Here is a 57,671-nt window from a genome sequence, read left to right as displayed (position 1 = left end):
TTGAAAGCGGTCATGGAATCGCTCCATTTCAACAAAGATTAGGTTAACTTTAATCATAGTAATTGTGACCGGTCGGGTCAACTTATCCGGTGAATTTCTTAGGGGTTTCTTTGTCAGTTGCGCGGATTTGTGTTAGACTTTTTAAGTTATGAGTCAATTCCCGATAGGATTCACGTCACAGTGAAGCTGCCTTGTAACCGAACGGTGCTTAAGATTATCGGTCAACTTAGCACCCACCATATCTAGGGGGAATATCCATTGCAAGAAAGACATTTATTTACTTCAGAATCCGTTTCTGAAGGTCATCCCGATAAGATTGCGGATCAGATCAGTGACGCCATCTTAGACGCGATGTTGGAACAAGATCCAGACTCACGGGTAGCTTGTGAGACGTCCGTGACCACGGGGTTAGTGCTGGTCTTTGGTGAAATCTCGACCAAGGCCTACGTTGACATCCAAAAGGTCGTGCGGCAGACGATTCGCGAGATTGGGTACACCGATGCCAGCATCGGCTTCGACGGCGATACCTGTGCGGTATTGGTTGCTATCGATGAACAGTCACCCGACATTGCCCAAGGGGTCGACGATTCACTGGAAACGCGGGATGGCGACACGGACCCGCTGGACCAGATTGGTGCCGGTGACCAAGGCCTGATGTTCGGGTACGCGGTCGACGAGACACCCGAATACATGCCATTACCGATCACACTGAGCCATGCATTGATGCGTAAGATTGCGAGCTTACGGAAGTCGGGAACGATTCCGTACCTGCGGCCAGACGCTAAGGCGGAAGTTACCGTTGAATACGACGACAACGACCAACCTATGCGGGTGGACACGGTGGTCTTAAGTACCCAACACGATCCAGACGTGACGTTAGACCAGATTCGTCAAGACGTAATCGACCAAGTGATCAAGGCCGTGATCCCAGCGAAGTTGTTGGATGACCAGACCAAGTACTTCATCAACCCAACTGGGCGGTTCGTCATCGGGGGTCCTCAAGGGGATGCCGGTTTGACGGGACGGAAGATCATCGTGGATACCTATGGTGGGGCAGCCCGCCATGGTGGCGGGGCCTTCTCCGGGAAGGACGCCACTAAGGTGGACCGGTCGGCTAGTTATGCGGCCCGGTACATCGCCAAGAACATTGTCGCTGCGGAATTGGCGAAGAAGTGTGAAGTTCAGATTGCCTACGCGATTGGGGTCGCCGAACCCGTTTCGGTCTCCATCAATACCTTTGGTACGGGAACGGTCAAGGAAAGCGCCTTGGCAGCTGCCGTACGGCAACTCTTCGACCTGCGGCCTGCCGGCATCATCCAGATGCTCGACCTGAAGCGGCCCATCTACAAGCAGACGGCGGCCTATGGTCACTTTGGCCGGACCGACATTGACTTGCCATGGGAACACCTCGACAAGGTCGACGCTTTAAAGGCAGCCTTAAACCAGAACAAGTAAGTGAACAGATGAAAGTCCCGCCAGTCTGGGTTACGCGACTGGTGGGATTTTTTAGGTTCGGGTGACTTGAGATTTAGACTGAAATCTTGGATAATAGCGCTAATACAGTAAAATTTTTGGGGAACAGCAGTGGGCTGTTTAAAAACGTTGAGTGGTTGGGCCGACGGTAGGAGTATTTTAAAGCATGAGTAAGCAACAAACTAACGTGAAGGTCGTGACGGGGGCCGTCTTCGTCGCCACGTTCATGTCGGCCATTGAAGGGACCATCGTCTCGACGGCCATGCCCACCATCGTGGGTGACCTACACGGGGTCGCGTTGATGAACTGGGTCTTTTCGATTTTCTTATTGACCAACGCCCTGGCGACCCCCATCTACGGTAAGTTAGCGGATACGGTCGGGCGCAAGTCCGTCTTTTTGGTGGGCCTCTTGATCTTCGTGGTGGGGTCCACGCTATCCGGTCTATCGCACAGTATGGAGACCCTGATTGCTTGGCGCGCCCTGCAAGGGATTGGTGCCGGTGCCATTATGCCGGTGTCCTTCACCATCTTAGCGGACATCTACCCCGTTGAGCAACGCGCTCGGGTCATGGGATTGAACGGGTCTGCCTGGGGGATTGCGGCCGTGGTCGCCCCGTTACTGGGGGGCTTCATTGTGGACCAGCTGAGTTGGCATTGGATCTTCTTTATCAACATCCCCATCGGGATTATCACCATGCTGCTGATCTGGTTCTTCTTGAACGAAGTGACCGAACGGAAGCACTTTACCATGGATTGGTGGGGCAGCTTCTGGTTGTCGATTGGTTTACTGGCGTTAATGCTGACGTTCCAACTCTTAGGGGATGGCCAACTGGGCTTTGGCTGGGTTCTAGTGGGTTTAGTGGTCACGGTTGCGGCCTTTTGGGCGTTTATTCGTCAGGAAAAACGGTCCCAGGATCCCCTGATTCCGTTGACCCTGTTTAAAGACCGGACCTTTGTGGTGCAGAACCTCATTGCCGCGTTGGTCAGCGGGTTCATCATGGGCTTTGAAGTTTACCTGCCGACCTGGACGCAGGGGTTGCTAGGGTTGCTGGCGTCCCAAGCCGGGTTTGCCATCACGCCCAGTTCGTTGATGTGGATCGTGGGATCGTTTATCGCGGGGAAGTTGATGTTAAAACGTTCGCCGTACCAGATCATTAACCTGAGTCTGACCATCATCTTGGTGGGGGCCGTCACCATGGCCCTCTTACCAGCCTCGGCACCTTTCTGGAGTTTCTTCGTGATTGCGGCCGTCTGTGGGACCGGTTTTGGGATCACCATTACCACCACCACGGTCACGGTTCAGAGTGCCGTCCCAGTGGATGAAGTGGGGGTCGCCACCTCATTTAACACCTTATCGCGAACCCTAGGTCAGACCATTATGGTCTCCTTGTTGGGAATCATCATGAACGTGGCGATGACCCGGGGCGTTGCCGGTCATCCGGGAACGTCGATGGCCATGATGAACCAGCTGATCAATCCTCAGACGGCTAAGCAGTTATCGGCTCAGCTGTTACCCACGTTGCACGGTATCTTGTACCAGGGACTCCACGCCATCTTTATTGCGGGTGCCTTACTGATTGTGGTGTCTTACTTGGTCAACTTCTTGGACCGGCGGAGTACCCGGTCGGTCACGGGCCATCAGGGGTAATTGCTCCCGTTCGCGGTACATTTACGGTATAATTAAGAAGTAATTAGACGCGAGTGGAGGCGAGAAAATGTTTGAAAGTCATCATGCGCGATATGCAAGTTATGGCACTGTGGCGGTTCTGCCGGGCGACATGATCGATGCCGTTTGGGAGATCATTGACGATGATCTGCAGGGGGTCTTTCCCTTGGAGAACTTATTAACGTTTAGGCTCCACAACAATCAAGGCCAGACGACGTTCGAGTACGTCCAGACCGATAATGAGGATGCGAGTCTGGGCGCTGCCTTTGACACGAACTTTGCATACTCCGGTAATTTACCTAAGACGGTCCTCGCCTACGACGACGGCGATAGTCAGATTATTATTCTCCCGTCTGAGACGGCCGGCCATTAACGGGCAATTCAAAAGCGACACACGGGGTCAACTGACCTAGTGTGTCGCTTTTTGACGGCTATTTTATTCGTTATTGAACAGGCGTCCGGATGGCCTTTAAGGCGTCATCAATCTGGCCTAAGACGATGTCGATGTTGCCCGGTTGGTCTAAGTCGTACTTCTGTAAGTCGATCTTGATCTTAGGACTGACATCGTAGTCGTCGTACCAGCCCTTGTAGGCCGTCCACATCTTCTTGTAGTAGGCTTCCAATTCAGGATTGTTTTCGAATTGTTCGTAGTCCCGGCCACGCTTCTTAATCCGGTGAAGGATCGTATCGAAGTCTGCGTCAGCGTAGACTAACAGGTCAGGGGCCTTCTTAGGGAGTTCTTGGAGTTCATTCATCATGTTATCCAAGAGGTTTAAGTAGACGCCCAATTCTGTATCCGTGATGTTCCCTTCGGCGTTGTTCTCGCGCGTGAAGAGCGCATCTTCGTAGATTGAACGGTCCAAGACGTTATTGTCGTCCGCCAACGCCTTCTTGATCATACTAAACCGCTTGTTGAGAAAGTAAATCTGCAGCAAGAAGCCATATTGCTTTGGGTTCCGGTAGTAGAGTGGTAACACCGGGTTATCACCGACTGGTTCAAAAAATGCCTGTGTATTCAAGTGTGCCGCAATCTTGCCTGTAAGGGTCGTCTTACCGACCCCAATCATTCCTGCTGTAATAATCACCATGATAGCCCCTCTTTTATTAAAAATACAACCAATAGTGTACCATAAAATCCGGGACCACTACATCTTCATTCACGGAAAACTTTGGGGCAAACGGTGAACTTTGGCTAGTGTTGTATAATAGAAGTGTTGATAAGACTGGATTAAGAGGAGTATTGAGTGTATGGAAAAATCAGTTGTTTTTTTTGATTTAGACGGCACGTTATTCGATGACCAGAAGCATGTGTTGCCCGCCAGTATTGCGGCCATTCAAGAGATGCGCACGCACGGCGTCCTCCCGGTGATCGCCACCGGCCGGAATATCTTTGAGATTCAGGATGTTTTGGATGCGACCGGCATCGATAACGTGGTCAGCGCTAACGGCAGTTACGTGCAGTATCAGGGCCGTAAGCTCTCCGCAGCGGTCATTCCGTCAACCGTCTTGGCCGACTTAACGGCCTTCGCCCAACAGCAGGGTGACCCGGTGGGGTACTTTAACGCCCAGGGCTTTCGGCTAAGCCAAGCCAACCAGGATACCCAAGACAACTTTAAGCTGTTGCGGTTGAACGCGGTGGTGGACCCAACGTGGTACCAGCACCACGCCATTAACTTCTTGAACGTGTTCAACCGGGACAAGGGCGACTTGTACAACCAGGAGTTTGCCGGAAAGCTGAACTTTGTCCGGAATAACCCACGGGCCCTAGATACCATGGTCACGGGCGTCAGCAAGCAGACGGGGATTCAGACCTTCTTACAAGAGGCCGGGTTGACCCATGCCAAGACCTACGCCTTTGGGGATGGCTTAAACGATCTCCAGATGTTCGATCAAGTGGATGTGCCAGTTGCGATGGGGAACGGCCTCCCGGAAGTGAAGGCGCAGGCCGCCTACGTCACGACCACCAATACTACGGATGGCATCGTGCAAGGGTTACGCCACTTTAACTTAATTGCTTAGGATGACGCAAACGATATAAAAAACCTCGCCCACTTCGGCGAGGTTTTTTGCTTAATCTGAGGTTTAATTGGCCGTTAATTGACAGCCAGGCGCTAAGCCATGTGGGCTTGGATGTTCTCCAAAGTGACCGCCGTGGTATCGGCGAAGACCATGTCGGCAGCGCCTAATTCGGTCGCGTCACCAATTCCCAGGGACGTTTCCCCAGCGCCGTTAATGGCTTGGACGCCCGCAGCAGCATCTTCTAGGCCGATGCATTGGGCGGGATCTAAGTTCAGTAAGGCCGCGCCTTTGGTGTAGATCTCAGGGTCTGGCTTCCCGTGCTTTAGGCTGGCTGGATCCACGATCTTAGGGAAGTAGTCGGTCAACTGCAACTTGTTCAAGACCCGTGGCGCGTTCTTGGAAGCGGAAGCCAGGGATAACAGGTAGCCGTGAGCCCGCAGGTCGTCCAAGAAGGCCTGCATCCCAGGAAGGATGTTCGCGGGCGTCATCTTGTCGACTTCGGCCACGTAATTGGTGTTCTTCTGCGTTGCCAAGGCCACCTTTTGGTCTTGGGTGTATTGATTCTCTAAGCCCCCGGCCTTTAAGATCATTTCCAGGGAATCCATCCGGCTGATCCCTTTCAAGCCGTCGCCGAGTTCCTTAGTCCAGGTGACCCCTAGGGAATCAGCCAACTGGTGCCAAGCCGTCCCGTGCAGGACGGAGGTATCGGTGATGACCCCGTCCAGGTCGAAAACGAATCCTTTAATCTCAGAAAATTTTGTCATCTTAGAACACTCCTAGTGGTTATTTAGTAGTTGATTTTAACGGGTTGATGAGCTTTCAGCGCAACCGGTTTGTGCAGAATTTGCAGGGTCGCGGCATGGTCTGCCGTAACTTGAATCTGGTGGTGATCAATCGTAAAGGTGTAGCGAATCCCCCGAATCGTTTGCCCGAAGTGTAGGGCCTGCCAGGCTTGAGGCAGGTGGGGGTCAACGGTGATCTGAGGGGCCAGACTATCGACCCCGGCGTAGGTCCGGGTCGCCATCAGGGTGACCGCGCCCATCACCCCTAAGTGGATACCTTCGGCGGTAGTCCCGCCTTGGATGTCGTAATAGTCTGAGAACAAGGCCTGCGAGTAGAGTCGCCAAGACTGGTCCAGGTGACCCGCCATGGCCGTTAACGCCGCGTACACGATACGCGATAAGGTTGACCCGTGCGTCGTGCGGTCGAGGTAGAACTGCAGGTTCTTAGCCAGCTGGTCTGCGGAAAGGTGGTAACCGAGTTGATCTAGCAACTGCAAGACTTGCGCCTTATCGAGATTGTAGAAGGGCATCAGGGTGTCGGCTTGCTTGGCCACTTGGTAAGCGTCAGGAGTCTTGCCTTCGGACTTTAAGATACGGTCCATTCGGGAGATATCGCCGTACTTCTTGTGGTATTTCTCGAAGTCCAGGGCGGGGAGCTTGAAGTACCCCTCGAACTGGCCGATAATCCCATCGTCGTTGATATCCAGCTTCAGATGGTGTTGGACGTCCGTTAGCTGGGTGCGGGTCGCCGCTGTGAAGTGGGTCTTAGACGCCACTTCACGTTGGGTAGCTGGCTTAGTCGCGTCTAGGATCTGGTCCAATTGGTCGAACAGCCAGGCCACCATCAGGTTGGTGTAGGCGTTGTTGGTCAGGCCCTGAGTATCGGCGTTAGGGTAGTTTTCGTGAAATTCATCCGGGCCCATGACGTGGTCGATCGTGTACCGGCCAGACTGGTCGCGGTGGGCCTTACTCAACCAGAATTGGGCGATCTCTTCTAGCATTTCCAAACCGTAGTGGTCCATGAAGTCCTGGTCGCCAGTCAGCCGCACGTACATGATCACGTTATAGGCGATGGCCAGAGAGACGTGCCGTTGAAGGGATGAATAGTCGGAATCCCAGGTGTTGGTCAAGGGATTCAGGTGGGTGACTTGGGACTGCTCGTCACCAACTTGTCCCGATTGCCAAGGGTACATGGCCCCGGCAACCCCCGCGGCCTTAGCGTTGGCTTTAGCAGCTGGTAGCCGCCGGTAACGGTACATCAGGAGTTGTCGGGCCAACTGCGGATCGTGGAGGGCGTAGACTGGTAAATCGAACATCTCGTCCCAGAAGACGTGCCCCCGGTAGGCTTCTCCGTCGAGTCCCCGGGCGTTCACGGAGGCATCAATTTTACCGGACGCGATGGCTTGCGTTGCGGTGAAGAGGTGGTAGAGGTTGACCCGCGTCAGCTTCTGCGCGGTCACATCGCCCGTGATCTGAATGTCCGCGTCAGCCCAACGACGTTGCCAGTAAGCTTGACTGCTGGTGAGCGTGTCGGCGAAGCTGGCATGGGCGAGTTCTTGGGTCGCAGTCGCCAGTAAAGGCGTGGTGGTCTCACGGTCCGTGAAGAGGACCACGTTCTTCTCAAAGGTATAGGTCTGTTGGGGTACGACTTGAACGGACCGCATCTGGCGCGCCTGCTTTTGGGCTTGGGGCGATTGATCATTCGGCGCGGTCAGGGCTTTGCCAGGACCCGTTAAGTGGGAACCTAAGACCAACTTGACCTGAGAAGTCCGGGTCTGGGCTTCTAGGAAGACGCTATCAGTCTGTTGGCTCATTCCGGTGATTCGCAGGTGACGCTGGTCGAAAGCCTGATAGCGGTCGACGTTAGCGTTACGGACGTTACCATCGATCATCGAATAGACTTGGAGACTGCCCGCAAAGTTTAGCGGGGTAATCTGGTAGCGAATGGCGAAGCGGTGCCAGTCTTTGAAGTTGGCCAGCTTGGTGCTGGTCAGCCGTAGCATGTGTCCGGTCGGTAACTGGACCAGCATGGTCGTGGTCAGGACCCCGTCGTGCAGGTTCAAGCTACGGTAGATGTCTTGAATGTCGCTGGCCTTGATCTGAAACGGGTTCTGATGATCGACCCCGAAGGTCAACGCCTGAGCGTTCGGCAGGTTGACCAGGTCTTCGTTGGTGACCGCTCGTCCGTTAAGGTTGGTGGTCAGTTGGTCATAGAGCCCAGCGGTATACATTCCCGGGTAGTTGTCCGCGTTGGCGTGCGCTTCCGGGTAAGCTCCCCGTAGGCCGAAGAAACCGTTGCCAACCGTCAGCATGGCTTCTTGGCCGTAATTCCGCTTGCCTTGATATTGACCATAGTAATCGAGGTGCCAAGCCAGATAGTCGCGTTTATCGGCCAAGGCTTGGGCCAGACCGTGCTGAGCGACCGTCTGTTGACTGACGACGGGGATGTTCAGCATGTTAGTGATGGCTAACCCGATATCGATTCGCTGGTGGTTGATGCCGACCACGGTGTCGGAGAACGGGTAACTCAGCGCGTCATCGACGATTGCGGCGTCGACGTCTAACCCGACCAACTTGACCCGGAGATTTTCCAGGTTTTCGCCGATGGTCTGGTCCGCATTATAGGCAATGATGAACTGCCGTTGTGGAGGGGTCTGGGCGTCGGGTGCGTAACTGACCTTTAACGAGTCGTCTAACACATGCAGGGTGATGATTTTCAAAAAATGGCTTCCTTTCGCTAGATTATTGATGAGTCCTCACCATTCAGCTTAAGCGCCTATCGCCCAAATAACAATTAATTCCCCTTAATTCTAACAAAAATAAGAGCGCTGTCAATGCTTATATCTCGCAATTGCAATCGGTTGCAATTTTCGAGGCCCGACGAGGGGCGTGCTGACCGGTTACGCGCCAACTGAGGGCAACAAAAAAACAGCTTTTCGAGGGCCTGCTGGCCAGTCGAAAAGCTGTTTGCGGATACATTGGTGAGTTTAACGCAGGTGGTTAGTTGACCACGTGCAACGGTTCTTCGCCTTGAGCGACTCTGACGGCGTTCTTAGCGACGATCTCCGCCATTGCGTCTCTGGCCTCGACCGTGGCGTTCCCCACGTGCGGCGTTAAGATGACGTTGTCCAGAGCTTTGAAGCCATCGTCCACGTGCGGTTCGGCTTCGTAAACGTCTAAGGCTGCGCCGGCTAATTGGTGGGCGTGCAGTGCGTCTAAGAGGGCGGCCTCGTCGATGACTGGTCCCCGAGCGGCGTTGATCAGGTAGGCGGAGTCCTTCATCTTCTTGAATTCAGGGGCGCCTAACAGGTGGTGAGTCTCATCGGTCAACGGTGCGTGGATCGTCAGGACATCGCTTTGCGCCAATAATTCATCCAGCGTCACGTAAGTTGCGTTGAGTTGACCCTCTGTGGCGGCATCCAATGGCTTCCGCTGGGTGTAGATGATGTGCATGTCGAAGGCCGCCATCCGCTTGGCAACGGCCTGTCCAATCTGACCCATCCCCAGGATTCCTAGGGTCTTGCCAGCGAGTTCGTGGCCCAAGAAGAACAGGGGTGCCCAGCCGGCAAAGCCTTTGGTACGCATCAACTTGTCGCCTTCGACCATCCGGTGCGCCAGGGTAATGATCAGGCCCGTGGTGACTTCCGCCGTTGAGGTCGTGGAGACCTTGGGCGTATTGGTGACGGGGATGTTCTTTTGCCGGGCGTAAGCCACGTCAATGTTGTTGAAGCCGGCGCCATAGTTGGCGATGAGCTTTAGCTGCGGGTCGGCGTCGATCACGTCTTGATCGACCTGGGTGGAAAGGGGGGTAATTAAGTAATCTTTGCCCACGATACGCTTAAGTAATTCGTCCTTGGTGATTAACGCGTCGCCGGTATAACTGTCGACGTCTAATCCGGCCTTTTGCAGGATATTCAGGGCTGATTCTGGAATTGCAGCCGTTACGAAAACACTTGCCATAGATGTCACTCCTTCAAAAGATTTGATAATACCAACCACCTTTATTGTAATCGTTTTCAGAAAAGATTTCACCTTTTCACCCGGATTTCTCCGTCAGGTATGGTAAGATTTGAGACAAAGTCCTACAAGAAGGGAGCTGGGTGTACGTGAAGATTCTCGCTGGCCTGTTGATCGTCAGTTTGCCCGCCGTGGTGGTGGGGGGAACCGTCTGGGCCATCTTAGCCTGGGCCTTAGTTGGTTGGGCCAAGTGGCTCGTGGCCTTCGGGGGGCTCGTGGTCGGGACCCTCTTGAGCTTTGCTCTGTACTGGGTGCTTTGGCCCCGCCCGTCGTTCGATGAGTCAGATGATGATTCAGGGCATTAAAAAAGCCATCGCGATAAATCGCAATGGCCAAAGAGTAAGGTTACAACATAATTGGGGGATTATGTTGTAGAAATTTCATCTACTTTGGGGGAGTAAAATGAAATCTGTCTGTTGAATGAGGACAGAATCCTCACGGCTAAGTTGAAAGTTGGTTCAAACTTACCCGCAACCTCATGGTACCGCAATAGTATAAAAAAATCTATAATTAAGAAAAGTTTTTTTGCTAAATTTTTTAGAAGGGGTCGTTGTTTGTATGCAAAACGAAAAGCGTCCCGCCAATGCGCGGAACTGGTTATGGGTGATTTTGTTGGTTATCTTAGCGAACTTAGTGCAATTGCCCTTGGTACAACTCAGTCACGGCACCACAGGTCATCGGTTGGTCTGGGCGGTCATCTACCTGGGGGGCTTCGGCATCGCCGTTGGGTTAGCCGCTTGGCGGTACCGCAAGCTCTGGCGGACCTACCATTACCGGCGGTTGACCCGCCAGGATTGGAAGCTAATGGTCGGGGCTTACTTGGCGATGCTGGTGGCCGAAGAAGGCTTGAACTACTTAAACATGGCCTTAGCGCACCAGACCACCACGGCGAATAACCGCGCCATCGCAACCTTGATGGGGCAGAGCCCCTGGGTCATGGTCCTGATGGCCACCACGGCGATCTGTGCGTCACCGTTTCTAGAAGAGTTCACCTTCCGGGGCATTTTGATGGATGGGTGCCTGAGTGGCATGGGGCGTTGGTTGCCAATCCTGGGCAGCGCGATTGCCTTTTCACTGGTCCACTTGAGTACCACGTGGGTCAGCGGGCTCCTGTACGCAGTTATGGGGGGCACGTTCGCCTACGTCTACCAACGGACGGGTAAGATTCAGGCAACCATCGTCCTGCACGGCTTCAATAACCTGCTGGCGATGGGGTTATTAGTCTTAACGCTCTAAGCGTACCGGTGCTTATCGATGGATTCGCTAAAAGGCCGTCGTGACTGATGCTTACCGGGTTTTGGTTAGCCAAGGGGTAGTGGCCTTCATCCGCCTTACCGGTTGGGCCTGAAGAGGCTGGAGCGTGGTGGGCACAACTTGAAGCCAAAGAGCGGTCTTCAAGATTGTCGTTTGGGTAAGCCAGCTCAGAACGCTGACTAACCCAAACGACACCACTGAGCCTCTTCAGACCCAACCTCACGGCTAAATTGAGCGTATCAAAAACGGTGTTTCCTGACGTCCGAAATTGGAAATATCAACATGGGGGACTGTTAAAACCAAATAATCAGACCGGGGCTCGAATCAAGTGTATCCATCATCAGATGCTTGGTTGGTTTGTACCATGATTACAAACGCTTGACGGTCTGATTCACACAAACGACCACTGTGACCTTATCCTGTTTAGGATGGGGTTTTTCATTGATAATAGTCGTCAATAATATGCCTGGATAACCGTGGCCTAATGGTGAACACTATGGTTACACGGCGTTCCAGCCTGGTCTGGCCGTCCAGTAAGGCGGATGACGACTGCAACTGTTTGGCTTTACAGAGCTAATCTTAGAAGGTGTACCAGGATTAAAAATGCTAGCCAAACTCATCCGTCGATGGGTCAGGCTAGCATTTAGTGTGTCGTTTGTTTGTCGATCAGTTGATTGTCACTCACGTGGTCGAGCTGGTTCTTGACCGTGATGAGATCCGTCATCAGGGTTTGAATCTCGTGGTCGGACATGCCCAACATGGTCTGGCATTGGCCGATGCGTTGGTAGACTTCGTCGCGCTTAGCCGTTGCCATGGACGTCAGGTGAATCAGGACTTGTCGTTCGTCGGTACGACTTCGAACCCGCGTGACCCAACCCTGTTTTTCAAGTCGCTTCAGCAGGGGCGTTAACGTACCGCTATCGAGTTCCAGGCGGTCACCTAATTGGTGGACCGTCAGCGGGGCGTCTTCCCAGAGTGCTAGTAGCGCGATGTATTGAGGATAGGTCAGTCCAAAGGGTGCCAAGGCACTTTGATAGAAGTGATTAAATTTTTTACTGGCAGAGTAGATGGAAAAACACAGTTGTTCATCCAAGAGTACTGGTGGGACTTTAGCCATGTCCAAGGCCTCCTTTTATTTCGATTTCAATAGTATTGTATACAATTTAATTGCCATTAGCAAGGAAAAGTAATCACGGCTTGTGAAAAATGAAGACTCACATTTTTTAGATTCCGTAACATCATCCTGATTATAAACTAGGGCGAACGATAAGTCGACTAATTATTGATGATTTAACTTATTTTTGTGAGCGATACCGATTGATGCCTGTGAAGTCGAGGCTGAATGACAGGAAAAATTCCCACAGGATGATCCTAGAGAGGCTGCAGAAGAAGTAGAAACTGCTCATTCCGGTAGTTCATACCTTAAACGCAAATATCCCCTAACCGGTCAAACGCTAGATTGCTCATGCTCCTGATAATGGGGCTGACTAGTGACGGGCTGGACGAAAACGTTGGGGCGGTGAGGCGTCGTTGGGGAGACAACATCTTTTTTCGACCAGACTCCTGCGGTATACTGGGGGCTACTGAGAGGGTGTGAGAGAATGATAAGATGGGTCCCATTTATGCTGGTTAGTTGCGGGTGGCTAGTCTTAGTGGTGAAAAATTGGCGAGCTCGTAACTGGCGAAGGGTCCTGTGGTGGCTAGGGTGCTGGGGCCTCAGTGCGCTGACCTGGACCCCAGTGGCCTTTTCCTTTGGGAGTGAGAGTCTCGGGAAGATTACCACCAGTCAATGGGGCGGTGGCGTCTGGGTCTTGATTCCCCTAGAGCCTGCCAGTATTGATACGTCCTTTTGGTTGAACGTGGTGATGACCTTCCCTCAAGGGGTCTTACTGAAGTGGAACTGGCCTCACTTGCGCTGGTCGCAAGTGATCGGCGTGGGGTTACTTACGGGACTGACCTTAGAAGGAGGGCAGGCCATCGGCAACGCGCTCGTGGCGCTGGGCCGGTGGGTCGACATCAACGACGTCTTGACGAACTGGACGGGGGTAGTCCTGGGCGCCTGTGCCTGTGCGTTAGTGGCCCGGTACAGTCACTGGCGATTGACAAGCCCGAAGCGGTAGTTCAGTATAGAGAAAAAGGACGTTAAATGGGGGAATTGACCAATGTTTATGACGACTGGTGGGCTGAACCGCTCACACGCGATTCAGGGAATCTTGACGGCGACGGCCCATGACATGTTACGCTCGGAAAAGCCCGATGAGTTTGAACGGTTTGACGCCTTATTCGACGAGGTTAAGCAACAACTGATGCAGCAGGCGCAGACTGCCGGTGCTGATGGCTTGATCGAGGTCCGGTTCAACACGGAAGTTGTGCAGATGAACGTGGCACCGAAGTTTCTGGTGGTCCACGGTTACGGAACGGCGATTAAGTTTCCGGAACAAAAAAATTCGAAATAAGGGTTCCCTTTTTTAACGGGATAGTGTAAGATATTATTTGTTGTTAAGAAATGCCCCGATGGCGGAACTGGCAGACGCGCAGCGTTCAGGTCGCTGTTTGGGTGACCAAGTACAGGTTCGAATCCTGCTCGGGGCATCAGTTAGCATCGGTAAACGTCCAGTGATGGGCGTTTTTTTATGGCAAAAAATAGGCGTTGCGGTCATGACCGCAACGCCTATTGAGCATCGTCAGAGTTTTTTCGAAATCGTGTAAGGCTTAGCGGGTTTGAACTTAGACTGCCCGTTATCGAGCTGTTGCTCCGCTAAGAAGATATCGAAGGAGGGCTCCCCTTTGTCACTCTTGACGACTAACACATGACCATCTTGACTGTGCCGTTCTTGGTAGATCTGCGCCGTTTGAACGGCTTCATGATAGTCGTGAAAGTTACCAATTGAATCACCAGGATTAAATAAAACAACTTCATCCATCACAATCATTCCTTTCGGGGCTAGCTGCTACCCTTAGTATACCGCAGAAGCGGGTCGGTGAAAACGGTATCACCTTACAAATTTGCATCCATCTTAAACGAAAGGGCGGAGAGCTCGGCGTTGGCCTGAACCAGCTTTCCAATCTGCTGTTGAGTGGTAGCCGTGAATTGAGCCGCCGTTTCCGCGTTGAAGGCTCCTAGGGCGTGAGCAGAAGGTTCCGGTAAAGCGTCACCGGCGGTAACCCGTTGAATCGCTTGGCTCTGGGTGGCCTTGATAAAGCTATCGATCAAAGCCCGGTTAGCGTGAAAGTGGTCTTCACTCAAAACTTCCAATAACTTGGCCTGCCAGTAAGGGTTGGTGGCACTGTAGTCCCCGTTGGCCTCGCTGTAGGCGTCACTGAGTTGGTCCCCCGTGGCAAAGAAGGGGACGTAGGGGTTGAAAGCAGGGTTACCGAAGGCTTGCCAGATGATTCCCGCGCGTTGCGGTGCCACGTTGCGCCGGAGCTGCAGAATGTGGCTGCTTTCGGTCCGGGCGAGGCCAATGGCTCGGAATTGGGTCTTTTCGGCTGAGGTCCCGCCACCTAACGGATCATAAGGGGTCTCTTGATAGTGCGACCCCAGAATAGCGGCCACGTCGTCGAGTCCGATCTTGTGCTCCGCGTGTTGGATGAAGGGCAATTCCATACTGGTTGGGTTCTCATAAGCGCTCGGTGTTAGCAACTGATGGCCGTACCAGACCCGGGGGGTATTATAATGGGCGTCTTGAATCGAGTGGGTGCCGAAGATGTGCCGGGAGTTAAAGCGCCCGCCGTCTGGGTTGAGTCGGTTGGCTTGGACGAATTGGCGAATACCCGGGGAGGTCAGGAAATCGGGGCTATCGAAGTCAACGTCTTCGATGGCCAGTTGGTTGGCAACTACGGCGTAGGCGTCGTCGGGGATGCGTTGGGCGACCCAGTGGTGGCCACTCACGACTTCCATGTACCAGACCTCATCGGGATCGCTGAACAGCACGCCGTTGGTTTCGGCGGCCCCCAGGGTGCTGACCAAGTGACCTAGGCGTTGGATGCCCGCCTGTGCGGAATCTACGTAGGGGAGCACCACGGTCAACATGGCGTCTTCGGCCAGTCCGTGGTCTAAGAGGGGGTCGACCCCCAGGACCCGGCTATTGGTATAGGCGCTTTCGGTCGCACTCATGGCGACGTTATGGGCGTTGATGCCACTTTCACCATAGTCGCCGGCGCTGGGGTCGTTATCGGGTACGGCGGAGTACTGGACCGCGTGGTCGGGCAGCGGCGTGGTGAACTGATTGCCCTTAGAGACAAAGGGATTTTCCCGGGGTTCGTCCGCGGGATGGATCACGGCTCGTTTCGGCCAAATAGCGACTCCGTTGTCTTCGTTCCGTGCGATGAGCGTGCTACCGTCTAACGTAGCGAGTTTACCGGCCAAAAAAGACGTGCAAGCTTGGTGAGTCTGGTGAGTCATAGAAATCTCCTCCTAACTAGAATGTATAATCACCTTCAATATACACCACTCCTGCAGGGTCGCAAAGCGTCTTTTACCAGTGTTACGTGAGAATTTGATAGAATAGGTCTATACGGCAATAACGGTTGTGTGGTCAAAGCACGAATACCCACGGGGGTAATTTCGACAATCGTGGTGTACAATGGGTTGCATAGAAAGAAGGAATCTTCATGGGAGAGGTCATTACAGCGCACCACCATACGCTGACTCGTGAGTTGGAGTGTGTGTCTCAGGTGCCGATTTTTCAGGAATTGAATCAGGAACAGCGAACATCGATTGCCAAGGTCACCCGTCCCATCCACGCGCAGAAGGGGGAGACCATCTACCGGCCGGAAGAGGTGTCACAGACCCTGTACATCGTGAACGTGGGTCAGGTGCGGCTATACCACTTAGGTGAGGACGGTAAGGAACGGGTCTTGCGGGTCTTGAATCCCGGCGACTTCATTGGAGAGATTGCCTTATTTACTGATGAAATTCACCAGGACTACGCCGAGGCGACTAAGACGACTGAGCTGTGTACCATCTCGCGGACGTCGTTGACCGAACTACTGGACCGGGTTCCACCACTGGCGCTGTCGTTGTTAGGGGCGTTGGCCGTTCGGTTACGGGTCGCCCAGCGGCAGGCCACGTTACTGGCGATTCCCGATGCGTTACCCCGTTTAGCGGGCTATCTGCTAGAACTTAGTCACCAGAAGGTGGGGACCTTGACGCTGCCGATGAGTAAGCAGGACTTGGCCGCGTACCTGGGGATGACGCCGGAGTCGTTAAGTCGGAAGCTGAAGCAGCTGGTGACGGCGGGGGCCGTAGCCACGATTGGCCGGCGTCAATTGACCATTTTGGACCTGAAGGCGCTACGTGAAATGGCCCCACAATGACCCATTGTTAGCTATCCGGTTAAGAATCGTTAATAATATGGTATTCCCAAAATAAATTTGCTAAAATGATGGGTGTTGTGTTTTGTGTTTTATTGAGACAATGAAGGACTTTTTAAAGAGAGAATAAATTCAAAGGGGATACGCACATGTGTGGATTCGTTGGTTATGTGAACCAAAAGGATGTACCCGCAACGACGATTAACGATATGGCGGACCGCATCAAACACCGGGGGCCCGACGACGAGGCCTACTTTAGCGACGATCAAGCCGTGATGGGTTTCCGGCGGTTGTCAATCATTGACTTAGCTCACGGGAAGCAACCGATGTACAACCGGGACCAGACCAAGGTCTTGACCTTTAATGGTGAAATTTATAACTACCAAGAGATTCGGGCGGACCTGCAAAAGCTGGGATACGAGTTCAAGACGGACGTTGATTCCGAAGTCCTGATTCACGGGTACGATGCCTGGGGGCCTAAGCTGTTGGACCGGCTACGGGGAATGTATGCCTTTGTCATCTACGACAAGGTCAAGAACGAAGTCTTCGGGGCACGGGACCACTTCGGGATCAAGCCGTTGTACTACTACGACGATGGCGATACCTTCTTGTGGGCGTCAGAAATCAAAGCGTTCTTGGAACACCCGAACTTCAAAAAGGAATTCAACGAAGAACTCTTACCGATTCACTTGAGCTTTGAGTTCATCCCATCACGGGATACCATGTTTAAGCACGTCTACAAGCTATTGCCGGGGCAATACTTCCTGCACCGTAACGGGAAGACGGAGACGCACCGGTACTTCAAGTTCAGCTACGACCATATCGACAACAGCCAAACGGTCGAAGAAGACGCGAAGAAGATTCGCAAGATCGTCGACGAGTCGGTGGACGCGCACATGATTGCCGACGTGGAAGTGGGGAGCTTCTTATCTAGTGGGATTGACTCCTCCTACGTGTTGAACGAAGCGGCGAAGTTAAAGCCAATTCAATCCTTCTCCTTAGGGTTTAAGAATTCCAAGTACAGCGAACTGAGCTGGTCGACGGAATTCGCGAAGGAAATCAAGCAAAAGAATACGCCGCTCTACATGACGGGGGACGACTACTTCGATATTCTGCCAACCATCATGTACTACATGGACGAACCTTTATCCAACCCGTCCGCGATGCAGCTGTACTACCTGTCTAAGGGGACGCGGAAGAGCGTGAAGGTGGCCTTATCTGGTGAAGGTGCCGATGAATTCTTCGGCGGGTACAACACCTACCTGGAAGCCATTCCGTTCGAACGTTACCAGAAGTGGGTCCCATCACCGATTCGGAAGATGTTGGGAGGAATTGCCGAACACCTGCCACGGTTCCATGGTCGGCGGTTCTTAGTTCGAGGAGCAGAACCGTTGAGTGAACGGTATTACCGAGTTAACTACGTCTTCGATTACTACGACCGGAGCAAGATTCTGAAGAACCCGAAGTTGAACCAAGACGCGGGGGCTTACACCCAGCACCTCTTCGACGATGTGAAGGGCTTGGATGAGATGACCCAGATGCAATACTTCGATATCAACACCTGGTTGCCGTACGATATCCTGCACAAGGCTGACCGAATGAGTATGGCCAACTCGCTGGAAGTCCGGACCCCGTTGGTCGATAAGGAAGTGGCGAAGTTTGCCGCGACCATGCCGGTCAAGACCCGGATTCACGCGGACGAGACTAAGGTCTCCCTGCGGACTGCGGCCGAAGCCGAATTGCCAGAACGGGTCGCTAAGAAGGAAAAGATGGGCTTCCCATCCCCAATCGCGACCTGGATCAAGGAAGAACCTTACAAGTCACGGATTATCGAAGCGTTCAACTCCGATGTGGCCCACAAGTTCTTCAATACGGATGCGTTGATGGAGATTCTGCACGAACACATCAACGGTAAGTCCAGCATGCAAAAGATCTTCACCATCTACACGTTTATCCTCTGGTACGAAGTTTACTTCCCAGAAGAGACCACGGCGAAGACTATTGACTTAGTTCACCGGACCCAAATCTAAAGCTCGGCCAGTGAGGTGTTTGCCTCATTAGCTACCCATCAAGGTTGCTAGTGACTCGGTCACTAACAACCTTGTTTTAGTCTCTGGAACCCAGGCCGTATATTCTAAGCCCAAAATTTGTTAAGATAGTGTTGCATAGTCAGCAAGCCCCTCGACAAGCCACTAGCAAACTTGCTATGGTGAAGACTGGTTAGCTGGTTGACTGGTGGGGCCCCTGAATGGGGAAGCCCAGCCGGGATTAAAAAAGAGAATTCAAACCGGCCGGTCAGTCAGACTGGTTGGAAGTTGCGAAGGGACTTTAGTAGTTATGGAAACGAATGGCGTAAAATTTACCCCGGTCTTACTGGGGAGTGACTTTAACGTTTACGGGATGGCCCGGTCGTTTTATGATCTGTACCATGAACCCGTACAGGCTTTTGCCAGTATCCAATTGGCACCGACCCGCTTTACCAAGGTCGTGAACCTGGAACTGATCCCGGGGTTTGATGAAGACCCCGTTTGGATCGAGACCATGCGGAAATTAAAGGAACGGTACGCGGACCATCCGGAACCCGTGATCCTGATTGGGTGTGGGGATGGTTACGCAGAACTGATCAGTAAGCATAAGGCAGAGTTGGAAGACGTCTTTATCTGCCCGTATATCGATTATGACAAGTTGCGGCAACTGAACAACAAGGAAAATTTCTATAAGGTCTGTGACAAATACGGGTTGCCTTACCCGCACACGCGGATTATCACCAAGGAAGAGGCCACCAGCGGCGAGCCCATCGACCAGCCGTTTGGCTACCCCGTAGCGTTGAAGCCAGCCAACAGTGTCGAATGGTTGGACGTCCACTTCGAGGGCCGGAAGAAGGCCTTTCGGATTCAGTCGGCAGCGGAGTTCACCGACATTGTGGCCAAGATTTACCAAAACGGTTATACGTCCGACCTGATTTTACAGGACTTTATTCCTGGGGATGACAGTAACATGCGGGTCTTGAACGCCTACGTGGACCAATACCATCACGTGAAGATGATGTGTCTAGGACACCCGTTACTAGAGGACCCAGCGCCATCAGCGATTGGAAATTACGTAGCCATCATTCCGGAATATAACCAGACCATTTACCAAAACATCCAGAAGTTCCTAGAAGAGATCGAATTCACCGGTTACGCGAACTTTGACATGAAGTACGATGTGCGGGACCAGTCGTTTAAGTTGTTCGAAATCAACTTACGGCAGGGCCGTAGTAGCTTCTTCGTGACCCTGAACGGCTATAACCTGGCCGACTGGGTGGTCAAGGACTACGTCAAGCACAGCTTGGTTGACGCACCGACGGTCTACGGGAACCAGGACGAAGCCCAACACGCCTTATGGCTGGGTGTCCCGGTGAAGGTCTTCAAGCGTTATACGCGCGAGAATGCCGATAAGGACCGCGCCTTGAAGTTGATCGCGGCGGGCAAGTACGGCACCACGTACCGCTACGACCAGGACATGAACCTGAAGCGCTGGGCGTTGATCCAGTGGATGCAGCATAACTACACGGTAAACTTTAAGAAGTACTTTGCGGAAAATAAGGGGTAGAGACAATGCAAAAATTCTTTACGATTATGGGCGGCATGGGAACGATGGCCACCGAGAGTTATCTTCACCAGTTGAACCTGCGGACCCCCGCACGCGCTGATCAGGAGTATTTGAATTATATCTTAGTCAACCACGCGACGGTGCCGGATCGGACTGCCTATATCTTGGACCACACGCAAGCCAGTCCGTTACCCAGCTTGCTGGAGGATATTCAGCAGCAACGGCAATTAAAGCCGGCCTTCTTCACGTTGCCTTGCAACACCGCCCACTACTTCTACGATGATTTGCAGCAAGCCGCAGGGGAGATTCCCATCCTGCACATGCCGCGGGAGACGGTCAAGGAGATTCAACGGAAGTTCCCCAACGCGAAGCGCATCGGCATCACGGGTACGCGCGGGACGATTGCGGATAAGATCTATGAAAATGAGATCAAGCGCGTCGGTTTGACACCGGTCTTACCGACAGAGGCCATTGAAGACCAGACCATGACGCTGATTTACCACGATATCAAGGAACGCGACCAGGTCGATGCGGCTCTGTTCCACCGGATTGTTCAAGAGATGATCGAGGACCAACAGGCCGACGTGGTCATCTTAGGGTGCACGGAGCTCTCGTTGGCTCAGGAACGGGAACCGGAAACCAAGTACCCTGTAGCGGATAGCCAGTCCGTTTTAGTTGACCGGACTTTGGAGCTGGCCACTAAGTTACGGCAAGCACCGGATGAAGCTTAGTAGCACGTGACGCTCAAAAAGACGTTTAAACGATAGGAGATAGTCCTACGTTTAAACGCCTTTTTAAGTGACCTTATTTGAATGCTAAGGTTAAGCCCAGACAGACCGTGACTAACCCGACGATCCCCATGACCCAGTAGATGAAGTGGGGAGTATCCCGTTCGATTTTGCGACCGAAACTGACTTCAATCAACGCAATCGTGGCGATACCCAGGGCGAACTTAAGGCTGATCAGGAGTGGGGCGTGGCCGAACGTGCGAATACTTAAGACCACGCCACTGATAATCATGACCAGATACGCGCAACGGGCTAGTAGGAGAAACTGGGTCACGCGTTTTTCAGAATGTCGCGTTAAACCCAGTAAAACGGCAATGGTCAAGACGACCCAAGTCCAGAAGTGCAGTGCTAACCACATCTCATCGCTTCCTTCCCCTAACTTTTAACTTAAGCGTACCATATTGGGGGGCGGGCTGCTCGTATCTTACGGGAATGACGGAAAAACTTAAGCAAAACCTGAGAATTGATTGGTCAATGACCAAAGCAACGTCCTAGGATTCCGGGTAGGGCACCTAGTGCGACGCCCTGACGCTTCTTTACCTTCTAAAAAATCCCTTCTTTCGAACGGCTTGGCCGTTGAAAGGAGGGATTTTTGGGTGATGCTTTAACGCTTTACGGGATTAGTTCCAAGTCAAGCTGGATGCTAAAGCCCAGTAAGTCTTGTTGTTAATGACCACGCGGTACCAGGTGGTGCCATCCGTGGACTTGACGCCTCGCTTGTTGATGGCGGCTGGCGTCCCAGCTGCGAAGTCTTGCGTGTGGGCGATAGTCTTGGACAGGTACTTGGAGTTCAAGACGTGGTTGTATAGTGGCGTATTCGTTGCGGTCTTGACCTTTGGCGAGCCACTAGCGTCGCTGTAAGTGACGCCAGGGAAGTGGAGGACCTTGCTGTAGACCCAGTACTTGGCCTTGGCGTTCTTCGAGAAGCGAATCCGGTACCAAGTGGTCTTCCCGTTCTTGATGCCGCGGCTGTCGACGAAGACCCGCGTGCCACGGTGGTCGCTACTCAATCTGCCCCAGCCAATCTTATGAGCGCCCTTGGTGCCCTTAACGTGGTTGTAGACGGTCCAGTTCGTGTAGTTCGACGTCAACGTGGCCGTTTCGTTGTTGCCCCCGTGGTTGTACCGCACGGAAGTCGTGGTGGCGGTGTGTTGAGTGGAACTCGGGGCCGTGGTGGTCGAGCTGCTGGAAGAGCTGTTCGTGGCGGCACTCGAGCTGGAGCTGCTGTTGGCATTGCTGCTGTCAGCAACCGAGTTCCCCGACAACTTCGCGTATTGCGTGTTGACCAAATCGATGAAGTTACTCATGTTGTAGGTCGTTCCGAAGTAATTCCGGGCATTCGTGGACCAGTAGCCGTCCGGATCACTGTGGTTGGTGCCTCCCAGGCGATTAGAAACGTCGTGGTGGGACAGAACCGTGGTGTACCGCTTAGGCGTGAGGCCGTATTGCTTAAGGATGTAGGCGGTGTAGTACGCACCGTTGTTCAGTTCCTTGGCGAAAGCGGCCTTGGAGTGGACTTCGACTTGTTCGAATTGAACGTACCGTTGGTTGGCGACGGGACCCGCTCCCCAGCAGAGGTACTTGGTGTTCGCCACGTTGATGATGTTGCTGGCGTCGACGAACGTGTGCACGAAGGCGTTTTGGTAATTCCGCTTCATAAACGAGATTTCGTTAAAGATTGTGGAATTTGGGTTGGCCGTTTCGTGGACCACGACACCCTCTGGTTTGCCGTTGCGGTAGTTGTACTTAGGGAACCCGGACCAAATCTGCTTGGTGATCGAAGGGGTCGCGTAGTGCTGGTTTGCGATGTAGTCGTTAATGCTGTTCGCACTAGCGGGCGTTGCACTGAGTAACAGTCCCAGACAACCAGCCGTTAGGGCAGCTCCCCGGGCTGCCCAATGTTGCCATTTTTTCATATTCGCATTCTCCTCCTATATATGTAAGTCATTTCTAAAAAACACGGATCACAACGCCTTGATTATAACGTATCTTGTGAAGGTTGGGTATGATTTACCGTTAGCGACGGTTAGCGGGATTGTTCGTGAACCTCCGTGATTTTAAGGCGGCATGACCATGAATTAAAATGAATGGTCGGCTTTTTGACGATTTCATGAAAATTACCGATTAATCCGTTCGTGATTGTGAGATTATTTCAAACTTCTTACAATTCGGTTGCGAGTCTGGGACACTCCGCTTGCGGTGGTCGCCAAACTTGACTATAATGAAACATTGCATGATGAAGGGAGCGACTAGGGATGGCCGAAGAAGAAGATCAATCAGGCATCAAGGTTGGCGATTACGTAGCAGCGAAGAAGTTTGGACCCTTGGAACACGACTTCACGGGTGAGGTCACCAAGGTGTATACAAATTCAGTGCTGGTTGAGATCCGTCAGTATGATCCCAAGGATAAAACCGCGGTAGACGACATGAATAATCGGGCAGTTGTCCGCAAAAGTGAAGCCAAGGTAACCGCAGCCCCAAAGGATTCTCAAGCATAAAAATCAATTTCTTGAATTTTTTTACAAAAAAGTACTGACAACTCCAAAAAGGTATGCTATACTTTTTTGTGTTGTGCGGGTGTAGTTTAGTGGTAAAATCCAAGCTTCCCAAGCTTGTGTCGCGGGTCCGATTCCCGTCACCCGCTTTCGAATGAGAGGCGGCCAATTGGTCGTCTTTCTTACTATTATCATTCGAAAGTTAAGCCAAACAGAAAAGTAGCGTTAAGATTGACGATTGAGCGAATCCGGGATGGTGGAAGCCGGAGATGGTCACTGACGTGAACGGACTGGTTGGATAAGTTAAACAAATCATTTAAGTGGACTTTTAAGTCAATTAGAGTGGTACCGCGGGTGAAACTCGTCTCTTACAGGTTATAATACTTGTATGAGGCGAGTTTTTTTATCCCACGGGATACCGCCGATTAAGGAGGAATTCGTATGGATTATAAACAACAGGTAACGGATGCACTGGTTAAGGCCCTCGATGGTCAACTGACCGCCGACGAGATCAGTAGTAAGCTGGAACGTCCCAAGACGTCAGACAAAGGGGATTTAGCGTTCCCAACGTTCACGTTAGCTAAGACGCTGCACCAAGCACCCCAACAGATTGCCCAAGATTTAGCAGGTAAGTTGGACCAGACTGGTTTTGACAAGGTAGAAGTTGTTGGCCCATACCTGAACTTCTTCTTCGATAAGGCGGCTTACAGTGAAGCCACGCTGAACACGGTCCTGACGCAGGGTGCCGACTACGGTCAAAACCAAGACGGTGCAAACGGGAACGTGCCGATTGATATGTCCTCACCAAACATTGCCAAGCCTATGTCCATGGGGCACTTGCGGTCAACGGTAATCGGAAACTCGATTGCTGAGATCCTGAAGAAGAACGGTTACCACCCAATCAAGGATAACCACTTGGGTGACTGGGGAACGCAATTCGGGAAGCTGATCACGGCTTACAAGCTGTGGGGGAACGAAGAAGACGTGAAGAAGGATCCCATCAACAAGTTGGTGGAATACTACGTTCGTTTCCACAAGGAAGACGTCGACAAGCCTGAACTGGATGATGAAGCGCGGGAATGGTTCCGGAAGCTGGAAAACGGCGACCAAGAAGCCCACGACCTGTGGCAATGGTTCCGGGAAGTCTCCTTGCAAGAATTCAACGACATTTACAAGGTCTTGGGTGTCGAATTCGATACCTACAACGGTGAAGCCTTCTACAACGACAAGTTAGCAGAAGTTGTTCAACTCTTGAAGGATGACCACCTGTTGGTTGAATCCCAAGGCGCCCAAGTGGTCGACTTGGAGAAGTACGACCTGAACCCAGCGCTGATTTTGAAGAGTGACGGTGCTTCGCTGTACATCACGCGGGATATCGCAACGGCACTCTACCGTGACCGGACTTACCACCCAGTCAAGAACTTATACGTGGTGGGTTCTGAACAGATGTATTACTTCAAGCAATTGAAGGCGGTTCTGGAAGAGATGAAGGTGCCTTCTGCTAAGGACTTGCACCACATTCCGTTTGGCCTGATCACCGTGGATGGGAAGAAGTTATCCACGCGTTCTGGTCGGATCATCCTGTTGGCCGATGTCTTACACGACTCCGTCAAGATGGCCCAAGAAGAAATCGTGGAGAAGAACCCAACGTTGGCAAACAAGGAAGAAGTTGCCAAGCAGGTCGGGGTCGGAGCCATTGTCTTCGGTGACCTGAAGAACGAACGGATGAACAGTATTGACTTCGTCTTAGCGGACCAACTGAAGTTCGAAGGGGAAACGGGGCCTTACGTTCAATACGCCCGGGCCCGGGCCGAAAGTATCTTGCGGAAGGCTGCGGACGTAAACGTTCAAGCCAACGGTAACCAGATTACCGATCCAGAAGCTTGGGACACCATTAAGGCGTTAGCCGACTTCCCAGCCGTGGTTCGGATGGCGTGTGACGAATACGAACCATCCGTTGTTGCCAAGTACGCGATTCGGGTTGCTAAGAGCTTCAACAAGTACTACGCCCACACCAAGGTCTTAACCGACGATGCTGAATTACCAGCTCGGTTAGCCTTAGTCAAGGCAGTTTCAACGGTCATCAAGGAATCCCTACGTCTGTTAGGGGTTCAAGCACCGGACGAAATGTAATTAAAATGAAGGTGTGATTAAAAAGCGACTGCCCGCTGGGGTAGTCGCTTTTTTTGAGGCCACCTTGCTGATTAACGCCGGTGGGGCGGGTTATTTGGCTCACTAAACAAATCTGTGATGGGGGATGGCCGTAGGTGAACGGTAAAAAATAAAACGAATTATGAGAGAAGTTGCCTTTAAAGAAGGCGCCTTTTTGCGTTGAAAACGAATATTTGGTACACTAAGTTCATAAATATTCAAAGTCATGTGGCACAATCCGCATCCTTTGAGATTAGATCATGCAAGTTTATGCGGAGGGGGCCATTTTCATGAAAAAAAGCATTCGCCAAGCACGAATCGAACAGTTAATTAATCAGTATCCTATCGGAACCCAAGAGGAGCTGATGGAGCACTTGCAGGAAGTCGGGATTCAAGCAACCCAAGCAACCATTTCACGGGACATTCGGGAGATGCAGATCGTGAAGGCCCAGGATGGCCACGGCCATCTGCGCTACACCATCTTCAAGGCGGGGAACCGCAGTGAAGAGGAGCATCTCCGCGAGACCATTAACGAGGTCGTGACGGGTCTAACGCGCGTTGAATTCGTGAACATCGTGCGGACGTTGCCCAGCAACGGGAACCTCCTGGCCGTGATTTTCGATGATCTTAACCTACCGGAGATTGCCGGTACGTTGGCCGGTCACGACACCATCTTTATTATCAGCCCCAGTGCGGAGGTCGCCAAGAAGCTTCACGACCGCATCGCCGCTGAGATGAATCCAGAAATCGCCCATTAACGTGACGGACAGGAGACCCAGTAAGGTCGTCCTGTCCGTTTTTATTTTGGGTTAAGCTAAGTTAAAGGTTCATAAAATTTGCCCTGAAAACTAGCGTGCCGTCCAGTCTATGCTATGATAGGAACATCATGACACTTGAGTAGAAGAGGCTATCGAAAAATGAATAACCAACAACCAAATCCAGGCACCGGTTTCAAAAACCGTTTCAAGCGGCTTTGGCGCCGGTTTCAGTTGACGCGGTGGCTGATTGTCATCGTGTTGACGGGAATCTTCCTGATGAGCGGTTACCTGACCTTCATGGCCAAGACCACCGACGTTGGGAACCTAAAAGCATCACTAGAGAATCCGACGAAAATCTATGATCGCCAGAATCGCAAGGCCGGGACGTTGTATTCCCAGAAGGGGACTTACGTGCCGCTAACGCAGATTTCGACCAACGTTCAACACGCGGTCATTTCTACTGAAGACCGGAATTTCTACCACGAACACGGCTTCTCCATTAAGGGGATTGCCCGGGCATTTTACCTGTATGGGAAGAATAAGCTGTTACGCCGCGACTATATTAGTGGTGGGGGGAGTACGCTGACCCAACAACTGGTGAAGAACGCCTACCTGACACAAGAACAGACGTTTACCCGAAAGTTCAAGGAGCTGTTCTTATCCGTAGAGGTCGAGAACGTCTACAGTAAGCAGGATATTCTTTCGATGTATCTGAACAACGCCTACTTTGACAAGGGCGTTTGGGGGGTCCAAGATGCCGCTGAGCGGTACTTTGGCACCTCGGCTGAGAACTTAACGGTCCCGCAAGCTGCGACCTTAGCCGGTATGCTGAGCAATCCTAGCGGGTTCAACCCCGTTGATCACCCGCAAGCTTCTCGCCAGCGCCGGAACTTAGTGCTGGGGTTGATGGCGGAAACGGGGGCCATTACCAACGCTCAGGCCAAGCAGTACCAGGCGACCGCGCTGACCACCAACGACAATTACACCTACAAGAATACCTATAAGTATCCGTACTTCTTCGATGCGGTAATTAACGAGGCTATCAGTAAGTACGGGCTGACCGAATCTGAGATTATGAACCGGGGCTACAAGATCTATACCACCCTGGACCAGAATAATCAGACGCAGATGCAGACCCTATTTAAAAATGACAACTACTTCCCCGCCAATGCTAGCGACGGAACTAAGGTCCAGGCCGCCAGCATTGCCATTGACCCCAACACCGGAGGCGTCGAAGCCGTCGTCGGTGGCCGGGGGAAACACGTCTTCCGGGGCTATAACCGGGCAACGCAGATGCGCCGTCAGCCCGGGTCGACGATCAAGCCGCTAGCGGTCTACACGCCGGCGTTAGAGAACGGCTACTACTATGATTCGCAATTGACGGATAAGAAGAAGTCTTACGGGACCAACAACTATACGCCGCACAACTACGGGGGCGTCTACAGCGGTAAGATTCCGATGTACCAAGCCCTGGCGCAGAGTACGAACGCGCCAGCAGTCTGGTTATTGAACAAGATTGGTGTTGATAAGGGGTACGAGTCGGTCAAGAAGTTCGGCCTACCCGTGACCAAGTCGGATAAGAACCTGGCCTTAGCGCTGGGGGGCTTGAAGACCGGGGTCTCGCCCCAGCAGTTAGCGCAAGCCTACACGGCGTTCGCCAACAGTGGTCAGATGCGTTCGGCCCACTATATTCGGAAAATCGTAGACGCTTCGGGTAACGTGGTGGTCGATACCCAGGATTCAGCGGCCAAGACCACGCGCGTCATGTCCAGTAAGACGGCTAAGCAGATGACCAGTATGATGATGGGCGTCTTCAATTACGGGACTGGGGCGTCCGCTAAGCCGTATGGGTACACGATTGCCGGTAAGACCGGGAGTACCGAAGCCGACGGAGACGCCGACGCGACCCGGGATAAGTGGATCGTGGGCTACACCCCAGACGTGGTGGTAACCACTTGGGAAGGCTTTGACAGCACCAGTAGTAAGCACCACTTGGAAGACGTCAGTGGCGTGGGGGAAGGCCCCTTATTCCAAGCCGAACTCCAGGGCATCCTGCCGAATACCAAGGGCACGTCCTTTGATACCCAAGACGCGTCGACCTTAGCTAAGGGCGAAAGTACAGGCGGGTCTACCAGCGATATCTGGGACCAGGTTCAACAGGGCCTCGATAACGCAGGAAAGTCGTTCAACAACGCGGCGGATAAGGTGAAGTCGTGGTGGGAGAAGGCTAAGTCCTACGTGGAGTAGTCAATTCTTCACTAGGGTCAGCGGTCAAAACATGGTACACTTGATAAGTAAACGATTTTATTGAGGAGGAACCACCACTATGGCTGAAAATTTACACGACTTAGGGAACCAGGTGGCCGAAGCATTAAAGGCCACCCCAGACTACCAGGCCCTTCAAAAAGCATTCGCAACCATGAAGGCTGATGCCGAAACCTACAAGTTGTTCCAAGAATTCCAACAATTACAAGGGACTTTACAACAAAAGCAAATGGCTGGTCAAAAGTTGACCGAAGACGAGTTGAAGCACGCGCACGACTTGGCCGAAAAAGTCTCCAAGATCGAGTCCATCAAGGACTTAATGGAAACTGAACGGGGAGTCAACCAGATCTTATCAGATCTTAACCAGACCATTACGCAACCAATTCAAGATCTCTACCAGGGTTAATCCCCGGTGATCGTCGGTGCGACGCTTCCTGCGGGAGGGGTGGCGCCGGCGATTTTTTTCGTGAAGTGACGGGTAAAAGAGGCGTGTAGAAGGAGTGAGAGGCGTGCAGTTTATTCACGCAGCAGATTTACATTTAGATAGTCCGTTTTTGGGGCTGACGACCCTGCCGAATGCCTTATTGACGCGGATTCGCCAGTCAACGTTCGCCGCAGCGACCAAGATTTTTGACCGGGCGTTAGCGGAACACGTCGATTTCGTGGTCCTGGCCGGTGATCTCTTTGACCGCGCCGAGCAGAGTGTGGCGGCCCAGGCCTATCTCTTCGACCAATTCGAACGGTTGAACCAGGCTCAGATTCCCGTATTCGTCAGTTTTGGGAATCATGATTACGCCACGGATCAGCACCAAGCGGTGGCATATCCTGCGAACGTGACGGTCTTTACGGACCAGGTGGGCACCCAGACCTTGACCCTAGCGTCGGGGGAGACGGTTGCCGTGAGCGGCTTTAGTTATCCGCAACGGTGGGTCACCGCGGACCCACTACCGGATTTCCCACCACATGCCCAGACGGATTGGCATATCGGCCTTTTGCACGGGGCGGTGGCGACTGGCGGGACGGCGGACCACTACGCGCCCTTCACCTTAGCTGAGTTGCTAGCTAAACGGTATGATTATTGGGCGTTGGGCCACATCCATCACCGGCAGCAGTTAAACGCCCAACCACCCGTGATCTATGCGGGCAATCCGCAGGGGCGGACCCAACAGGAGACTGGCACCAAGGGGGCCTACCTGGTCACCAGCCAGGGACGACAGTTGGTCCCGCAATTCTTTGCGACGGCTGACCTCTTATGGGAGACGGCCACGGTGACCACGGCCGCCACGACCCTCACGGAGCTGGAAGCTGCACTGACGACTTGGGTGCGGGCGCATCCGGCCTCACAGCTGACCCTGACCCCCTTAACGCTGCAGCTGACCGCCGAGTTAACGCCGGCGGACCAGACGCAATGGCGGGCCACCGACTGGCCGGCATTGTACCACCGAACGCACCGCGCGGACCTGACTGCGGCACAGCGCTACTTTCCGCAGATGACCCTGCAAGGGCCCACCGCGCACCTCCAAGCGCCCCAGCTCGATCAGACGTACTGGGATCAGGGGGCCGCGGCGACCTTTACCCCGGCAGCGATTCAGCAGTTGTTCGGGAAGTTGGCCCAAGAACCCAGTCTGGCAGATTGGCTGGATACGCAGGTGACTCCGCAGGACTTAGCGACCTTAGCGACCCAGCAACTTCAAGGGTTGATGAACCAGGAGGGACACGATGTATCTTAAAACCTTAACGTTATTTGGTTACGGTCAGTTCCACGACCGGACCTTCTCGTTGGACCGGGGACTGAACGTCATTTTAGGGCCCAACGAGGCTGGGAAATCGACCATTACCCAGTTCATCACCGCTATTTTATTTGGCTTTCCCACCAAAAAACACCCGGCGTTACGCTACGAACCGCTGGATGGGAGTCGTTTCGGGGGGAGTATCGAGCTGGTCAAGGATCAGGTGACGTACCTGGTGACCCGGGTGGATGGTCCCCGGGGCGGTCGGGTGACCCTCAAGAACCTGACCACGGACTTGCCGTTGCCGGCGACGCAATTGTCCACGTTGCTGGCCCCGGTCGATGCACAGCTCTTTACCAACGTCTACGCCGTTAACGAGATGCGATTGGGCGCGGTTTTTCAGGCTTCCAAGCAGGTCTTGACGGAACACCTGCAACATGTTGGGGCGGTCGGGAGCGACTTTTGGCTGGAGCAGGCTAAGACCTTGGACCAGACGGCGGAGACGCTCTATAAGCCCCAAGGCCGCAAGCCAACGTTAAACCAGTTGTTACAAGAGCATCAGGCGTTACGTGACAAATTGGCCAAGGCCAATGAATCCTACACCACCTACTGGCAGTTGCTTAAGGACCAGCGGGATAGTCACCAGCAGCAAGTTACGTTACAGCACCGCTTGACGAAACAGCGGACAACGACGGACCAATTGACGCATTTGCAAGCACAGTGGTCAACTTTTGAGCAATGGCAACGTCTGGGGACGGCGACGGACCAGCCGACCACGGGATTTAGCCAGGAGGATGCCACTGAACTGGAACGGTTACGCCACCAGCTCACCGCCAGTCAGACCAGTGCCCAGGCCAATCAGCGCCGGTTACGGGACCTCCAGGCTCATACCCAACTATCGAGCCTGTTCCAACAGTACTTACGGGTTCCCGACCAGGTCGATCCCTTATTCGACCAGTTAGCCGCGCAGACGGCAGCGGGTCAGGAACGCGACCGCTTAGCGGCTACGGACCAGGAGCTGGCGCAGCGCATGGGGGCCATTGAACAGCAGTACGCTACGGCGGATGGTCGGATGCCCCGGCCGTTCTCGTTGCAGACGACCCAGACCTTTAAGCAGGCGCAAGCAGACCTGCAGCTGGCGACCCAGAAGCGTCGCCGGTTGCAACAGGAGCTGAATCAGCTCAATGCCCAGTATCAGGCTGCCCAACCCACGCGACGACAACGGAATCCGTTGGCTGATAAACAGTTGGGCTGGTTGGCCGCTGGGTTGGTGATCCTGGTCGGGGCCATGTTCCTACCAGGAACGCTCTTTAAACTGATTGGGGCCGTCCTGGGAATCGTGGTGGGCTATTATGGGGTCTTCATCGTTGACGGCGAAACGCCGGCTAGTCGGGAAGCCCAGCAGCTGACTGCGGATATCCGGGATACACAGGCCCAATTGCGCGAGGGCAACCACCGAATCGATGACCTGAATAACCAGATTGACGCCGTGGGGACCAGTCACGGCCTCGACCACTTGCCCGTGGAACAATGGTTTGCAGCCCAGACGGCGATTGGGGAGTGGGAACGGTTGACCGCTCAGCGGCAGACCGTCCATGACCAGTTAGATCAGGCCACAGCGCAAGTGACCACGTTTATGACGCAGGCGACCACCGCACTACCGACGCTTAAGGGCCAGTCATTGACCAGTATCTTGACGCAGTTGCGGCAATTGCAGAGTACTCAGCAACGGCTGATCACCCAGAACGGAGAGTTGGCCAACCTGACGGGACGAATTCGTCAGGACCAGGCCGCCGTTAAAACCGCGGAGCACGCGGTGGCGACCTTCTTACGGACCCGGAACGTTCCGGACACGGCGACCTTTTATCAGACCTACCAGGCTATCCGGGACCAAGGTAATCGGACGGCCCAACGCCAGGCCTTGGCCGATCAGTTGGGTGCAGAGACTTTAGCGGCGCTACAACGCTTCTCGGATCAACACCAGTTACAGCAGCAGGTTCAGGCGGCGCAGGACCAGCAACGAGCCACCCAGCACCAACTGGATGCGGTCACGACGCGGTTAGCCACGTTGGCCGGTCAGCTGGCTCAACTGACCACTAACGGGACTCAGACCGTATTGCGTCAGCGGTTGGCTAACCTGGAGACTCAGATGCGCGCGACCACGCAAGACTGGTTGGTCGCACGGCTGACCAGTCAATGGATTCGCGCCACGTTATTGGCGGCATCTGGGGATCGGTTGCCCCGAATCGTGGCGCGGACTAGTACTTTTTATGCGCAACTCACGGAAAACCGGTATACTAAACTTGACTTAACAGCGGAAACGTTACGAGTACGCCGGGCGGCCGATGGGGTCTGGCTGACTGTGGACCAATTGTCCCGGGGAACGGCCGAGCAGTTGGACCTGGCCATGAAGTTGGCCTTTGCGGTGGTTATGCAGCCCCAGGCGGCCATGCCGTTAGTGATTGACGATGGCTTGGTCAACTTCGATGCGCAACGGCGGCAGGCGGCTTATCGCTTGTTGACCAAGTTAGGCCAGCAGTTGCAGATCATTCTGCTGACAGCCGATGCGGCAGCGGCACAACCAGCCACTGGGCGGCGAGTCTTAACGTTGACGACTTAGAAAGGGTGATTCGATGACGACAAAGAAACAACTGATGGACTATGCGGTCGATGACGCGGTGGACCTGTTTGTCCTCCTGAAGTCGGCGGACGTACGGACTGCGAAGAACGGGAAACCGTACATTGCACTGGTTTTTGAAGACCGGTCGGGAGAAATCTCCGGTAAGTATTGGGACGCTAGCCCCGCGGATACCGAACAATTTGTCGCGGGTCAGGTGGTTCATTTGCAGGGGCGGCGAGAGAAGTACCAGACGCACCCGCAAATCAAGATTACCCATATGCGGTTAGCCACGCCGGGGGATGGTCTCAGTGCGGCCGACTTTATCGAACAGGCACCGATGACCCGCGAGGCCATGGAAGACTACATTAACCAGACGATCTTTGAGATCACCCAACCCACCTGGCAACGCCTGGTACGACGTCTCCTGACGGAATTTCGGGACCAGTTCTTTACTTACCCGGCGGCGAAGAGTAACCACCACGCGTTCAAGGGGGGCCTAGCCTTCCACACGATTTCCATCTTGCGGTTGGCCCACTCAGTCACGGCCCAGTACCCGGACTTAAATGCACCGTTGTTATACGCAGGCGCGATTCTACACGACCTGGGAAAGACGATTGAGCTGTCGGGGCCCGAAGCCACCACCTACACGCTGGCGGGGAACTTGGTCGGGCACATCGTCTTGATCGATGGGGAACTGGTACGGGCGTGTGACCCGTTGAAATTGGATCCTCAAGCGGAAGATGTGCTACTCTTACGGCACATGATCTTGGCCCATCATGGCTTGCTGGAGTACGGATCGCCCGTTCGACCAGCATTACGGGAGGCCGAGGTCTTGCACCAGCTCGATGAACTCGATGCGTCCATCATGATGTTGGATACCGTGGTCGGGCATACCGCACCGGGTGAGTTCTCGGAACGGGTCTTCGCTTTGGATGGTCGCCGATTCTACCGGCCGAACCAGTCAGGGCCAGTAACGCCTCAGGAATGATGAATTGAAAGATGAAAAGGGAAGCATCCAGATTAGGGCGGCTCACTGAGCGACCTGATCCGGATGCTTCTTTTTTGGTGTTTAGGCCGAAAAAAAACGACCCGCCGGTGGGCGAGTCGTTTTAGGTGGTTAGGAATTACTTAGATGATGAGGATGAGGAGCTGCTTGACAGGTAATCTGACAAGATGTTCTTCAAGTCGTTGTCCTTGATGGAAACGTTCCCCTTCTTCAAGACCTTGGCAACAACGTTGTGCAGCACCGTGCTGTCGTTCATGTCGTTGTCGATGATTTGTTGCTTCAGTTCAGCCTTGTGTTGCTTCAGGGTACCCTTACCAGGGTTGTTCAACATCAAGATAACGTGATAACCGTATTGCGTCTTAACAGGCGTTGCGGTGTATTCGTCAGTGCTCAACTTGAAGGCGGCCTTCTTAAAGGTCGAGTCCAAAGACGTGTCGGTACTATCGAAGGCCGTTAACTTACCGCCCTTCTTCTTAGTTGCCGTATCCGTGGAGTACTTCTTAGCTAACTTAGTAAATTCGCTTTCCAAGTTGGCCTTCTTAGTGTCCTTTAAGTCGTTGATGACCTTAGTGGCCGTGGACTTCTTAGCAACTAAGATGTGAGCAACGGTGACCTTAGGCTGGTAACTCTTGAATTGCTTCTGGAGTTGCTTGTCCGTGACCTTGACGTTGTCCTTAACGGCTTCCTTCAACAGTAAGTTGGACCGGATTTCGGTCTTCAAGCTGGATTGCGTCATCCCACTTTGGGTCAAGACGCTATTAAAGGAAGAACCGTATTGGGCCTTGTACTTGTTGAACTGCTTGGTCACAGCATCCTTGCTGACTTTGCTACCGTATTGCTTCTCTAAGACCTTGTTCAAGATCATTTGTTGCAAGACTTGCTTACCGGAAGAGGTCCCTTTCAGGCTACTGTAGTAGGCACTTTCGGTAATCTTACCACCGTTCGTCGTGGCAACGGTCTGACTCCCACAACCAGCAAGCGTGAAAGATAAGAGCACACCGGCTAGGGCGATAAACCATTTCTTCATATTCTTCAACACATCCATTCATCAAAATTGGTGTTCATCACCATACTCGAACATCATAACACAAAAAATCGTAAACCTAAAAAGGTCCCGGAACTTTTACAAAACCTTCAAAATTGTGACTGTTCTAAATGGTCCAGGGTTTCCTCAATTTTAGCCACCCGGGGGGCCACTTTGAACTGAAATTTATCAATCTGCGTTTGAATCGTGTTAAGCGTCTGGGTCCCGTCTTCGATGGCTTGCGCCAGTTTCTGTGCGTCGCTAGCCACCCGGTCTTGCGCGGTTTTAACGTTGTCGAGCTGTTGCGCCGTGTGGGTGGCTTGGCGTTTGACCTGACGGCCCCAAGTGAGGGGATCTTGCTGGGTCAAGGCTAAGTAAGTTGCTAAACCAACACCGGCAGCCACCGTAACGCCGGCAACGAAGCGTCCAATTCCCATCGTCTATCCCTCCAGATGTGATTTGATGGCCGTTTGAATCGCGGCGTATTTCGCAGGCGTGTAGTTGTCCGCGTTATCCTTGAAGATCATCTTAAAGTCGTCTTGGTCGCTGTAGCGCGGAACCAAGTGAATGTGGGAGTGGAAGACTGATTGGTAGGCCACCTTACCATTATTGTTCAGAATGTTCATCCCAGCGATGGTGGGGTCGGCCGCCTGAATCGCGCGGGCAATCTTAGGGATACGTGAGAAGACCGCCGCTGCGAGGTCCGCGTCGTAGGCGAAGATGTCCTTGACGTGGGTCTTGGGAATCACCAGCGTGTGGCCGGGCGTCCCTTGTGAGATATCCAAAAACGCCTTAACAACGTTGTCTTCGTAGACGGTGTAACTGGGAATCTGACCTTGGAGAATCTTGCAGAAGACGCAATCATCGTCGTAGTGTGGTTCGAGGGTCATTGATGCCATGAGAACTCCTTCTTTCATTTCAATTTCATCCATTATACACCACCCATCTGGTTCAGTTCTACGGCGACCGTTCGTTCATAGGGCCGACTATGGTATAATAGGGCGGTTAATTCAGAAGAAACGCTCTGCAAGCGGGGTGCGTATCACTCGCGGCAGGGGATAAAACTCGTAGAAATGAAGGGATGTTTAGATGGCGTTAACGGTAAGCCATGTCGTGGGGGGCTACTCCCAGATTCCCGTCTTAAAAGATATCAGTTTCGACGTCAAAGACGGTGAACTTGTCGGCTTGATTGGCCTGAACGGAGCTGGGAAGTCCACGACGATTAATCATATTATTGGGCTGTTGACCCCGCACAAGGGGACCATCACGATCAATGGGGTCACGATTACCCAGGATAGTCAGGCCTATAAGCAACAGATCGCCTATATTCCCGAAACGCCAGTTCTGTATCAAGAGCTGACTTTGCGGGAACACCTCGAAATGGCCATGATGGCCTATGACCTCGATCAAGACCAGGCTTGGGAGACGGCGAAAAAGTTATTGAAGACTTTCCGGTTGGCCAATAAGCTGGATTGGTTCCCCGCGAACTTTTCCAAGGGGATGAAGCAAAAGGTCATGATCGTTTGTGCCTTCTTGACCCAAGCCAAGTTGTTCATCATTGATGAGCCTTTCTTGGGACTGGATCCATTGGCCGTCAATGACCTGCTGCACCTGATTCAAGAACGTAAGGCGCAGGGGGCCAGTATCCTGATGTCGACGCACGTGCTGGACACTGCCCAACGGTATTGTGACCGGTTCGTCTTATTGCACTCGGGGCAGGTCAAGACTGAGGGAACGCTTAGTGAGTTACAAGCCGCTCTTCCGGAAGCGGGAGAATCACTGAACGACATCTACCTCTCCATGACCAAGGTCGATCGCCAATGATCCAGTTGTTTAAGAACCGGCGGGCCCGTCATCTCCGGGAAATGGCGAAGTACCTGCGGTTAGTATTTAATGACTTTTTCGTATTTGCGCTCCTCTTCTTCTTGGGTGGCCTGGGATTAGGCTACTCCAACCTCTTAAAGACCTTAACGTCGGGCCTGTGGTGGGCGCCCTTAGTGGCGCTGGTGGTGTTGGGAATTACGGTCCAAGTGGGCCGGTTCGCCACGTTGATCGAAGATGCTGACCGGGTCTTCCTGTTGCCCAAAGAGCGGGCCATGCAGGGGTATCTGGTCGCCGCCCGACGGTACAGCCAATGGCTGGCCCAGGCAACGCAACTGATCGTCCTATTCATCATGACGCCTTACCTGCGGGTGACGCTGAGTTGGTCGTTGGCCACGGTTGCAGGTCTCGCGGTGACTCAGGTGATCTTGAAGGATACCTTGTTGCGCCTAGACCTCGCGAGTGCCTATCAGGTAACGGGACAACGGCGGATGAACCACTGGACCAACAAGTGGGGCTTGAGTCTAATCGTTCTGGCCGTGGGGCTATGGGCTAACCCGTGGCTCGCAGCGATTCTAGCCATCTTAGCTGACGGGGCCGTAGCCGTGTGGTTCCAGCAGCACTGGCAGCGGCAACAGATTCGTTGGCGAGAACAGATTGCGCTCGAAGATAACCGGATGCTAGGCATTTATCGGTTCTTTAACCTCTTTACCGATGTGCCGATGGTCTCAGGAACGATTCACCGGCGGCACTACCTCGACGGCCTGTTGCGGCGGATTCCCGTCCGGCACGATCAAGCCTATCTGTACCTTTATAGTCGGGGGATGCTGCGGGGTACCGAGTTCAGTGGCTTGGTGGTGCGCTTAACGGTGATTGGGATGATCCTGCTGGCTTTCATCCAGGGAACTTGGTTGCCGGTAATCTTAACGGCACTGTTCATCTACTTGATTGGGTTTCAACTGTTGCCGTTCTTCCAGCAGTACGACGATATCGTGTTCACGCACGTCTATCCGTTGACTTGGGAACAGCGGTTACGAAGTTTTGTGCAGCTGGTGACCCTGATTCTGACCACTACGGCCGGGCTGATGTGTTTAGTCGTGATCTTAGCGGATCGGCGGTTACTGCCGGCACTAGGAACGGTAGGGGTCGCAGCGGTAGAGGTCTGGTACCTCGCTCGCGTCTACACACCGCAGCGGTTAAAACGCGCGGCGCAAAATAAAGGTTGACGCCAACTACTTTTCCCCCTAAAATTAATAATAGCTGACAAATTTACGAAAGGGGTGGCGCGATGGCACCGAATATGCGTGACGGCTGGCAACTTTATCCACTAGGTGGCAATACCGGAACAGCGTATATGGGCACCAAGGCTTCCCAGAAAGTCTTTTTGAAGCAGAATGCGTCACCGTTTTTGGCCGCTCTTTCGGTTGAAGGCATCACGCCCCGGTTAGTCTGGACCAAGCGTCTGGCAAGTGGGGACGTGATGACGGCTCAAGAATGGTTGAACGGCCGAACCTTGCGGCGGGGGGAGATGCGTGAAGAGCGCGTTGCCCGGTTGCTTCATCGCGTGCACCATTCGCAATTACTCCATGACATGTTGAACAAAGTCGGCGGCCGGTCTACGACGCCCGCCCAGTTATTGAACCGTTTGGCGCCAACCTTAGCGTTGACGTTGCGCCAACACCCGCTGATTCAACGGGCGTTACAAGCCTTAGAAGCGGAACAACCCCAACTGCCCACGACTGCGTACGAAGTTTGTCATGGTGATTTGAATCATAAGAACTGGTTGCTCTCAGAGCGCCAACGGCTCTACCTGGTTGACTGGGACGCCGCGACCTTTGCGGATCCGGCGTTTGACCTAGGAGCGTTATTATGTGAATACGTCCCGTTAGAGGAGTGGCAACGGTGGCTCCAAGATTACGGGGAACAGGTGACCGATGAGCTGACCAGTCGAGTGAATTGGTACGCCCGGGTTCACTGCATTACCGTGATTGCGGAGAGTTATCGTCAGTCGCGTTTTCAAATTATGAATCAACATTTAATCTTACTCGAAAAACTGACGCGTGAGTCAGTGCATGATTAACTAGGACGGCGGGTCGGGAGCCTTACTTCCAACCCGCCGTTCGTCATATTAAGGAGGAATATACCATGCGTGTACGTAACAAGCCTTGGGCCAAGGACTACCTGGCCGCCCACGAAGACCTTTTGGTCATGGAACCGGAAAGCCTGAAGGGCAACTGGCAGAGTCGTTTCCCTAAAGCTCAGCCGCTAAACATTGAGATTGGGACGGGGAAGGGTCAGTTCATCGTCGAGATGGCCCGCCAGCACCCGGAACGCAACTTTATCGGCATCGAAATTCAGACGTCCGTGATTGCGGTCGCGTTGAAGAAGGTGGTGGCCAGCGAACTGACCAACATCCAAATGGTCCACACGGATGGCGAAGCCGTGAATACGCTCTTTAACCCAGGCGAGGTTGCGGGCCTGTTCTTAAACTTCTCCGATCCGTGGCCTAAGAAGCGGCACGCTAAGCGGCGGTTGACGTCACCGGTCTTTCTGGCCCACTATCAAGACGTCCTGCAACCGGGTGGCCAGCTGCAATTCAAGACGGATAACCGGGGGTTGTTCGAATACTCGTTGCAGAGCCTAAACAATTTTCCGATGGTCTTTGACGGGGTCTGGCTGGACCTGCATCAAGCCACGGATGGCGTGGAAGATATTCAGACGGAATACGAACAAAAATTCTCCGCGAAGGGGCCCATCTACCAAGTGATCGCCCACTTCCCAGAAGAACCGATTAACTAGCACGTTGAGCTCAGACCAAGCGTCTGGGCTTTTTTGATACGCGTGAGAAAAAAGGGCGATGGGCTGCGGAACCTTTAACTAAAGGGGGACGGGGAGATGTTAGTCGCGGAAGTGCAACGTCAGTTGGTGGATGCTCGGGTGGCGAATCGGCAGACGACCTATCACTGTCCGGCCTGCCACGCCCCGGTTCGCTTGCACCGGGGACGCCAAGTGCCCCCATACTTTGCCCATCTCCCGCAAGCGGCGTGTGTGATCAGTAGCGAAGGAGAGACCCCGGAGCATCTCCGGGGAAAACGCCAACTGGCGGCGTTCTTTCACCCTTGGGGTCCAGCCACACTAGAGCGGGTACTACCGACGATTCACCAGCGCGCAGACGTCTGGATCGGGCATCAGGCACAGCCCGTAGCCGTGGAGTTTCAATGCAGTCCCTTAGCGCTCGAGGCCGTTGCCCAGCGTACGGCGGGATACCGGCAGTTGGGCGTCTATCCGTTGTGGTTCTTAGGCCACCGGTATCGGCGGCAGCGGCTGAATTGGCGCTTGATCGAGCGCTTCGCCAGTTGGTTGCCGCAATGGGGCTTGTGCCTATTATTTTGGGATGTCCGGCGCGCCTGCTTAGTGGTCCGGCACCATCTGCGTCAAGATGCCGTGGGACGCTACTGGGGTGGCCAACGACGAATCGGTAACTGGGCGCAATTTCTCTTAGGGACCACGCCGCCAATGGCGCAATCGGTCCTGGACGACCACCGGCTTCGCTTACAGTGGACCCGCAATTTGCAGCGGCAGGCGCCCCAACTGCGACTGATTCAAGAACAGCTCTATCTGACGGGCCACCACTTGGCCGGCTTCCCGGGCGTCTTAGCGACGACCCAATCGACGGCGCCCGTTTTTGGCCAAGGCCTATTACTTTGGCGGATCGTAATGGGGGCGTGGCTCTTTCAGGGGAGTCCTGAAGTCACGGTAGCCGAGGTCCGAACGCTCAGCCACCGTGCCTATGAGCTGGTGGGCGGTCACGCCCGTGGCGTTCGTTTTCAAGCTACCGGCGTGTTGAGAAGTGCCCAGGAGCAGTTGCTGGCTGATCTGGTTACCGGGGGATACCTGGTCCCCAACGCGCAAGGCTGGCGGGTCCGGCAGACGCCCCGGTGGTTTCACGACTATTCCGATTGGTTAAAAAATCATGAGAAAATTAAATTTTGAAAAGGATTTTTGCTGGGGAAAGTGCTAAACTGGCACTAGATAACTTTTAAGGAGATGCAAGTAGATGCGACAAATTCCTCAACGGTCCGCAGTGCCAACCGAGTTGACCTGGGATCTCACGTCAATTTACCCGAATGATGCGGCGTTTAGCCAAGCGTTAGTCGACATTCAAAAGCTGGCTGATGAAACGGCCCAACTCAAAGGACAGTTAGCCCAGAGTGGAGCCGACTTGTACCGAGTCACCACGGCGATCTTTAGCCTGTACCGGCAGCTAGAGAAAGCGGAAGTCTATGCGTCCATGAAGAACGACCAGGATACGGGTAACGCGACCTATCAAGGTTTCGACGATCAGGTCGGTAGTTTACTGGCCAAAGTCGGAACGGCGATTGCGTGGTTCGAACCAGAAGTTTTGGCTTTGACGCCGGAAGACTTACAGGCGTTGATTGATGCGGAGCCGAAGTTGGCTGCGTACCAACACTACTTCGACGTTTTGAGCCGGGAACGGCCCCATACCTTGTCGGAGTCCGAGGAGCGTCTCTTAGCCGGCGCCGGGGATGTCTTGGACGCCTCAGCACGGACCTTCGGGGTGCTGTCGAACGCGGATTTGAAGTTCCCCGTGGTCCAAGACGAAGACGGGAACGACGTACGCTTGTCCGAAGGGCTCTACGGCGTCTTATTGGAGTCAGTAAAGCCTGCGGTGCGTGAACAGGCCTTTAAGGCGTTGTACAGCGTCTTCCAGCAATTCCGGCATACGTTTGCGGCCACGTTATCCAGCGAGGTCAAGAAGAATAACTACTTGGCACACGTGCGGCACTATGCCAGTGCTCGGGAAGCGGCCATGAGTGCGAACACGATTCCGGCGGTGGTCTACGATACGCTGGTCAAGACCGTTAACCAGCACTTGGGGTCGTTACACGACTACGTGGCACTTCGTAAGGAGCTGTTAGGGTTACCCGAACTGCACATGTATGACCTGTATACGCCAATTACGGGGGAACCCAGCCTGAAGTATACCTATCCGGAGGCCCAACAAGAGGCGTTAAAGGCCTTAGCAGTGCTAGGTCCCGATTACGTGGCGAACGTTCAGAAGATGTTTGATACCCGGGCCATCGATGTGGTCGAGAACCAGGGGAAGCGCACGGGGGCGTACTCTGGTGGGATGTACGATACCAAACCGTACATCTTGTTGAACTGGCAGGACAGTCTGGAGAGCCTGTACACGCTGGTCCATGAGATGGGCCACAGTATGCACAGTCACTATACCCGGACCAATCAGCCTTACCAGTATGGGGATTATTCCATTTTCGTCGCCGAAATCGCGTCGACCACGAATGAAAACCTCTTAACGGATTACTTGTTGAAGACCCAAAAGGATCCTAAAGTCCGGGCATTCATCCTGAACCACTACCTGGATGGGTTCAAGGGCACCGTCTACCGGCAGACCCAGTTTGCGGAATTCGAAGACTACATCCACCGGCAAGCGGATGCGGGTCAATCCCTGACCGCCGACTTCATGAGTGATTTCTACGGAAAGCTGAACGCACGGTACTACGGTGATGCGGTGATTTCCGATCCGCAGATTGCGGATGAATGGACGCGCATTCCGCACTTCTACTACAACTATTACGTCTACCAGTACGCGACGGGCTTTGCCGCAGCCACCACGCTGGCGGGACGAATCCTGAGTGGCGACCCAGCTAAGCGGGATGCCTACCTGGGCTACCTTAAAGCCGGGAAGTCGGACTTGCCGCTGAACGTGATGCGCCAAGCAGGGGTGGACATGACCCAACCGGATTACCTGGAGACGGCCTTTAAGACCTTCGACGACCGGTTAGCCGAGTTTAAACAACTGGCACGTAAGTTGAAGGCAACGAAATAGGACCGGTTTTCCAACCAAACGCTTGCGATGGTCATCCGCCTTACCAGACGGCCAGACAGTCCCTAGCCAACACACGAGATAAGTCACGCAGGTTGCGGGACCATTCCCGTGACGTTGTTAATTAAAAACGACCGTTTCTTACCGGCTCAAGTCCTGGTAAGAAACGGTCGTTTTGTGAACTGAAGGGAGTTTAGTGGTTAAAACTCTGCCAATCCCGTTGCCAATGGATCCCCATGGTCTTTTCGCCGGTATGGACGCTGATAGCGGGGCCAAGCTGGCTGCGGGTGATGCGAATGGCGGGGAACTGAGCGGCCAGTTGGGTCTGCCACTGGGCCGCAAGTTCGGGGTGGTTGGCATCGATGATGGTGGCGTGTAGGGGATAGTCGACTCGTTCTTGGGTGGCCGCGAGTCGGGTGGTCATGTAGCTGAAGGCTCGGCGCATGGTCCGGGCTTTGTCGATGGCGATGATCTGCCCCGCGGCGTTGAACGTCAGGAGGGGTTTAATGTTGAGCAGGCTCCCCACTAGAGCGGAACGGTTGCTTAACCGGCCCGTTCGTGCGAGGTGGCGGAGACTGTCGACGGCGAAGTAGACCTCTTGGGTATCCCGCAACCGTTCAAGGGTGGCGGCAATCGTGGCGGCATCTTGCCCAGCCGCGATGAGGCGCCCGGCTAGGAGACACAGGTTAGCCTCCCCAGCACTCGCCATCAGAGAGTCGATGGGGTAGACCGTAGCTTTAGTGTAAGTCTGACAGAACATCTTAAGGTTACTCATGAACGAGGTGATTCCGCTAGAAAGGTGGATCGAAATGATTTGCGTGATGCCTTGGGCCACCAGCTGATCGTAGGCCGCCTCGATCTGGCCTAGGGAGACCTGTGCCGTGGTGGGCAACGCCTGGTTATTCTGTAAGTAGTCGTAGAATTGACGGTTGGAGAGGGCGGATTCGGGGTATTGATGGGCGCCGAGGATCACCGTGATGGGTAGCACGGTGATGTTGAATTTCTGAATCTGAGCGGGTGTTAAGTAGGAAGCAGTATCGGTCACAATAGCAATTGGCATGGATGGTGTCGCCCCTTTACGTTTCATAAAATTGAATGGCTTAAGCATACCATAGTCTAAGTGGTTGCGGGCAGAAAAAAAGGCCCACCACAGGGGCCGGTCTCACCAAGGTGACTGTTCAAATTAGAGGACGTGCAGGTTGGGGCGATGGTCACCCACTAAAGCGGCGGCTGGTTGATCCAGTTCCCGCATTAGGGAGGCTTTGGTCGCCACACCTTGGTTTTCACATACGTCGCACAGGGCTTCGTATGTGACGTCGTTGAGGAGGAGACCGTATTGCGACACATCACAGTTGAAGATCACTGCGGAAGAGGAGTGTTCAATCTTCATTTCGGCAGCGAGTTTTTGGTCGGTCTGGAAGGCCTGTTTGGCCAAGTCGGATTGGCAGTCTTCCTGGAACATATCCAGGTCTAAGCGGCAGTCGCGAGCAGCCTGCAAGGTTAAGTCTTCAGACAGGGCTTCGTGCCGCGTAATGACTGCGGATTGAAGGTTCAACAGGAATTGACGACCTTTGCGTTTCCCTTGGAAGAGCGCCGCTTTGTAAGCCAAGACCGCTTGATAGTAAGTATCGAAGCAGGCATTGCGCTGTTCTAGGGTCGGGTGGGATGAAGCAAGCGCCTGTTCCACGATTTGCTGGTTCAAAAGGGGAACGAATTGAAAGGACACTTTCTGATTGAGATGGTCGGCCAACTTCATGATGTTATGTTCGGATCGCATACACCGAGCGCCCAGTGGGTTGACGAACAAATAAACTTCTAACACATTGCTTCCTCCTAATATCTGTTCTCGCTGGCAATCACCACGGGTTACCATACAAAATCACAACACTACTACATTAGCAAAAATTTCAAAAAACGCAATCGGAACGTTTGTTTGCGGGTAAATGACCGTTCGCAAACGTGATAAGTTTTTTTACGCAACTTAATCATGCTACATTTTGCGGGCGAGGTAAAGGCAAACGCCTCATGAAAGTTAATCCAGGCATTTGAGATAAAGTGAGCAAATTTGTCGGGGCGGGGATGAGTAATTAGATTCAGTTCCTTCCAAAATATGGTAAAATCGAGAAGTGATAACGTGGAATCAAGGTTGGGGGAAAGCGTCATGATTGAAAATTGGGACCAATTTTTATTGCCTTATCAACAGGCAGTGAGCGAACTCAAGGTGAAGTTGCGGGGGATGCGCAAGCAGTTTGAAAACCGCAACCAGCGCTCGCCAATCGAATTCGTCACCGGACGGGTCAAGCCCGTTCCCAGCATTAAGGAAAAAATGACCCGCCGCCACGTGACCGAGGAACGCTTGGAACAGGACATGCAAGACATTGCAGGGCTGCGGATCATGTGTCAATTCGTCGAAGACATCTACCAAGTCGTGGATCTGCTCCGGAAACGAACGGATTTGACCATCCTCGAAGAACGCGATTATATTCATAACGAAAAGCCTAGTGGCTACCGGTCGTACCACATTGTGGTCGAGTACCCGGTGCAGTTGGTCACGGGAGAAAAGAAGATTCTAGCTGAGATTCAAGTCCGGACGTTAGCCATGAATTTCTGGGCGACGATTGAGCACTCGTTAAATTATAAGTACCAGGGTGCCTTTCCGGATGATTTGAGCCGGCGGTTACAACGGGCCGCCGAAGCCGCCTTTAAGCTGGACACGGAAATGTCCGAAATTCGCGAGGAGATTCAAGAAGCTCAGCATTATTCGCCCCAGGGGCAGGCTGAGAAGAACTCCCCGCAGAAATAGGGAAGAATGTTTATGAAAGTTTCCATTTTTAGTAATAATGGGCAGTCGTCCCGAAAAGTGGCCACGGCTCTGCACCGCGGGTTAACTGCCGCGGGGATTACCATCGATAGTCTCAATCCAGACATCGTGGTCACGGTCGGCGGCGATGGAACCCTGTTATCGGCGTTCCACCACTATAACGACCGGTTAGATAAAGTCCGGTTCGTGGGGATTCATACGGGTCACTTAGGCTTCTACACGGATTGGCGGGACTATGAGGTCAACGACCTGATTCAAAGCCTGATTCGCGATAACCGGCAGAGCGTCAGTTACCCGTTACTGAACATCGAAGTGGAATACGCGGACGGAACCCACTCAGATCAAGCGTTGGCCCTCAATGAGTCGACCATTAAGAAGGTTTCAGGGACCATGGTGGCCGACGTTTATATTAAAGGGGAACTCTTCGAGAGTTTTCGGGGCGACGGGCTGTGCATCTCCACCCCGACCGGCTCCACGGCCTATAACAAGTCCGTGGGTGGTGCGGTCCTGAACCCGCGGTTTAACGCGATTCAGATGGCCGAAATTGCATCGATCAATAATCTGGTCTTTCGGACGTTAGGGTCCCCGTTGATTATTCCGGCGGACGAGTGGATTCGTGTCGAACCCGCCGAAGCCACCGATAACGTCTTGATGTGTGACCAGTTAAGCATCGAAGGACGGCCCATTAAGGCCATCTCTTACCGGATTGCGCGCCAACGAATCGCGTTTGCGGAGTACCGACACACCCACTTCTGGCAACGGGTCGAGTCGTCGTTTATTGGGAGAGAAGCCCGATGACGGCCTTTGAGTGGCAAGTGACGGGGACTGCTCCGGAGCACGTCCGGACGGTCTTAATGGCCCATGGGGTGACGCGCACCTACCTGAAGCAGGTCAAGTTCCACGGTGGGGTGGTCACGTTAGATGGCCAGCCAGTGCGTGTGATCGCCATGGCGCGACCGGGACAGACGGTGGGGTTACAGTTGCCGCCAGAGCAACCCAACGCCCACGTTGCCGTCTCCTTTGGCCCGCTAGACATCCTGTACGAAGACGCGCACTTCTTGGTGGTCAATAAGCCCGCTAAGATGGCGTCGGTCCCGTCGCACCTCTACCCGGACGATACCTTAGCCAATCGCGTGAAGGGGCATCTGATTCAGATTGACGCCCCCAGTACCGTGACCCACATCGTCACGCGGTTGGACCGGGAGACCAGTGGGGCCGTGTTGTTTGCTAAGCACCACTTCGCGCATTCCATCCTGGATAAGCAACTGAAACTGGGACAATTGGATAAGCGCTACGTGGCAGTCGCACAAGGTCAGGTCCGGCCGACCCACCAACTGGTTGAGTTGCCGATTGGCCGGGCGGCGGATTCGTTCATTAAGCGCTGCGTGCGGCCGGATGGTCGGGCGGCGCAGACGGAGTTGTGGGTCCGGCGGCAATCGGCGACGGCGAGCCTGTTAGCCGTGAAGTTGCATACGGGCCGGACTCATCAGATTCGGGTCCACTGTCAAGCCATTGGCCATCCGCTCTTGGGTGATTGGCTTTACGGCCGGCAATCGAATCCTTGGATTCACCGGCAGGCGCTCCATTGTGCGCGCCTACGGTTCTACCAGCCATTCTTGGAACGCTGGATTACCTGTTACGCGCCGTTGCCCGCTGATATGGCTCGGGTCATTGCGCACGAACACTTAAATTAATAGTTTGAAATCGTTTGTCGTTAGGGCAAACGATTTTTTTTATCCTTTACGCGGTTCGTTGAAGTCGGCCGGGGCGGGTAAATAAGGTCACGACCAAAACCAAGCGTGGTCGCTGTTGTCTGGAATCCGTGTCCCGTAGACTTAATGCTGAGCGTTGACCCATTAAGGGGTCAATGAAATTGAAACACATTGAATTCGGGGAACTGGGTCGACTGACTCTTGGGGGGATCAGGATGGAAAAACAACGACGACTATTAATTGAGATTACGAAGACACTGTGTGGCTTACCGGACAGTCAAGGGTACTTGGACGGGTCACCACAGCCGGCAGTGGTGACGCGATTACGGCAGTACCAGGCCGCAGGCTATCAGGTGGTGCTCTTCACTTCGCGGCAGATGCAGACCAGTGACGGGAACTTGGAACGGCTGAACCGCTACACCGCGCGCAATACCATGAAATGGCTCCGGCGGCATCAGGTGCCGTATGACCGGTTATTGTTCGGCAAGCCGTGGGCGGGACAGGGCGATTACGACATCGATGACCGGGTCCTGCACCCCGGTGAGTTTCTTCAAAAGACACCGGCGGAGTTACTGCAGTTGGTTGCGCAACGGCAACCGGCCGTGGGCGCCGCACTGTAGGGCGAATAGAATTTAAATCGGCTTTCCCTTGGGGTTGAGGGGAAAGCCGATTTTTGGGTGCTAAAGGTTAAGATAAGTTGCAAGTCACGCGTAGATAGGTAAAAATGGGGATAATTGATTCTTGACGTGTAGAACAGGAGGAAATGCACATGTTTGCCTATCTAGAAGCCTTTAGGTTAGTGTACGAGACGCGGAGTTTCTCCGCAGCAGCGACTCAGCTTTTCGTGACACAGCCCACCGTTTCCCATCAAATCAAGCAGTTGGAGGCCCAGCTACAGGTGAAGTTATTCGACCGGCGCGGGAATCGGGAAGTTCGCCCGACTGCGGCGGCTAAAATTCTCTACACTGAATCAACGAGATTGTTAACGGACTGGCACCGGACGGAACGAAAGTTAACGGCGGCTACGCAACAAAAGACCTTGGCTCTGACGATTGGGGCTTCCCAAACCACCGCATTAACGTTATTGCCGACCCTGTTACCAGCGTTGAAGGCGCAGTTTCCCCAGGCCGCTTTGCGGGTCAAAATGGCGAATTCGGAACAGGTTTTGAAGGAGTTGAAGGCACACCAGATTCAGTTTGGTCTGATCGAAAAGCCCGTTACGGCGGATGACGTGGAACGCGTTTCCTTGGCCAAGGACCAGTTGGTCTGTGTGGGCCAACCAACGGGAGTATGGCTGACCCGGGAACGGGGATCAGGGACTTTTCAATACACCCAAAATTACCTAAAAGAGGCGGGAATTATTCCCCAGCAGTTAATTGAAATAGATAACTTAAATCTTATTTTGTCTCTGGTTCAACAAGGGATGGGCCAGACGGTGGTGTCACAGCGATTAGTGCCTACTACGCTACCGTTTCAACCCCTAGGTGCCCATTTTGAGCGGGACTTTTATCTGGTGTACTTTAAAGCGGATGTTTTATTGAATGCAGAATTAGCCGCCGTTGGTCATCAAATTCAATTAATCTTAACAGATTAATTCCATAATTTAATAAATAAAATTTATTGACTACTATGTAGAACGCTAATCGCTAACCCCTTGTCTCCCTTGAGATTTGGACGCAAACTATAGCCATTGATTAATTGGAACGTTCCAATTATAGAAACGGTTAGATTGAATCGCTTAAATTCAAGGAGGCAGTCTCATGACAGATTTTGACTCGCAAGCTTATTTGAACCAGGTTGATCGGTATTGGCGTGCTGCAAACTACATTTCGGTAGGGCAATTATATCTGCGGGATAACCCGTTGCTTAAACGACCGTTACGGGCAGATGATGTGAAGTTTAAACCCATTGGTCATTGGGGGACGATTGCGTCACAAAACTTTATGTACGCTCATTTGAACCGAGTCATTAAAAAGTTCAATCTCAAGATGTTCTACATTGAAGGGTCTGGACATGGTGGTCAGGTGATGGTGTCTAACGCTTACTTGGACGGTAGTTATTCGGAGATTTATCCCCGCATCACGCAGGATGAAACGGGACTCCAGCGCCTATTCAAACAGTTCTCCTTCCCAGGTGGGGTCGCTTCCCATGCGGCACCCGAAACACCGGGCTCGATGCATGAAGGCGGTGAATTGGGGTATTCCATTGCTCACGGAGTAGGTGCGATTCTGGATAACCCTAATCAGATTGCGGCGGTAGAAATTGGTGACGGGGAAGCCGAAACGGGCCCCTTGGCGACGTCTTGGTTCTCTAATAAGTTCATTAATCCCATCAATGACGGTGCTATCTTGCCAATGTTGAATCTAAACGGGTTTAAGATTTCTAACCCTACGATTCTCTCCCGGATGACGGATACGGAATTAACGAATTACTTTAACGGAATGGGGTGGCAACCGTACTTCGTTGAGACGGACGGTCAGGCAGCTGATGAACGCGCTGTTCACCAACGAATGGCCGAGGTGATGGATCAAATCGTTGCTCGGATTCAAGAAATTCAACAACATGCGCGCCAAACACACGACGATACGCTACCAGTGTGGCCGATGTTGATTCTACGGTCCCCTAAGGGCTGGACGGGGCCGCAATTCGACTTAGACCATCAGCCAATTGCCGGGTCGTTCCGTGCCCACCAAGTTCCGGTGCCAGTCGACGCTACCCATATGGACCATCAAGAGCTCTTAGTTGATTGGTTAAAGTCGTATCGACCAGCGGAGTTGTTCGATGAGACGGGACATTTGAAACCAGAGATTCGGGCTACCGCGCCGCAAGGGACGCAACGGATGGCGATGAATCCTGTAGTTAACGGCGGGATTGCGCCCCAACCCCTAACGCTCCCCGATGTTCGGCAGTATGCCGTCACCATTGAGCGCCCAGATGCACATGATGCGCAGGATACGGAAGAATTGGCGAAGTTTTTGACGCAGACCATGCGGGATAACCCGTCCTCTTTCCGGGCTTTTGGGCCTGATGAGACCAAGTCTAATAAGTTCTTTAGCATGTTAGATTATGGAAAACGGCAGTGGTTGGAACCAATCAAAACGCCGAATGATGAAGATATGGCCCCGGCTGGACGGGTTTTGGACGCCCAATTGTCCGAACACCAAGCCGAGGGATGGTTAGAAGGTTACGTTTTGACGGGCCGACATGGTTTCTTCGCCTCATATGAAGCCTTTACCCGTGTGATTGATTCTATGCTAACGCAACATTTCAAGTGGTTACGGAAGGCTGCCGAACAGCCTTGGCGCCACGATTACCCATCGTTGAACATTTTGAACGTATCCCACGCTTTCCAACAAGACCACAACGGGTATACCCACCAAGATCCAGGGATGTTAGGTCATCTGGCAGAAAAAGGGCATGAGCTGGTTAATGAATACACACCGGCAGACGCGAATTCCTTAATGGCAGTGATGAACACGACGTTGCGTGTTCGCGAAAAGATCAACCTGGTCGTTGCGTCTAAGCATCCGCGGCCACAGTGGTTCTCCATGGATGAGGCGTTGACTCTGGTTAAGCAGGGCTTGGGGATTATCCCGTGGGCGTCTAACGATCAGGGCAATCCGGACATCGTCTTTGCGGCGGCCGGAACAGAAGCCACAATGGAATCGTTGGCGGCAATCGACCTCCTCCACCAAGCCTTCCCGCAATTGCGGGTCCGCTTTATCAACGTGGTCGATATCTTACGGTTGCGTCCGGCGGGGATGGACCAGGATAGTCGGGGCTTAACGGATGCTGAATTTGATCAGTACTTTACTGCAGACGTACCGGTTATCTTTGCCTTCCACGGGTTTGAAAATACCTTTAGAGGGTTACTCTATACCCGGCACAATCACCAAATCGAGTTCCATGGGTACCGTGAGAACGGGGATATTACCACGCCATTCGATATGCGAGTCTTGAACCAACTGGACCGCTTTCATCTAGCGAAGTCGGCGATTCAAAAAACGCGGTTAGCTGACCAGGCTGGTGACTTTGTTGCTCAGATGGATCATGAGCTGACACGGCATCACGACTACATCCGAGAATATGGTCGGGACTTGCCAGAGGTCGACAACTGGCGGTGGTCGGGACTAGATTAGTCCGATACGAAATTTGGGTTCACTTCTTCTTAAACGGGAACGCATACTGCCACGTTCCCGTTTTTAGTTTGGTTGGGAAATGCGGGCACTAAAAATAGGACTTCCCAACGTTGGGGAGTCCTATTTGAACGGTTTAGTGAGTGCTCAGTGCTGAGGTAAGCTGGGCAACCTGAATTTTAGTCTTGGACGTTTAAGAAGCTGTGGACGTTCAGCTGCGCGGCAACCTGATCCAGTTGGTCTGGGGCCACATTGGTGGGGACTAGCGTTATTCCCGCACTGGTCAAGAGCCGCTGTGAAGCGGTCCAGTCGGCCGATCGGTCCTGAGAAGCGCCCACGCTAAGAACGCGATCGAAACCCTGCTCGGCTAGCCAGTCTACGGCGGCCCCGCGGTCTTGGGGCCGAATCGTGTCGAAGGCGGTGCTCAGCGTCAGGGTCATTCCCCCGGCGGCTGCCACCAGCGGCCGCAGTGCTTCAGTGTCGAGCTGACGAGCGGCTGTGAGTCCGCCGAAGATGACGCCGTCGACCCCTAATTGTTGGGCTTCTAGGAGGTCAGCCTCCATAATTTTGATTTCGACGTCGTTGTAGGGATCTTGGCCGCCGCGGGGCGCAATCAGCAAGTCGAGGCTGACCTGGTGTTCGTGGGCGTACCGCACGGCTTCGCCCATGGTACCTTTACTGACGGTGGTCCCGCCAACGGCCAGGTTGTCGGCGAGGGCCACCCGCTTGGCACCGGCTTGGATAGCGGCGGGGAGGGACGTGTAATTTTCGAGTAACGGTTCAACTAAGAGCAAGTTTCTCATCCTTTCAAGGTAGCGTTGGTTCGGCAGAGTGACTAAGGATATGGTACAATTAACCCACTATTTTTAATGGAAGTGACGCTTGTGAAATCTGAACAAAAGCCACGGTCGTGGTTTTGGCACTGGGTCGTGAATAACCGCCTTGTCTCTGCGCTAACCATTATACTGCTTATTCTACTCATATTGCTGGTGGCAAGTAAAGTCCCTTGGCTGGCGACGCCGTTCGTGGTGGTCACTCAAATCGTGGGCCTGCCGATTATCCTAGCGGGCGTGGGGTACTACTTGTTGAATCCCGTCGTGGATCGGCTGGAACGGCGCGGTGTGGCCCGGACCTGGTCGATCACGGGGCTCTTTGTTCTGGTCGCGGGACTACTGGTCTGGGGAATCGGAAGTGGCGTTCCCTTGGTGCAACACCAGCTCAATACGCTGCTTACGGAATGGCCGCAGTACTGGCACCAAGTGACGCGGACCGTGACGCATTGGCTCAATGATGAACGGTTGACGGGAATCCGGCAGCAGTTGGACCAGTTTAATCAACAACTGGGGGATCAGTCCTCCCAGACCGTCTCCCAGCTGGCGAAGACCACCTGGTCCTCGGTTGGTGGGGTGGTCAGCCGTATCGCGAGCGTGGTGGTCGCAGTGGTGACGGCGCCCTTTATCCTGTTTTACTTACTCCGGGATGGGCACCAGTTACCGCAGTACCTCAGTCGCTTGTTACCGATCAAGCGGCGGCAAGCAGCTATTGACTTATTGGTCGAAATGAACCGCCAGGTCAGCAACTATGTGCGCGGGCAACTCATCGTGGCCTTTGCGGTTGCCGTTCTATTCTACCTAGGCTTCTTGGTGATTGGGCTTAAGTTTGCCCTGTTGTTAGGAATCACGGCGGGCATCTTGAACTTGGTCCCGTATTTGGGGTCGTTTCTAGCGATGGTCCCCGTGGTGGTCGTGGCCGTCATGGCGTCCCCCTGGATGCTGGTCAAGGTCCTGATCGTCTTTGTGATTGAGCAGACGTTAGAAGGACGCCTGATTTCACCATTGGTCTTAGGCAGTTCCCTTAAGATTCACCCGCTGACCATTATTTTTGTCTTACTGATTTCGGGGAAGGCATTTGGCGTGGTCGGGGTAATCTTAGGGATTCCGGGATACGCGGTGATTCGTGTCATCGCGACCCAGGGGTTCCGCTGGTATCAAGAATTCGTTGGGGGGTATTCAGAACCCCAAGCACAACAAGGAGAAAAAAGTCATGAAAAAAATTGATCGGGCGGCGGCCTTTTTAACGGCTAACGCTACAGTCTTTCGGTGTCCCGTATGTCACGCTCCTTACGACCACGTGGCGGAACACAGCCTAGTCTGTCCCAACGGACACAACGTGGACCTGTCGAAGAAGGGCATGCTGTACTTTATGCAACGCGCTGTGAAAAGCGAATATGACGACGCGATGTTAGCTGCCCGTCGCCGCATGCTCCAGGCGGGCCTGTTTCGGGGCATCACCGACGCATTTGCGGCCCATCTAACGGCGGAGCCGGAAACGATTCTAGACGTGGGGTGCGGCGAGGGGACCCCGCTGGCCGATGTTTTGGCCCACCGGGATGGTCGCGACGTGGCCGTGGGGTTTGATCTGTCGAAGCCAGGCATCAATTTGGCCACGCAACTGGCCACTAATGCGTTCTTCTGTGTGGCCGATCTGGCCCAGATGCCGTTCAGTGCGGGTCAGTTTACGACGATTTTAGATTTATTTTCGCCCTCGGCCTATCAGGAGTTCAACCGGGTCTTAGCCCCGGGCGGGCAGTTGCTTAAGGTCATTCCCAACGCGGACTACCTGATTGAGCTGCGGCAGGCAATCTTCCCGGCCGGGAATGCTCACGCACAATACGATAACGGCAACGTTCTCCGGCTCTTCCAGCAGCATTACCCGAACGCGACCAGTCAGCGGATTCGTTACCAAGTCCCTGTCGCACCCGAACGCTTCGACGACCTCATGTTGATGACGCCGATGCACTGGGGGGCTGACCAGGCACGGTTGGCGGCGGTGGCGGCTGATCCGTTCCCGCAGATTACGGTCGACGTGACGTTGTTGCGGGCGGAGGGTTAGGTAAAACGTTTAAAAAATTCAAGCTAGCCCCTTGAACACCTCACAACAGCGTGTTATATTGAAAAACGAGAAATCGTTTGGCGGTCGATATCAGCGGGTAACTGTTAGCGGCTGACAAGTTGACCTTCACTAAAGTAGCCCCTCGCCGTGCCCACACCGAGGAGCTGCTTTTTTTCGTGGTGTCGCTTGTCAAAGCGGGCGGTGGTTGACTATAATTAATGAAACAAGAACGAATGTTTGAGAAGAGAACGGAGAGTACGAGCGCATGACAAACCATATTGTATTATTTGAACCACTATTTCCGGCGAACACGGGGAACATTGCCCGGACTTGTGCGGGAACGGACACGATTTTAGACCTGATCAAGCCCCTAGGGTTTACGGTTGACGACGCGCATTTGAAGCGCGCGGGACTGGACTATTGGGATAAGGTGGATGTTCGGTACCACGAGAATCTGCCGGCTTTCTTGGAAACGGTCACGGATCCGACGCAACTGTATCTCGTTTCCAAGTTTGCGGAACAGGATTACACGGAACCGGACTACCGGCTGAACGACCACGACCACTACTTCCTGTTCGGTAAGGAAACTACGGGGTTGCCTGAACCGTTCATGCGGAAGAACGAAGAGAAGTGTATCCGGATTCCCCAAGATGATCAGCACATCCGGGCGTTGAACCTCTCGAACAGTGCGGCCATCGTTATCTATGAGGTCTTGCGCCAGCAGGCCTTCCCGAACCTGGAGCGGGTGCACCGTTACCCGCACGATAAGTTAAAATAATGCGATTAGAGCGAAAGGGGGCGCAAGCTGTTGGCAACCAAACGAAAAACCACGCGACGGAAACCAGCTCGGCGGAAATCAAGCCGTAAAGCCACGCAACCGTTTCCCTATACCCGTAACGTTGTCGGCTTGGTCTTATTGGCCCTCGCTGCGTTGGGGCTATTCAATCTAGGCTTATTGGGCAGCCTGTGTGCGAACCTAATGCGCATTGTGGTGGGGGACGGCTACCAAGTGGGGTTAGTCGTCCTAGGCGCCTTAGGTGTCGCCTTAGCCATTACGGGGACCTGGCCCCAAATTGCCCGTCACTATCTGGCGGGGAGCGGCCTGGTCTTTAGTGGTTGGCTCCTGTGGCTGTCGGCCACCGCTTTTGTGACCGCCAACCAACACAGCGGCTTTGTTACCACCGTCTGGCACGCGGGCCTCTCAGATTTACTGACGGGAGGTCGTACGGGTCAACTGGGCGGTGGCCTGTGGGGAGCTGTGGAGCTCTCCGTGATTGCCTGGTTAATTGCGTTGCTGGGCGCTCAGATTGCGGCTTGGCTGATTATGGCCGGCGGGGTTCTGGTCTTCTTCCAGATCCCGTTAAGTGACTTAGCGCCTTACGTTCAAAAGGTCGGTCGCTGGGTCGTAGCTGGTAGTCAGGCCGTCGCTAATGGCGTCAAGCGGGGTGGGACGGCCTTACAGACCCACTACGCCCAACGGCAAAAGGCGGCCACGACGGATTCGACGTCTAAGCCCAAGCCAGATGAGAAGCCAACTGCCTCGACAGACCAGCCTGCAACACCCGAGCCGAGTACAACGCAACAAGCCAAACCGACCAGCCCGCAACCCAGTTACCACGTGACCGTGGCGGCCAATGAGCAACCGGCGAAGCCAGCGCCCGCAACACCTAGCGCCGACGCCCAAGAAGCGGCGGACGAGCCAGCGCTAGTCAGTGCTGATCCGGTCGACCCGAATTATCAGTTGCCCGCCTCCGACCTGTTGAAGCAGGTGCCACCGACGGACCAAACGGCGGAAATCAACGCAATTGATGCCAATACTAAGATTTTGAAGCAGACCCTAGACAGCTTTGGGGTCGATGCGGAAGTCAAGAACGTCAGTCTGGGGCCGTCCGTGACGGAATACGAACTACACCCCGCTATCGGGGTCAAGGTCTCGCGCATCGTGAACTTGGCGGATGATTTGGCCCTAGCGTTGGCGGCCAAGGGGATTCGGATTCAAGCGCCGATTCCCGGCAAGTCCTTGATTGGGATCGAAGTTCCGAACAAGGAGGTCTCAACGGTGGCCTTTCGGGACGTGGTCGAGGCTCAGCCCGCCCATCCCAATAAGCCGTTGGAGGTGCCGCTGGGGCGTAACGTCACCGGACAAGTGGTGATGATGGACCTGACCAAGATGCCCCACTTACTGATTGCCGGGGCGACCGGGAGCGGGAAGTCCGTGGCAATCAATGGAATTATTACCAGTATCTTGATGAACGCACGGCCCGACCAGGTCAAAATGATGCTGATCGATCCTAAGAAGGTGGAGTTGAGCGTCTATAACGGGATTCCCCACCTATTGACACCGGTGGTTTCCGAGCCGAAAAAGGCGGCCCGGGCCCTCCATAAAGTGGTCAAGGAGATGGAACGGCGCTACGAGTTGTTCTCACAATTTGGCCAGCGGAAGATCTCAGGTTACAACGCGTTTGTGCAAAAGGCTAACGCGGAGGACAATCAAGCTCGGCCCACCTTGCCATACATCGTGGTGATCGTCGATGAATTGGCTGACTTGATGATGACCGTGTCGAACGAAGTGGAAGATGCCATTATTCGCTTAGCACAGATGGGCCGGGCGGCCGGGGTCCACATGATCCTGGCAACGCAACGGCCATCCGTGGACGTCATTACCGGGCTGATCAAGGCCAACGTGCCTTCACGAATTGCGTTTGCGGTCTCGAGTGGGATCGATTCACGGACCATCTTGGACACCAATGGGGCCGAAAAGTTGCTGGGTCGCGGTGATATGCTCTTCCAACCGGTCGATGCCAACTCACCGGTCCGGGTCCAGGGCGCCTTCATCTCGGATGAAGACGTCAGCAACGTGGTCGCCTTCATTAAGCAACAGCAGACGGCCGACTACGATGAAGACATGGTGGTCACCGACGAAGAGCTGAAGCAAGAGGAACAGGGCGATAGTAACGATGAATTATTCGACGATGCCCTAGCCTTCGTGGTTGACCAACAAAAGGCCAGCACGTCGCTATTACAACGGCGGTTCCGCATCGGGTATAACCGGGCAGCGCGAATCATTGATGATTTAGAGCAACGTGGGTACATTGGCCCCCAAGAGGGCAGTAAGCCCCGTCAGGTTTATAAGCAACCGGATGCGGAGACTTCGACAACGGATCAGGGAAACTCATGATGTGGCTGAACGTTAGGTTAAGTGACCTAACCAACTGATGGTGACCATTAGTGAGCGGTATAACGAACGATTGATCGATCGTCAAAAAGAGATGAAAAAAGGGCACTGGCCGTTCGGCCAGTGCCCTTTGATGTCTAAGGACGGTGTTCTTACATTAGTGAGAAAATAGCGCCAAAAATTAAAGATCCAAGAGTTGCGATAATCATGATCCATACGAAGACGTTCGTGATTTTTTGAAACGTCGATTTTTTCTTCTTTTCCATGCTGAGCTTAGCCACCTCTTT

The 57,671-nt window shown here is 53.5% G+C and carries 53 protein-coding genes, 2 tRNA genes and 1 riboswitch (1 of these 56 only partly in view); of the genes, 38 read left to right on the top strand and 17 right to left on the bottom strand.

The window, feature by feature from the left end; translation table 11 throughout:
* Window positions 1-14: the beginning of a hypothetical protein gene (locus RIN67_RS08275; protein ID WP_264999241.1), read on the bottom strand. The gene continues 691 nt to the left of window position 1, outside the view; 14 of the gene's 705 nt are visible here — the first part of the coding sequence; it begins with the start codon at window positions 12-14; the stop codon falls past the left edge of the window.
* A gap of 127 nt (window positions 15-141) precedes the next feature.
* Window positions 142-261, top strand: a riboswitch (SMK box riboswitch).
* Between RIN67_RS08275 and metK the strand changes: the two genes are divergently transcribed.
* The 3 genes from metK to RIN67_RS08260 all read left to right on the top strand — a co-directional run bounded on the left by metK (window position 259) and on the right by RIN67_RS08260 (window position 3,512).
* Window positions 259-1,455 carry a methionine adenosyltransferase gene (gene metK / locus RIN67_RS08270; RefSeq protein ID WP_264999242.1) on the top strand — a complete coding sequence of 399 codons (1,197 nt, stop codon included), beginning with the start codon at window positions 259-261 and terminating at the stop codon, window positions 1,453-1,455. (Overlaps the previous riboswitch by 3 nt.)
* A gap of 184 nt (window positions 1,456-1,639) precedes the next feature.
* Window positions 1,640-3,121, top strand: a complete 1,482-nt coding sequence (locus RIN67_RS08265) for an MDR family MFS transporter (protein ID WP_024746004.1) — start codon at window positions 1,640-1,642, stop codon at window positions 3,119-3,121.
* A 67-nt stretch (window positions 3,122-3,188) separates the two neighbouring features.
* Window positions 3,189-3,512, top strand: a complete 324-nt coding sequence (locus RIN67_RS08260) for a DUF960 domain-containing protein (protein WP_024746005.1) — start codon at window positions 3,189-3,191, stop codon at window positions 3,510-3,512.
* 70 nt (window positions 3,513-3,582) lie between these two features.
* Here the strand turns inward: RIN67_RS08260 and RIN67_RS08255 are convergent, their stop codons facing one another.
* Window positions 3,583-4,227 (bottom strand): deoxynucleoside kinase, encoded by a 645-nt coding sequence (locus tag RIN67_RS08255; RefSeq protein ID WP_056944531.1) that lies wholly within the window; start codon window positions 4,225-4,227, stop codon window positions 3,583-3,585.
* Between the two features lie 160 nt (window positions 4,228-4,387).
* Here RIN67_RS08255 and RIN67_RS08250 point away from each other — a divergent pair, with 160 nt between their 5' ends.
* The gene (locus RIN67_RS08250) at window positions 4,388-5,158 is read left to right on the top strand and encodes a Cof-type HAD-IIB family hydrolase (protein WP_264999243.1); all 771 of its coding nucleotides are present in this window, start codon (window positions 4,388-4,390) and stop codon (window positions 5,156-5,158) included.
* A 92-nt stretch (window positions 5,159-5,250) separates the two neighbouring features.
* Here the strand turns inward: RIN67_RS08250 and pgmB are convergent, their stop codons facing one another.
* From pgmB to RIN67_RS08235, 3 genes are all read right to left on the bottom strand, one after another.
* Complete coding sequence (gene pgmB, locus RIN67_RS08245) at window positions 5,251-5,922, bottom strand: beta-phosphoglucomutase (protein WP_024746008.1); 672 nt, start codon at window positions 5,920-5,922, stop codon at window positions 5,251-5,253.
* A gap of 23 nt (window positions 5,923-5,945) precedes the next feature.
* A complete protein-coding gene (locus RIN67_RS08240) occupies window positions 5,946-8,660 on the bottom strand; it encodes a glycoside hydrolase family 65 protein (RefSeq protein ID WP_264999244.1) in 2,715 nt (904 codons plus the stop codon).
* 280 nt (window positions 8,661-8,940) lie between these two features.
* Window positions 8,941-9,900 carry a 2-hydroxyacid dehydrogenase family protein gene (locus RIN67_RS08235; protein ID WP_056944534.1) on the bottom strand — a complete coding sequence of 320 codons (960 nt, stop codon included), beginning with the start codon at window positions 9,898-9,900 and terminating at the stop codon, window positions 8,941-8,943.
* A 140-nt stretch (window positions 9,901-10,040) separates the two neighbouring features.
* On the opposite strand from RIN67_RS08235, the gene RIN67_RS08230 reads away from it, so the two are divergent.
* Window positions 10,041-10,262, top strand: coding sequence for a hypothetical protein (locus RIN67_RS08230; protein WP_264999245.1), 222 nt, complete (start codon window positions 10,041-10,043; stop codon window positions 10,260-10,262).
* 253 nt (window positions 10,263-10,515) lie between these two features.
* Window positions 10,516-11,193: a CPBP family intramembrane glutamic endopeptidase gene (locus tag RIN67_RS08225; protein WP_264999246.1), complete on the top strand. Its 678-nt coding sequence runs from the start codon at window positions 10,516-10,518 to the stop codon at window positions 11,191-11,193.
* Window positions 11,194-11,854: 661 nt separating this feature from the next.
* Here RIN67_RS08225 and RIN67_RS08220 read toward each other — a convergent pair.
* Window positions 11,855-12,328: a MarR family winged helix-turn-helix transcriptional regulator gene (locus RIN67_RS08220; RefSeq protein WP_056944537.1), complete on the bottom strand. Its 474-nt coding sequence runs from the start codon at window positions 12,326-12,328 to the stop codon at window positions 11,855-11,857.
* A gap of 535 nt (window positions 12,329-12,863) precedes the next feature.
* Between RIN67_RS08220 and RIN67_RS08215 the strand changes: the two genes are divergently transcribed.
* From RIN67_RS08215 to RIN67_RS08205, 3 genes are all read left to right on the top strand, one after another.
* Window positions 12,864-13,331 (top strand): VanZ family protein, encoded by a 468-nt coding sequence (locus tag RIN67_RS08215; RefSeq protein ID WP_264999247.1) that lies wholly within the window; start codon window positions 12,864-12,866, stop codon window positions 13,329-13,331.
* 42 nt (window positions 13,332-13,373) lie between these two features.
* The gene (locus RIN67_RS08210; protein WP_024746015.1) at window positions 13,374-13,667 is read left to right on the top strand and encodes a heavy metal-binding domain-containing protein; all 294 of its coding nucleotides are present in this window, start codon (window positions 13,374-13,376) and stop codon (window positions 13,665-13,667) included.
* Window positions 13,668-13,719: 52 nt separating this feature from the next.
* A tRNA-Leu gene (locus tag RIN67_RS08205) sits at window positions 13,720-13,803 on the top strand.
* Window positions 13,804-13,895: 92 nt separating this feature from the next.
* On the opposite strand, the gene RIN67_RS08200 is transcribed toward RIN67_RS08205, so the two are convergent.
* On the bottom strand, window positions 13,896-14,135 hold the full coding sequence (locus RIN67_RS08200; protein WP_024746016.1) for a hypothetical protein: 240 nt from the start codon (window positions 14,133-14,135) through the stop codon (window positions 13,896-13,898).
* A 74-nt stretch (window positions 14,136-14,209) separates the two neighbouring features.
* On the bottom strand, window positions 14,210-15,616 hold the full coding sequence (locus RIN67_RS08195; RefSeq protein ID WP_264999248.1) for a C69 family dipeptidase: 1,407 nt from the start codon (window positions 15,614-15,616) through the stop codon (window positions 14,210-14,212).
* Window positions 15,617-15,825: 209 nt separating this feature from the next.
* Between RIN67_RS08195 and RIN67_RS08190 the strand changes: the two genes are divergently transcribed.
* The 4 genes from RIN67_RS08190 to RIN67_RS08175 all read left to right on the top strand — a co-directional run bounded on the left by RIN67_RS08190 (window position 15,826) and on the right by RIN67_RS08175 (window position 20,852).
* Entirely contained in the window at window positions 15,826-16,530 is a 705-nt protein-coding gene (locus tag RIN67_RS08190) for a Crp/Fnr family transcriptional regulator (RefSeq protein WP_264999249.1), read from the top strand.
* A 146-nt stretch (window positions 16,531-16,676) separates the two neighbouring features.
* On the top strand, window positions 16,677-18,557 hold the full coding sequence (gene asnB, locus RIN67_RS08185) for an asparagine synthase (glutamine-hydrolyzing) (protein ID WP_264999250.1): 1,881 nt from the start codon (window positions 16,677-16,679) through the stop codon (window positions 18,555-18,557).
* A 307-nt stretch (window positions 18,558-18,864) separates the two neighbouring features.
* Window positions 18,865-20,121: a carboxylate--amine ligase gene (locus tag RIN67_RS08180; protein WP_107739164.1), complete on the top strand. Its 1,257-nt coding sequence runs from the start codon at window positions 18,865-18,867 to the stop codon at window positions 20,119-20,121.
* A gap of 5 nt (window positions 20,122-20,126) precedes the next feature.
* A complete protein-coding gene (locus RIN67_RS08175; RefSeq protein WP_264999251.1) occupies window positions 20,127-20,852 on the top strand; it encodes an aspartate/glutamate racemase family protein in 726 nt (241 codons plus the stop codon).
* 73 nt (window positions 20,853-20,925) lie between these two features.
* Here RIN67_RS08175 and RIN67_RS08170 read toward each other — a convergent pair whose 3' ends face one another.
* Both RIN67_RS08170 and RIN67_RS08165 read right to left on the bottom strand, forming a co-directional pair.
* Window positions 20,926-21,267: a DUF1516 family protein gene (locus RIN67_RS08170; RefSeq protein ID WP_024746022.1), complete on the bottom strand. Its 342-nt coding sequence runs from the start codon at window positions 21,265-21,267 to the stop codon at window positions 20,926-20,928.
* Between the two features lie 262 nt (window positions 21,268-21,529).
* Window positions 21,530-22,825 carry a peptidoglycan recognition protein family protein gene (locus tag RIN67_RS08165; protein WP_264999252.1) on the bottom strand — a complete coding sequence of 432 codons (1,296 nt, stop codon included), beginning with the start codon at window positions 22,823-22,825 and terminating at the stop codon, window positions 21,530-21,532.
* A gap of 339 nt (window positions 22,826-23,164) precedes the next feature.
* Between RIN67_RS08165 and RIN67_RS08160 the strand changes: the two genes are divergently transcribed.
* The 9 genes from RIN67_RS08160 (at window position 23,165) to RIN67_RS08120 (ending at window position 33,916) form a co-directional block, all read left to right on the top strand.
* Entirely contained in the window at window positions 23,165-23,407 is a 243-nt protein-coding gene (locus RIN67_RS08160) for a DUF2187 domain-containing protein (RefSeq protein ID WP_024746024.1), read from the top strand.
* Window positions 23,408-23,482: 75 nt separating this feature from the next.
* Window positions 23,483-23,553, top strand: a tRNA-Gly gene (locus RIN67_RS08155).
* A gap of 292 nt (window positions 23,554-23,845) precedes the next feature.
* Window positions 23,846-25,537 carry an arginine--tRNA ligase gene (gene argS, locus RIN67_RS08150; protein WP_264999253.1) on the top strand — a complete coding sequence of 564 codons (1,692 nt, stop codon included), beginning with the start codon at window positions 23,846-23,848 and terminating at the stop codon, window positions 25,535-25,537.
* A gap of 308 nt (window positions 25,538-25,845) precedes the next feature.
* Window positions 25,846-26,313 carry an arginine repressor gene (locus RIN67_RS08145; RefSeq protein WP_024746026.1) on the top strand — a complete coding sequence of 156 codons (468 nt, stop codon included), beginning with the start codon at window positions 25,846-25,848 and terminating at the stop codon, window positions 26,311-26,313.
* Between the two features lie 159 nt (window positions 26,314-26,472).
* The gene (locus RIN67_RS08140; protein ID WP_264999254.1) at window positions 26,473-28,560 is read left to right on the top strand and encodes a transglycosylase domain-containing protein; all 2,088 of its coding nucleotides are present in this window, start codon (window positions 26,473-26,475) and stop codon (window positions 28,558-28,560) included.
* A gap of 79 nt (window positions 28,561-28,639) precedes the next feature.
* Window positions 28,640-28,984: a YlbF/YmcA family competence regulator gene (locus RIN67_RS08135; RefSeq protein ID WP_024746028.1), complete on the top strand. Its 345-nt coding sequence runs from the start codon at window positions 28,640-28,642 to the stop codon at window positions 28,982-28,984.
* 103 nt (window positions 28,985-29,087) lie between these two features.
* Complete coding sequence (locus tag RIN67_RS08130) at window positions 29,088-30,308, top strand: metallophosphoesterase family protein (RefSeq protein ID WP_264999255.1); 1,221 nt, start codon at window positions 29,088-29,090, stop codon at window positions 30,306-30,308.
* Window positions 30,298-32,928 (top strand): ATP-binding protein, encoded by a 2,631-nt coding sequence (locus tag RIN67_RS08125; RefSeq protein WP_264999256.1) that lies wholly within the window; start codon window positions 30,298-30,300, stop codon window positions 32,926-32,928. The genes RIN67_RS08130 and RIN67_RS08125 overlap by 11 nt, the downstream gene beginning before the upstream one ends.
* A 13-nt stretch (window positions 32,929-32,941) precedes the next feature.
* A complete protein-coding gene (locus RIN67_RS08120; RefSeq protein ID WP_056944550.1) occupies window positions 32,942-33,916 on the top strand; it encodes a 3'-5' exoribonuclease YhaM family protein in 975 nt (324 codons plus the stop codon).
* Between the two features lie 136 nt (window positions 33,917-34,052).
* Here RIN67_RS08120 and RIN67_RS08115 read toward each other — a convergent pair whose 3' ends face one another.
* From RIN67_RS08115 to RIN67_RS08105, 3 genes are all read right to left on the bottom strand, one after another.
* Window positions 34,053-34,961 (bottom strand): peptidylprolyl isomerase PrsA, encoded by a 909-nt coding sequence (locus tag RIN67_RS08115; protein WP_264999257.1) that lies wholly within the window; start codon window positions 34,959-34,961, stop codon window positions 34,053-34,055.
* 107 nt (window positions 34,962-35,068) lie between these two features.
* Window positions 35,069-35,395: a hypothetical protein gene (locus RIN67_RS08110; RefSeq protein WP_024746032.1), complete on the bottom strand. Its 327-nt coding sequence runs from the start codon at window positions 35,393-35,395 to the stop codon at window positions 35,069-35,071.
* A gap of 3 nt (window positions 35,396-35,398) precedes the next feature.
* Window positions 35,399-35,857: an HIT family protein gene (locus RIN67_RS08105; protein ID WP_371862347.1), complete on the bottom strand. Its 459-nt coding sequence runs from the start codon at window positions 35,855-35,857 to the stop codon at window positions 35,399-35,401.
* A 190-nt stretch (window positions 35,858-36,047) separates the two neighbouring features.
* Here RIN67_RS08105 and RIN67_RS08100 point away from each other — a divergent pair, with 190 nt between their 5' ends.
* From RIN67_RS08100 to pepF, 6 genes are all read left to right on the top strand, one after another.
* Complete coding sequence (locus tag RIN67_RS08100; RefSeq protein ID WP_056944553.1) at window positions 36,048-36,782, top strand: ABC transporter ATP-binding protein; 735 nt, start codon at window positions 36,048-36,050, stop codon at window positions 36,780-36,782.
* Complete coding sequence (locus tag RIN67_RS08095) at window positions 36,779-38,005, top strand: ABC transporter permease (RefSeq protein WP_264999258.1); 1,227 nt, start codon at window positions 36,779-36,781, stop codon at window positions 38,003-38,005. Before RIN67_RS08100 ends, RIN67_RS08095 begins: the two co-directional genes overlap by 4 nt.
* Before the next feature lie 62 nt (window positions 38,006-38,067).
* Entirely contained in the window at window positions 38,068-38,859 is a 792-nt protein-coding gene (locus tag RIN67_RS08090; protein WP_024746036.1) for a phosphotransferase family protein, read from the top strand.
* Between the two features lie 65 nt (window positions 38,860-38,924).
* Window positions 38,925-39,578: a tRNA (guanosine(46)-N7)-methyltransferase TrmB gene (gene trmB / locus RIN67_RS08085; RefSeq protein WP_024746037.1), complete on the top strand. Its 654-nt coding sequence runs from the start codon at window positions 38,925-38,927 to the stop codon at window positions 39,576-39,578.
* A 96-nt stretch (window positions 39,579-39,674) separates the two neighbouring features.
* Window positions 39,675-40,772: a competence protein CoiA gene (locus tag RIN67_RS08080; protein ID WP_264999259.1), complete on the top strand. Its 1,098-nt coding sequence runs from the start codon at window positions 39,675-39,677 to the stop codon at window positions 40,770-40,772.
* 64 nt (window positions 40,773-40,836) lie between these two features.
* The gene (gene pepF, locus RIN67_RS08075; protein ID WP_313825935.1) at window positions 40,837-42,651 is read left to right on the top strand and encodes an oligoendopeptidase F; all 1,815 of its coding nucleotides are present in this window, start codon (window positions 40,837-40,839) and stop codon (window positions 42,649-42,651) included.
* A 190-nt stretch (window positions 42,652-42,841) separates the two neighbouring features.
* Here pepF and RIN67_RS08070 read toward each other — a convergent pair whose 3' ends face one another.
* Both RIN67_RS08070 and RIN67_RS08065 read right to left on the bottom strand, forming a co-directional pair.
* On the bottom strand, window positions 42,842-43,708 hold the full coding sequence (locus tag RIN67_RS08070) for a DegV family protein (protein ID WP_264999261.1): 867 nt from the start codon (window positions 43,706-43,708) through the stop codon (window positions 42,842-42,844).
* 123 nt (window positions 43,709-43,831) lie between these two features.
* Window positions 43,832-44,470 (bottom strand): DsbA family protein, encoded by a 639-nt coding sequence (locus RIN67_RS08065; protein ID WP_313825936.1) that lies wholly within the window; start codon window positions 44,468-44,470, stop codon window positions 43,832-43,834.
* 339 nt (window positions 44,471-44,809) lie between these two features.
* Between RIN67_RS08065 and yjbM the strand changes: the two genes are divergently transcribed.
* The 6 genes from yjbM (at window position 44,810) to RIN67_RS08035 (ending at window position 51,320) form a co-directional block, all read left to right on the top strand.
* Window positions 44,810-45,451: a GTP diphosphokinase gene (gene yjbM / locus RIN67_RS08060; RefSeq protein ID WP_024746041.1), complete on the top strand. Its 642-nt coding sequence runs from the start codon at window positions 44,810-44,812 to the stop codon at window positions 45,449-45,451.
* Window positions 45,452-45,463: 12 nt separating this feature from the next.
* Complete coding sequence (locus tag RIN67_RS08055) at window positions 45,464-46,267, top strand: NAD kinase (protein ID WP_024746042.1); 804 nt, start codon at window positions 45,464-45,466, stop codon at window positions 46,265-46,267.
* Complete coding sequence (locus RIN67_RS08050) at window positions 46,264-47,163, top strand: RluA family pseudouridine synthase (protein WP_024746043.1); 900 nt, start codon at window positions 46,264-46,266, stop codon at window positions 47,161-47,163. Before RIN67_RS08055 ends, RIN67_RS08050 begins: the two co-directional genes overlap by 4 nt.
* A gap of 233 nt (window positions 47,164-47,396) precedes the next feature.
* Window positions 47,397-47,801, top strand: coding sequence for an HAD family hydrolase (locus RIN67_RS08045; RefSeq protein WP_264999263.1), 405 nt, complete (start codon window positions 47,397-47,399; stop codon window positions 47,799-47,801).
* A gap of 149 nt (window positions 47,802-47,950) precedes the next feature.
* Window positions 47,951-48,775: a LysR family transcriptional regulator gene (locus tag RIN67_RS08040; RefSeq protein ID WP_264999264.1), complete on the top strand. Its 825-nt coding sequence runs from the start codon at window positions 47,951-47,953 to the stop codon at window positions 48,773-48,775.
* A gap of 166 nt (window positions 48,776-48,941) precedes the next feature.
* Window positions 48,942-51,320 (top strand): phosphoketolase family protein, encoded by a 2,379-nt coding sequence (locus tag RIN67_RS08035; protein WP_264999265.1) that lies wholly within the window; start codon window positions 48,942-48,944, stop codon window positions 51,318-51,320.
* A gap of 176 nt (window positions 51,321-51,496) precedes the next feature.
* Here RIN67_RS08035 and RIN67_RS08030 read toward each other — a convergent pair whose 3' ends face one another.
* Window positions 51,497-52,120: a copper homeostasis protein CutC gene (locus tag RIN67_RS08030; protein WP_264999266.1), complete on the bottom strand. Its 624-nt coding sequence runs from the start codon at window positions 52,118-52,120 to the stop codon at window positions 51,497-51,499.
* A gap of 66 nt (window positions 52,121-52,186) precedes the next feature.
* Between RIN67_RS08030 and RIN67_RS08025 the strand changes: the two genes are divergently transcribed.
* The 4 genes from RIN67_RS08025 to RIN67_RS08010 all read left to right on the top strand — a co-directional run bounded on the left by RIN67_RS08025 (window position 52,187) and on the right by RIN67_RS08010 (window position 57,387).
* Window positions 52,187-53,374, top strand: a complete 1,188-nt coding sequence (locus RIN67_RS08025; protein WP_264999267.1) for an AI-2E family transporter — start codon at window positions 52,187-52,189, stop codon at window positions 53,372-53,374.
* Complete coding sequence (locus RIN67_RS08020; RefSeq protein ID WP_313872915.1) at window positions 53,361-54,209, top strand: methyltransferase domain-containing protein; 849 nt, start codon at window positions 53,361-53,363, stop codon at window positions 54,207-54,209. The genes RIN67_RS08025 and RIN67_RS08020 overlap by 14 nt, the downstream gene beginning before the upstream one ends.
* Before the next feature lie 265 nt (window positions 54,210-54,474).
* A complete protein-coding gene (locus tag RIN67_RS08015) occupies window positions 54,475-54,987 on the top strand; it encodes a tRNA (cytidine(34)-2'-O)-methyltransferase (RefSeq protein WP_024746049.1) in 513 nt (170 codons plus the stop codon).
* Between the two features lie 30 nt (window positions 54,988-55,017).
* Entirely contained in the window at window positions 55,018-57,387 is a 2,370-nt protein-coding gene (locus tag RIN67_RS08010) for a DNA translocase FtsK (protein WP_313825938.1), read from the top strand.
* A gap of 149 nt (window positions 57,388-57,536) precedes the next feature.
* On the opposite strand, the gene RIN67_RS08005 is transcribed toward RIN67_RS08010, so the two are convergent.
* On the bottom strand, window positions 57,537-57,650 hold the full coding sequence (locus tag RIN67_RS08005; RefSeq protein ID WP_024746051.1) for a DUF4044 domain-containing protein: 114 nt from the start codon (window positions 57,648-57,650) through the stop codon (window positions 57,537-57,539).
* Window positions 57,651-57,671: the final 21 nt, after the last annotated feature.

Source organism: Levilactobacillus namurensis, assembly GCF_032197885.1.
Lineage (GTDB): Bacteria > Bacillota > Bacilli > Lactobacillales > Lactobacillaceae > Levilactobacillus > Levilactobacillus namurensis_A.
This window is presented reverse-complemented; position numbering and strand designations above follow the sequence as displayed.

Excerpts from the sequence above, each read along its gene's own strand:
- RIN67_RS08265 (WP_024746004.1), top strand. The coding sequence starts at position 1,640 with ATGAGTAAGCAACAAACTAACGTGAAGGTCGTGACGGGGGCCGTCTTC.
- RIN67_RS08260 (WP_024746005.1), top strand. The coding sequence starts at position 3,189 with ATGTTTGAAAGTCATCATGCGCGATATGCAAGTTATGGCACTGTGGCG.
- RIN67_RS08255 (WP_056944531.1), bottom strand. The coding sequence starts at position 4,227 with ATGGTGATTATTACAGCAGGAATGATTGGGGTCGGTAAGACGACCCTT.
- RIN67_RS08250 (WP_264999243.1), top strand. The coding sequence starts at position 4,388 with ATGGAAAAATCAGTTGTTTTTTTTGATTTAGACGGCACGTTATTCGAT.
- pgmB (WP_024746008.1), bottom strand. The coding sequence starts at position 5,922 with ATGACAAAATTTTCTGAGATTAAAGGATTCGTTTTCGACCTGGACGGG.
- RIN67_RS08235 (WP_056944534.1), bottom strand. The coding sequence starts at position 9,900 with ATGGCAAGTGTTTTCGTAACGGCTGCAATTCCAGAATCAGCCCTGAAT.
- RIN67_RS08225 (WP_264999246.1), top strand. The coding sequence starts at position 10,516 with ATGCAAAACGAAAAGCGTCCCGCCAATGCGCGGAACTGGTTATGGGTG.
- RIN67_RS08220 (WP_056944537.1), bottom strand. The coding sequence starts at position 12,328 with ATGGCTAAAGTCCCACCAGTACTCTTGGATGAACAACTGTGTTTTTCC.
- RIN67_RS08210 (WP_024746015.1), top strand. The coding sequence starts at position 13,374 with ATGTTTATGACGACTGGTGGGCTGAACCGCTCACACGCGATTCAGGGA.
- RIN67_RS08200 (WP_024746016.1), bottom strand. The coding sequence starts at position 14,135 with ATGGATGAAGTTGTTTTATTTAATCCTGGTGATTCAATTGGTAACTTT.
- RIN67_RS08195 (WP_264999248.1), bottom strand. The coding sequence starts at position 15,616 with ATGACTCACCAGACTCACCAAGCTTGCACGTCTTTTTTGGCCGGTAAA.
- RIN67_RS08190 (WP_264999249.1), top strand. The coding sequence starts at position 15,826 with ATGGGAGAGGTCATTACAGCGCACCACCATACGCTGACTCGTGAGTTG.
- asnB (WP_264999250.1), top strand. The coding sequence starts at position 16,677 with ATGTGTGGATTCGTTGGTTATGTGAACCAAAAGGATGTACCCGCAACG.
- RIN67_RS08180 (WP_107739164.1), top strand. The coding sequence starts at position 18,865 with ATGGAAACGAATGGCGTAAAATTTACCCCGGTCTTACTGGGGAGTGAC.
- RIN67_RS08175 (WP_264999251.1), top strand. The coding sequence starts at position 20,127 with ATGCAAAAATTCTTTACGATTATGGGCGGCATGGGAACGATGGCCACC.
- RIN67_RS08170 (WP_024746022.1), bottom strand. The coding sequence starts at position 21,267 with ATGTGGTTAGCACTGCACTTCTGGACTTGGGTCGTCTTGACCATTGCC.
- RIN67_RS08165 (WP_264999252.1), bottom strand. The coding sequence starts at position 22,825 with ATGAAAAAATGGCAACATTGGGCAGCCCGGGGAGCTGCCCTAACGGCT.
- RIN67_RS08160 (WP_024746024.1), top strand. The coding sequence starts at position 23,165 with ATGGCCGAAGAAGAAGATCAATCAGGCATCAAGGTTGGCGATTACGTA.
- argS (WP_264999253.1), top strand. The coding sequence starts at position 23,846 with ATGGATTATAAACAACAGGTAACGGATGCACTGGTTAAGGCCCTCGAT.
- RIN67_RS08145 (WP_024746026.1), top strand. The coding sequence starts at position 25,846 with ATGAAAAAAAGCATTCGCCAAGCACGAATCGAACAGTTAATTAATCAG.
- RIN67_RS08140 (WP_264999254.1), top strand. The coding sequence starts at position 26,473 with ATGAATAACCAACAACCAAATCCAGGCACCGGTTTCAAAAACCGTTTC.
- RIN67_RS08135 (WP_024746028.1), top strand. The coding sequence starts at position 28,640 with ATGGCTGAAAATTTACACGACTTAGGGAACCAGGTGGCCGAAGCATTA.
- RIN67_RS08125 (WP_264999256.1), top strand. The coding sequence starts at position 30,298 with ATGTATCTTAAAACCTTAACGTTATTTGGTTACGGTCAGTTCCACGAC.
- RIN67_RS08120 (WP_056944550.1), top strand. The coding sequence starts at position 32,942 with ATGACGACAAAGAAACAACTGATGGACTATGCGGTCGATGACGCGGTG.
- RIN67_RS08115 (WP_264999257.1), bottom strand. The coding sequence starts at position 34,961 with ATGAAGAAATGGTTTATCGCCCTAGCCGGTGTGCTCTTATCTTTCACG.
- RIN67_RS08110 (WP_024746032.1), bottom strand. The coding sequence starts at position 35,395 with ATGGGAATTGGACGCTTCGTTGCCGGCGTTACGGTGGCTGCCGGTGTT.
- RIN67_RS08105 (WP_371862347.1), bottom strand. The coding sequence starts at position 35,857 with ATGGCATCAATGACCCTCGAACCACACTACGACGATGATTGCGTCTTC.
- RIN67_RS08100 (WP_056944553.1), top strand. The coding sequence starts at position 36,048 with ATGGCGTTAACGGTAAGCCATGTCGTGGGGGGCTACTCCCAGATTCCC.
- RIN67_RS08095 (WP_264999258.1), top strand. The coding sequence starts at position 36,779 with ATGATCCAGTTGTTTAAGAACCGGCGGGCCCGTCATCTCCGGGAAATG.
- RIN67_RS08090 (WP_024746036.1), top strand. The coding sequence starts at position 38,068 with ATGGCACCGAATATGCGTGACGGCTGGCAACTTTATCCACTAGGTGGC.
- trmB (WP_024746037.1), top strand. The coding sequence starts at position 38,925 with ATGCGTGTACGTAACAAGCCTTGGGCCAAGGACTACCTGGCCGCCCAC.
- RIN67_RS08080 (WP_264999259.1), top strand. The coding sequence starts at position 39,675 with ATGTTAGTCGCGGAAGTGCAACGTCAGTTGGTGGATGCTCGGGTGGCG.
- pepF (WP_313825935.1), top strand. The coding sequence starts at position 40,837 with ATGCGACAAATTCCTCAACGGTCCGCAGTGCCAACCGAGTTGACCTGG.
- RIN67_RS08070 (WP_264999261.1), bottom strand. The coding sequence starts at position 43,708 with ATGCCAATTGCTATTGTGACCGATACTGCTTCCTACTTAACACCCGCT.
- yjbM (WP_024746041.1), top strand. The coding sequence starts at position 44,810 with ATGATTGAAAATTGGGACCAATTTTTATTGCCTTATCAACAGGCAGTG.
- RIN67_RS08055 (WP_024746042.1), top strand. The coding sequence starts at position 45,464 with ATGAAAGTTTCCATTTTTAGTAATAATGGGCAGTCGTCCCGAAAAGTG.
- RIN67_RS08050 (WP_024746043.1), top strand. The coding sequence starts at position 46,264 with ATGACGGCCTTTGAGTGGCAAGTGACGGGGACTGCTCCGGAGCACGTC.
- RIN67_RS08045 (WP_264999263.1), top strand. The coding sequence starts at position 47,397 with ATGGAAAAACAACGACGACTATTAATTGAGATTACGAAGACACTGTGT.
- RIN67_RS08040 (WP_264999264.1), top strand. The coding sequence starts at position 47,951 with ATGTTTGCCTATCTAGAAGCCTTTAGGTTAGTGTACGAGACGCGGAGT.
- RIN67_RS08035 (WP_264999265.1), top strand. The coding sequence starts at position 48,942 with ATGACAGATTTTGACTCGCAAGCTTATTTGAACCAGGTTGATCGGTAT.
- RIN67_RS08030 (WP_264999266.1), bottom strand. The coding sequence starts at position 52,120 with ATGAGAAACTTGCTCTTAGTTGAACCGTTACTCGAAAATTACACGTCC.
- RIN67_RS08025 (WP_264999267.1), top strand. The coding sequence starts at position 52,187 with ATGGAAGTGACGCTTGTGAAATCTGAACAAAAGCCACGGTCGTGGTTT.
- RIN67_RS08020 (WP_313872915.1), top strand. The coding sequence starts at position 53,361 with ATGAAAAAAATTGATCGGGCGGCGGCCTTTTTAACGGCTAACGCTACA.
- RIN67_RS08015 (WP_024746049.1), top strand. The coding sequence starts at position 54,475 with ATGACAAACCATATTGTATTATTTGAACCACTATTTCCGGCGAACACG.
- RIN67_RS08005 (WP_024746051.1), bottom strand. The coding sequence starts at position 57,650 with ATGGAAAAGAAGAAAAAATCGACGTTTCAAAAAATCACGAACGTCTTC.